A 40,596-nucleotide genomic window follows, 5' to 3' on the forward strand; every position below is an offset into this window, starting at 1 on the left:
GCCATGGTCAACGTGACCGATCGTGCCCACGTTCACGTGCGGCTTCGTGCGGGTGAATTTACCTTTTGCCATTTTTCGACTCCGAAAAAAAACGATATCAACGTACGCAGATAAGGTCGCAACGCTGCTCTTGCAACCCCTGGGAAAAACTGGTGCCCTTTGCGGGAATCGGACCCGCGACCTCTCCCTTACCAAGGGAGTGCTCTACCACTGAGCCAAAAGGGCTTTTGCCTAAACCTGCATCAAACTCGGTCTCTGGAGCGGGAGACGGGAATCGAACCCGCGTCATCAGCTTGGAAGGCTGGGGTTCTACCATTGAACTACTCCCGCATCGGGGGCACTTCAAGGCACCCAAAGCGCTAGATCCAATCGCTCTTAGAAACCAAATTCATCGCTGGTGGAGAGGGCTGGATTCGAACCAGCGTACTCGTTAGAGGGCAGATTTACAGTCTGCTGCCATTAACCACTCGGCCACCTCTCCGGCGAACCTCGAAATATAGCACGGTTTTGTGACCATGCAGAAACCCGAGCACCAAAAGGAGCGAGGGAAACCGTTCGAGGAATGAACTGCGGGCGATTATCCGCGAATTTTCAGGCCCCCTTCTGGTGCTCCTCACGCCAGGCACGTGCTTCGCCGAAATGTCCGCATCCGATGAACGGCACGGGCGGTCGCAACGCCGACAGCGGCGAGGGATGATTCGACATCAGCACCTTATGGCGGCCAACATCGATCAACGCACGCTTACTCTGGGCGTGCGAGCCCCATAGCATGAAAACAACAGGCTTCGCGCCATCGGAAACATGGCGGATCACGGCGTCCGTCAGCACCTCCCAGCCGCGCCCCGAATGGCTGGCCGGCTGGGCCTCCTCGACCGTGAGGCAGGTGTTGAGCAGCAGCACGCCATGCGTCGCCCACTTCACCAGGCTGCCGCCCGGGTTCGGGAACGGCGGCGGCGGCGTGCCGAGGTCGCGCTGCAGCTCCTTGAAGATGTTGCGCAGCGACGGCGGCAGCGCCACGCCGGGCGCCACGGAGAAGGCCAGCCCCTCGGCCTGGCCGCGCCCGTGGTACGGGTCCTGGCCCAGGATCACGACACGCACGTCCTCGGGCGGCGTGAGCTCCAGCGCGCGCAGCGGCTGCGGCGGAAAGATCACCGTGCCCGCGTCGAGCCGTTCGCGCAGGAAGGCCTGCAGCTTCTGCCCCACGGCACCGCCGAAGAAGCCATCGACCAGCGGCTGCCAGCCCGGCGCCACCGGCCAGTCGGCGGGATCGCTGCTCGACAGCTGATCCGCGCGGCTCATGAGAACACCTCCGTGCTGCGCACTGCGGTGCGAGCTTGCTTGGGGCGGCCCGGCGCGGCGCTCATTGGAACAACGCCGCGAGGGCTTCGCCAGGTTCCTCGGCGCGCATGAAGGCCTCGCCGACCAGGAAGGCATGCACGCCCGCGGCGCGCAGCGTGGCGACGTCCTCGCGCGTGGCGATGCCCGATTCGGTCACCGCGAGGCGCTCCTTCGGCAGGCTCGGCAGCAGGCCGATGGTGGCCTGGATCGAGACCTCGAAATTGCGCAGGTTGCGGTTGTTGACGCCCACCAGCGGGGTCTTGAGGCGCAGCGCGCGCTCGAGCTCGGCCGCGTCATGCACCTCGACCAGCACCGCCATGCCCAGCCCGTGCGCGATGGCTTCGAAATCCTTCATCTGCGCGTCGTCGAGGCAGGCGGCGATCAGCAGGATCGCGTCGGCGCCGATCGCGCGCGATTCGTACACCTGGTAGGCATCGACGATGAAGTCCTTGCGCAGCACCGGCAGCTCGCACGAGGCACGCGCCTGCTTCAGGTAGTCGATGCCGCCCTGGAAGAACTGCTTGTCGGTCAGCACCGAGAGGCAGGCCGCGCTGATCTTCCCGTCGCCTTCGGCATAGCTCTGCGCGATGTCGGCCGGAATGAAATCGGCGCGCAGCACGCCCTTGCTCGGGCTGGCCTTCTTGACTTCGGCGATCACGGCGGCGTGGCCGGCCGCGATCTTGGCGCGCAGCGCGCCTTCGAAATCGCGCGTCAGCACGCGGCTTTCGGCGTCGAAGCGAACCGCCTCCAGCGGGCTGCGCTGCTTCGCGGCGGCCACTTCCTGGTGCTTGACGGCAACGATCTTGTCGAGGATGTCGGACATGGCTTCTCTCTTGCTCCTGGATTCCTGGCTCAGACCGAGGTGGTGACCCGCACCAGCTCGGCGAGCTTGGCCTTGGCGGCGCCCGAGGCGATGGCCTCGCGCGAGCGTGTCACGCCCGCGGCCACCGAATCAACCACGTTGGCCGCGTACAGCGCCGCACCGGCGTTGAGCAGCACGATGTCGAGCGCCGGGCCGGCCTGATTGTCGAGCACGCCGAGCAGCATCGCCTTCGACTGCTCGGGCGTCTCCACGCGCAGCGCGCGGTTGCTCGACATCTGGAAGCCGAAGTCCTCGGGATGCAGCTCGTACTCGCTGATCTCGCCGTTCTTGAGCTCGCCCACCAGCGTGGCCGCGCCCAGCGAGATCTCGTCCATGCCGTCGCGGCCGTAGACCACCATCGCATGCTCGGTGCCCAGGCGCTGCAGCGCGCGCACCTGGATGCCCACCAGGTCGGGATGGAACACGCCCATCAGGATGTTGGGCGCACCGGCCGGGTTGGTCAGCGGGCCCAGGATGTTGAAGATGGTCTTGATGCCGAGTTCCTTGCGCACCGGCGCCACGTTCTTCATGGCCGGATGATGGTTCGGCGCGAACATGAAGCCGATGCCCGACTGCTCGATCGAGCGCGCGATCTGCTCGGGCTTGAGGTTGATGTTGACGCCCAGCGACTCCAGCACGTCGGCACTGCCCGACTTGCTCGACACGCTGCGCCCGCCGTGCTTGCTGACCTTGGCGCCGGCCGCGGCCGCGACGAACATCGAGCAGGTCGAGATGTTGAAGGTGTGCGAACCGTCGCCGCCGGTGCCGACGATGTCGACCAGGTTCGTGGTGTCGGCCACCGCCACCTTGGTCGACACCTCGCGCATCACCTGCGCGGCGGCGGTGATCTCGCCGATGGTTTCCTTCTTCACGCGCAGCCCGGTGATCAGCGCGGCCATCATCACGGGCGAGCACTCGCCGCTCATGATGAGCCGCACGATGTGCAGCATCTCGTCGTGGAAGACTTCGCGGTGCTCGATGGTGCGCTGCAGCGCTTCCTGGGGGGTGATCATGGAAAGTCTCCTCGGGATGAATCAGCGGCCGATGCGCGCCGCGGGGGCGTCGGTGAACGCGAGCTTGAGGCCGAAGCCGATGAAAAGAACGCCGGCGGCGCGGTCGAGCCAGTGCATGCCCTTCTGCACGGCGCCGCGGCGCGCCATCCAGCCCGCCGCCAGCGCCCAGCCCACGTTGACGGGGATCGCGTTGAGGTTGAACAGCACGCCGAGCAGCACGAAGTACAGCGCCTTGTGGTCGGCCCCGGGCGCGATGAACTGCGGCACGAAGGCCAGGAAGAACAGCGCCACCTTGGGGTTGAGCACGTTGGTCCAGAAGCCGCCGAGGAAGATCGCCTTGAGGCTGCGTTCCGCGCCGGCTGCCGCGGCCTTGCCGAGGTCGGTCGGTGCCGGTGCGCGCGACAGCACCATGCGCACGCCCAGGTACAGCAGGTAGGCCGCGCCGATGTACTTGAGCGCCGTGAAGGCCGCGGCCGAGGTCGCCATCAGCGTGCCGACGCCGATGGCCGCCGCGAAGATGTGGACGAAGCAGCCGGCAGTGATGCCGAGCCCGGCGACGATGCCGGCGCGCACACCCGAGCGCAGCGAGTTGGTGACCACGTAGAGCACGTCGGGCCCCGGCGTCAGGTTCAGCAGCCAGCCGGCCGCGATGAAGGCCAGCAGATGGGGAAGATCGGGCATGGCGTTCTCCTCTCCTCGAACGACGAATCAGGCGGCGAAGTAGGCCCGGATCGCGGCCACCGCGCGGTCGACGCCGGCGGCATCGACATCGAGGTGCGTCACGAAGCGCAAGCGGTACAGGCCCGTGGCCAGGATGCCCTGGCGCTCGAGGCTCTCGATCAGCCCCGCCGAGCGGGCCTTGGCCTCGCCCTCGAGGTCGACGAAGACGATGTTGGTGTGCGGCATCTCGAGCTTCAGCCCCTCGATGCCCGCGAGCCCCTGCGCGAGGCGCAGCGCCAGCGCATGGTCGTCGGCCAGCCGGTCGACGTGGTGCTCGAGCGCATGCGCGGCCGCGGCCGCCAGCAGCCCGGCCTGGCGCATGCCGCCGCCCGCCATCTTGCGGATGCGGTGGGCGCGCGCGATGAAGTCGCGCGAACCGACCAGCGCCGAGCCGATCGGCGCGCCCAGGCCCTTGCTGAAGCACACCGACACGCTGTCGAAGCACTGCGCGATGCGGCGCGCCTCGGCGCGCACGTCGGTGCTTCCGTTCTTCGCCGCCTGCGCGGTCGCCGCGTTGAAGAGCCGCGCGCCGTCCAGGTGCCGCTGCAGCCCGTGGCGCGCGGCCAGTTCGGTCGCCGCCTGCACGTAGTCGAAGGGCAGCAGCTTGCCGCCCAGCGTGTTCTCGAGCGCCAGCAGCCGGGTGCGCGCGAAGTGCGCGTCGTCGGGCTTGATCGCCGCCTCGATCTGCGCGAGCGGCAGCGTGCCGTCGGCCGCATGGTCCAGCGGCTGCGGCTGCACGCTGCCGAACACCGCCGCGCCGCCGCCTTCCCAGCGGTAGCAATGCGCCATCTGGCCGACGATGTACTCGTCGCCACGGCCGCAGTGCGCGAGGATCGCGCTCAGGTTGCTCTGCGTGCCGGTCGGCACGAACAGCGCCGCCTCGAAGCCCAGCAGCGCGGCGATCTTTTCCTGCAGCGCATTCACGCTCGGGTCGGTGCCGAAGACGTCGTCGCCCAGCGGCGCCGCCATCATGGCGTCGCGCATCGCCGGCGTGGGTTGCGTGACGGTGTCGCTGCGCAGGTCGACGATGGCGGTGCGGTCGGTCATGGCTTCAATCCAGGAAGTTCTTGAGCATGGCGTGGCCGTGCTCGGTGAGTATCGATTCGGGGTGGAACTGCACGCCTTCGATGCGCACGTCGTGCGCGTACCCGGTGTGCCGCACGCCCATGATCTCGCCGTCGTCGGTCCAGGCCGTGACGGCCAGCGCCTCGGGGCAGCTCGCGCGCTCGATCGACAGCGAGTGGTAGCGGTTGACGACGAAGGTCTTCGGCAGCCCCGCGAACACGCCCTCCTGCGTGGTCGTGATCTCGCTGGTCTTGCCATGCATGAGCTGCTGCGCGCGCACGATCCTGCCGCCGAAGGCCGCGCCGATGGCCTGGTGGCCGAGGCACACGCCGAGAATGGGCAGCTTGCCCGCGAAGGCCTCGATGGCCGCCACCGACACGCCCGCTTCCGCCGGCGAGCACGGCCCGGGCGACACCACCAGCCGCGTCACGCCCGAGGCGATCAGCTCGCCGATCTGCGCAACCGTGATCTCGTCGTTGCGATGCACCTGCACGTCGGCACCCAGCTCGCCGAAGTACTGGACGATGTTGTAGGTGAACGAATCGTAGTTGTCGATCATCAGCAGTTTCATGGCTTGCTCACAATCCGGTGCACGCCCTTGACGACGGGGAACACGTTGAAGTTGATCAGGAGGCCCAGCTTGAGGCCCGACAGGCGCAGCGCGGCCAGCACCTGCGCGCGATGCAGGTCGGTCAGCGCGTCGACCGCCTTGAGTTCGACGATGACCGACTGCTCGATCACGAAGCCCGCGCGGTAGACCTCGCCGAGCGAGCGGCCCTTGTAGCTGGCCGACAGCGGCACGTCGCGCGCGAAACCGATCTCGCGCTCGGCGAGCTCGATCGCCAGCGCCGCGGCATAGGCACGCTCGTCGAGCCCGGTGCCGAGCACGCGCTGCACCTCGACGGCGGCGCCGATGATCTCGTGCGAGAAATCGTTCTGGATATCGGGTGCGTTGCTCATTCCAGGCCTTCCTCGACCAGTTCGGCGGCACGCAGCAGCGCGCGCGCCTTGGCTTCGGTTTCCTTCCACTCGAGCTCGGGCACCGAATCGGCCACCACGCCGGCCGCGGCCTGCACGTGCAGCACCTGGTCCTTCACGATGCCGGTGCGGATCGCGATCGCGACGTCCATGTCGCCCGCGTAGCTGATGTAGCCGCAGGCGCCGCCGTACAGGCCGCGCTTGGTGGGCTCGAGCTGGTCGATCAGTTCCATCGCATGCACCTTGGGCGCGCCGGTCAGCGTGCCGGCCGGGAAGGTGGCCTTGAGCACGTCGATGGCGGTCATGCCGTCCTTCAGCGTGCCCTCGACGTTGCTCACGATGTGCATCACGTGGCTGTAGCGCTCCACCGCGAAGGCTTCCGTCACCTTCACCGTGCCGGTCTTGGCGATGCGGCCGATGTCGTTGCGCGCGAGGTCGATCAGCATCACGTGCTCGGCGCGTTCCTTCGGGTCGTTGATGAGTTCGACCTCGGCCGCCTTGTCGAGCTCGATCGAGGCGCCGCGCGGACGCGTGCCGGCCAGCGGGCGGATGGTGATCTTCTGCTCGCCCTCGCCCGTGTGCTCCTGGCGCACCAGGATCTCGGGCGAGGCGCCCACCACATGGAAGTCGCCCAGGTGGTAGTAGTACATGTAGGGCGAGGGATTGAGCGAGCGCAGCGCGCGGTACAGCGACAGCGGCGACTCGGTGTAGCGCTTGCTGATGCGCTGGCCCACCTGCACCTGCATGAAGTCGCCGGCGGCGATCATCTCCTTGGCGCGCTCCACCGCCGCGAGGTAGTCGGCCTTGGCGAAGCTGCGCTCGGCCGGATGCGGCTGCGTGGGCTTCACGATCGGCGCGCTCACCGAGTACTTGAGCTTTTCCTTGAGCTCGCGCAACCGGCGCTTGGCGTTGGCATAGGCCTCGGGCTGCTTGGGATCGGCATAGACGATCAGGTAGAGCTTGCCCGAGAGGTTGTCGATGACCGCCAGTTCCTCGCACTGCAGCAGCAGGATGTCGGGGCAGCCCAGCGTGTCGGGCGGGCAGCTCTTCTCGAGCTTGCGCTCGATGTGGCGCACCGTGTCGTAGCCGAAGTAGCCGGCCAGCCCGCCGCAGAAGCGCGGCAGCCCGGGCCGCAGCGCGACCTTGAAGCGCTTCTGGTACTGCGCCACGAAGTCGAGCGGATTGCCCGCGGCGGTCTCGACCACCTGGCCGTCGGTCACGACCTCGGTGACGGCTTCGGCGCCGAAGCCGCTGGCGCGCAGCAGGGTGCGCGCCGGCAGGCCGATGAAGCTGTAGCGGCCGAAGCGCTCGCCGCCCACGACCGATTCGAGCAGGAAGCTGTGCTTGCCGCCGCCCTGCGAATGGGCCAGCTTGAGGTAGAGGGACAGGGGGGTTTCGAGGTCGGCAAAGGCCTCGGCCATCAGCGGGATGCGGTTGTAGCCCTGGGCGCTGAGGCTCTTGAATTCGAGTTCGGTGATCACGTGTCGTTCTCCGGAAAGCCGGCCCGGCGCGCTTTCATCGGCCGGGAGCGGTCTCATTCACAAACAGAGGGGGTTGGTTCGGCGTCGGGGCGATCCGGAACCTCGGGCGCACGGCGTGCGCCGTGCAATCAAACAGGCAGCGTCGATGGCGTACGCCAGGGCCAGGCTCCCCGGCTGCCTTCACCTGTCTGATGGATGTGATGAACGAACATGAGGGCCGGAGTTTAGCCCACGAGAACGCTGCCGCGCGCAAACCTGCGCTTCAGGGTTCGTCCGGAGCCGGGGCGATAAAACGAAAAGATACATTCGCACGACCGTTCGCAAATTCCAGAGGAGGCCGCCTTGTCCGCACGCTCGACCGCACTTCCGCTCGTGTCACCGGCGCTCGCGCGCCTGTTCCTGCTGGCCGGTCTCGCGGCGGCGCTGGCCATCGCCGCGCCCGCGCGCGCCGCCCCGGTCGAGGTCGCGGGCGTCAAGCTCGAGGACAGCCTCGAGCTGCGCGGCACGCCGCTGCAACTCAATGGCGCCGGCGTGCGCTACAAGGCCATCCTCAAGGTCTACACGGCCGGCCTCTACATGGGCCGCAAGGCCTCGACCACCGAGGAGGCGCTGGCCGTGCCCGGCCCGAAGCGCGTGGCGATCACCATGCTGCGCGACATCGATGCCAACGAGCTCGGCAAGCTCTTCATCAAGGGCGTGGAGGACAATTCGCCCAAGAGCGAGATGGGCCAGTTGATCCCAGGCCTCTTGCGCATGGGCCAGATGTTCGCCGACCAGAAGCAGCTCAAGGCCGGCGACACCTTCACCATCGACTGGCTGCCCGGCACCGGCACGCTGATCACGGTGCGCGGCGTGCCGCAGCCCGATCCCGTGAAGGAGCCTGCCTTCTTCAACGCGCTGCTGCGCATCTGGCTCGGCCCGAGCCCGGCCGACTGGAAGCTCAAGGACGCGCTGCTCGGCAAGCCGGCCTGAACGGCGGCCAGCGCCTCAGGCGCGCGGCGCCGCCAGTTCGGCCAGCGAATCGACGAAGCCGTCGGCATCGACCGCGCGCACCGGCTCGCCGTGGTTGTAGCCGTAGCTGACCAGCACCACCGGGCAGCCGGCCGCACGCGCGGCACGCGCGTCGTTGCTCGAGTCGCCGATCATCAGCGTGCGCGCGGGCTGCGTGCCCAGCGCTTCGCAGGTCTTCAAGAGCGGCAGCGGATCGGGCTTCTTGCGCTCGAAGGCATCGCCGCCGAACACGCGCTCGAAAAAGCCGTCGAGCCCCTTCTGGGCCAGCAGCGGCTGCGCGAAGGCGGTCGGCTTGTTCGTGAGGCAGGCCAGCTTCAGCCCCCGGTCGCGCAGCGCCTGCAGCCCCTCGACCACGCCCGGATACACCGACGCATGCTGGCCGTTGATCGCGAGGTAGTGGTGCTGGTAGCGCTCCCAGCCGCGGTCGAACTGCGCCTGCGCGCGCGCCAGGGCGGCGGGTGCGTCGGCACCGCCCGCCGCGGCCACGTACTGCAGTGCCGACAGGATCAGGTGCTCCGAGCCCTTGCCGATCATCAGTTCGATGCGCTCGCGCGGCAGCGCGGCGAGGCCGAGGTCCTCGAGCATACGGTTCAGGGCCACGGCGAAATCGCCGAGCGTGTCGATGGTGGTGCCGTCGAGGTCGACGATGGCGGCGTCGAAGCGGGTGAGGTCGAAATCGATGGAGTTCAAGGAAGAAGGGCTCATGGCGTTGCGAAGACTGCCCGCGACTTTACAGAGCCCCGCGGTCGGACGACCTTCCTCACCACGCCATCGCCGCACCGCCGCCTTCGCGCAGCGCGGCCGCATGGGCCAGGTTGGCCGCCACCATGTCCTCCATCGCGATGCCCATGGCTTTGTAGACCGTGATCTCGCGCGCATCGCGCCGACCCGGTGCGCTGCCGAGCATGACCTCGCCGAGCGTGGTCGCGCGCCGGCGGTCGCAGCCCGCGAGCTCGGCGCAACCCACGGGCACGGGCTCGAAGGCATCGAGCGTCTCCACGAACAGGCGCGCCTCGCGCGCGAGCGCCACCGGCAGTTCGCCCGCCGGCGGGTGGTAGCCGACCGAGGACACGTGGGCGCCGGGCTTGAGCCACTCGGGGCGGATCACGGGCTGGGCGCTGTGGCTCGCGAGGCAGACGATGTCCGAGTCGCGCACGGCCGCCTCGATGTCCTCGCCGGCCCGCGCAAGCGGATGCCGCGCCGCGAGCCGCCGCGCCTCCTCGGGATGCAGCGCGCAGACATGGATGCGCTCGAGGTCGCGGACCAGCGGCAGCAGCCGCAGGTGCTCGCGCGCCTGCACGCCCGCGCCCACGATGGTCGCGACGCGCGCGTCCGGGCGCGCCAGCAGCCGCGCCGACAGCACCGCCGAAGCGGCCGTGCGGATGCCGGTGATGAAGGTGCCGTCCATCACGCACGAGGCCATGCCCGTCTCGGGCTCGAACAGCAGGATCATCGCGAGGTGGTTCGGCAGCCCGAGCGCGAGGTTGCCGTCGAAGACGTTGACCACCTTGATCGCCATCTGCATGCCCGGGCGCCATGCCGGCATCGCGAGCGAGAAGCCCTGGCCCGGCACCGTGAGCTCGGGCCGCGCCGGCGACTGCACCTCGCCGCGCGCGAGCGCGCGAAAGCCATCCTCCAGGCCGTCGAGCAGTGCGCGCGGATCGAGAAGGCGCGCCACCTCGGCTTCGCTCAGCGTCATGACGCGGCGCGGTCCCTTCGCGATCTCGAACGCGGCAGGCTGGTTGTTCATGTGAATCTCCTTCATTGATGTGAAGGGGAATTCTGCGAAGCCGCCTTGCTTCGTTCAATTGATTCGTTCTGCGTTGACGTGAAGCAAACTCACTCCTAGCATCGCCAACATGCCGCTGCCCCTGTTCCTGCTCACGAAGCTGCGCGCCTTCGAGTCGGTGGCCCGCCACGGCAGTTTCAAGCGCGCCGCCGAGGAACTGCACGTCACGCAATCGGCCCTGAGCCACCATGTGCGCCATCTCGAGGCCGAGCTCGGCATGCCGCTGGTGCTGCGCTCGCACCGCCGCATCGAGCTCACGGCCGAGGGACGCCAGCTCTGCGCCGATTGCGCCCAGGGCTTCCAGGGCCTCGAGGCCGCGATCGACCGGCTGCGCCGCGCCGCGCGGCCCGACACGCTGACCTTGAGCGTCGCCCCGTATTTCTCGGCGCGCTGGCTCACGCCGCGCCTCGGGCGGCTCTGGGCGCGGCATCCGAGGCTGCACCTGCAGCTGCACCACGCCTACCAGCCCGCCGATTTCCTGCGCGATCCGGTCGATGCCGGCATCGGCTGGGGCGACGGGCGCTGGCCCGGCGTCGAGGCCCGGCTGGTCGTGCCGGGCACGCTCACGCCCGTGTGCAGCCCGGCCTTCCTGGCCACGCTGCCGCGCAAGATCAAGCCGCGCGACCTGCGCGGCTGCCGCCTGTTCCACGAGTTCGATGCCGCGCACTGGAGTGCCTGGTTCGCGGCGGCGGGCGTGGACACGGGCGTGGACGCGGGCCCGCTCGACACCACCCGCATCGACGACTCCCACGCGCTGCGCCGCACCGCGCTCGACGGCCATGGCTTCGCGCTGTTCTTCACGGCGCTGGTGCGCGAGGACCTCGATGCCGGACTGCTGGTAGCGCCGTTCGCGCACACCGTCGATCCGGGGAGCGCCTACTACCTCGTGCGTCCCGCGGACCGCGCGCCGAGCGCGGCGCTGCAGTCGTTCACGCAGTGGCTCATGGACGAGGTGGCCAGCGCGCCCTTCGCCTGAGCACGGCGTGTCCCGCGGCGCGCGATGCGCCGCCGCTCAACTCAGCACCAGCACGCCCGCGGGAAAGGTCCGCGCGACCAGATCGAAGCTGTGCTGGATCTGCAGCAGCGCGGTCTCGATGTCCGCGACCTTGATGCGCGCGGTCACGGTCTTCGCGCGCAGGGTTTCGCCCACCAGCAGCACGCGCCCGGGGCGATAGCGGTTGATCTCGTCGAGCACCACGGGCAGCGGCGTCTGCCGGAACACCATCTCGCCGCGGCGCCAGGCCGAGACGCCCTCGGGATCGACGTTGGCGATCTCGCTGATCATGCGGCCGTCGTACAGCGCCAGCTGCCGCGCCTGCAGCAGACGCCGGCCCGCGGGATGCTCCACGCCGACCTGGCCGTGCAGGCAGGTGACGCAGGTGCGCCCGTCGAGGTACCGGACCTCGAAGCCCGCCGCGCCGGTGGCGACGGCGCGGCCCGCGCCGGCCTCCACGCGAAAGCGCCTGGCCGCGTCCGAGACCTCGATCGCCGCCTCGCCGTCGAGCAGCTCGAGGCCCACGCTCTCGCCCTGGTCGCTGACCCGGCGCAGGCTGGTGCGGGTGTTCATCGTCACCCTCACGCGCTCCTCGAGCGACAGCTCGCGCTGCTCGCCCACGGCCGTGTGGTAGTCGGCGCCCCACTGTTCGGCGGCCGGCCACATGCCCAGCGGCGAATAGGCGACGATGCCCGCAACCGCCGCTCCGCCGAGCGCCGTGCCCAGGAAGGCGCGCCGGCCGAGCGGCGTGCGGTTGAGCGTCCTGCGGTGATGGCGCGCGGCCTCCGCGTTGGTGCTCAGCACGCTGCTCGCGGCCCGCTCCAGCAGCTGCCACTGGCGCGCGGCCTGCTGGAAGGCCGCGAGGTGCGCGGGATCGGCATCGCGCCAGTGCCGGAACGCCTGCGCCTCCCATTCGCTGACGCGGCCCGAACCCAGCTTGCGCACCCAGGCCTGCGCATCCTTGAGCACATCAGGCAGCTTGCCGCGATCGTCGGGTGTGGTCATTGCATCGATTTTCAAGCGGCCACCTCGGGCCGGGCGAAGGGCCGCGCGCCATTGCCGCGGCCGTCCTTCAGTACCAGACGATTGGCGGACCGCAAAACCGCTGAAAAAAATCGCACGGCCGTCATGCCGGCCTGCTACGGCTGCCGCAGCAGCCGCGCCGCGCAGTACTCCTGGGCCGCCTTGAGCTCGCTTTCGACGGTGCGCAGCGAGATCCCGAGGCGCTTCGCCACGTCGCGCTGCGGCCAGTGCTCCCAGCGCACCAGCAGCAGGATCTCGCGCCGGCGCGCCGGCATCTCGTCGAGCGCGGCCTTCAGCGCCTCGAGTTCGGAGCGCGCCTCGGCCACCTGGGCCGGGCCCGGCGCGGGGTCGGGCATGACGGCCATCAGCTCCTGCACGTCCTCGGCCGACAGCATGCGGCTCTGGCTGCGCCGGATGTCGATGGCGAGGTTGACGCCCATGCGCACCAGGTAGGCCTGCGGATTGAGCACCGGGCCGGAGAGGTGGCTGTCGCGCTGCAGGCGCAGCCAGATCTCGTGCAGGGTGTCGCCCGCCAGGTCGGGGCTGCCGAGCTGGATCGAGAGGCTCTGCTTGATCTGCGTGTAGCGCTGCACCAGCACGCTGCGCAGGATCGGCAGCACGTTGCCGGTCATGACGCGGCTCCGGCTTCGCAGGCGCGCCCCGCCACGCGCTCGCGCGGCAGGATGACCAGCAGCAGCGGCTGGCGCAGCTCGGGCGGCGGCGGATGGTCCATGCGCAGGCCGCTCAGCGCGGCGACGATGGCCCGGTCGCGCGCGGCATTGCCGGTCGCGCCGATCAGGCGCGGCGCCTCGAGGCGGCCCTCGGCGTCGACGTTGAGGCGCAGCGAGGCCCGGTAGTTGCCGGGCGCGGTGCGCGCATCGGCGCACAGCGCTTCCCAGACCCGGGTCTGGACCAGGCCGTCGTAGCGCCGGTCCAGCCCCGGCACGATGGCCGGCACGGCGCCGATCTCCACCGGCACCGGCCGCAGCACGAAGGCGTCGCGGAGCTTGCCGCCGGGGTTCTCGGCCGTCAGGCCGGTGCCCTCGAGCAGCGCCGCCAGGGCCACGCGCGGCAGGTGCAGGCCCTGGACCGGGGCCGACACGCGGCCCGCGACCAGCGCATCGCTGAACAGCACGGTCTGGTCCGCGATCACCGCGTAGCGCTCCAGCGCGGAGGCCAGCGGCTGCGCGGGAATGTCGAATGCCAACGGCTGCGGTTGCACGGGTGCCGGCACGGCGGCGGCCACGGGATCAGCGGTCGTCGATGCCAGGGCGGGTGCCATCGCCATCCACAGTACGCAAGCGCAAGCCGCCAACCGGTCCGTCAGGTCGCACGCAACGGCGCGTCCCACGGTCCACCCTCCCGCCATGCCCGACCGCAGGCGCCCTGCGATCCGCGTTCTGCATGCCGGGCACCGGACAGGGAAACAGAGGTTGGCGTCAGCACGGCACGAGAACCCTATGCAAAACGCACAGCATCGGCGCGCGAGGTTGCACCGATGTGACAGCGGCGGCACGCGGTGGACGGTGGGACGCGCGGGCGCCCGCTACCCCGCCACCGCCTGGCCGCCGTGCTCGCGCCGGGTCCGCAGCACGGGATCAGGCACCTCCATGCGCCGCGCCTCGAGATGGTGGTGGGCGCGCAGCGTGTGCAGCAGCCCGTAGTTGATGCTGAACTCCTCGGTGTCCACGTCCGCCAGCGCGCCGTGCGTGAGGCAGCGGTGCACGATGTCGATCGCCTGCGGATGCGCGCTGACCATGCGGATGTCGTGGATGAAGGCCCGTGCCTCGGGCAGCGGCTCCGAGCGCAGCAGGAAGCCCACGAACCAGCGCCACAGCATGTTGTAGCCCAGGCCCTCGCGCACGCGCTTGGGGTCGGCCAGCGAATAGACGATCTGCAGCAGCCAGGCGCGCATGATCACGCGCGCGTCCACGCCGCTCGTGCATTCGCGCGTGAGTTCGTTCAGGACGGTGCCCTCGTAGGCCAGCGTGCTGTCGATGGCCTCGCGCAGCGCGACCAGCGCATGGTCGTCGGGCACGAAGGACTGCAGGCGGTCGACCTCCACCCACAACGGGTGCGACACGATCCACACCCAGGGGACGCCGTACCGCTCCACCGGCACCGGCTCGGTTCGAGCGACCTCCACGTGCCTGGACAGCTCCTTGTCCAGGGTCTGCATCGATACGCTCCTGGCAAGGCCAGAAGAGAACTTTTCCCTTGGGTTCTTTTTCTTCATCCAGACTCCTCGTCCACACCGCCACATCGCACGCGGACGATCCGCGCGCGGCGATCGGCGCCTCCCGGCCGGGAGACACCCACCGATTCCTCTAGACGAGCGCCGATCGGCAAACCCGCAGGAAAAAGGCACGGCCCCTCAGCGGACCCGGACGATCCCCGGCGGGCCGGGGTCGGGCAGCACGGGCGCCACGATGCGCGTGGTGGCGCCCGCGCGCTCGATGGTCACCGCGTCGGCGTCTATCGCCACCAGCCGCACGTCGGGCAGCAGCCGCTCGCCGGTCATGAAGGCCTTGGGCGGCGCGCCATTGACGGTCAGCACCGCCACCGCGCGATCGTGCCGGCGCATCAGTCCGACCACCGTGACGTTCAGGCGCAGCGGCCCCGGACGCAACCAGCCGGCCACCGCTTCGGCCGCGGGATCGCCCACCGCCGTCGCCGCGGCGACCGGGGCCTGCGGCGCCGGCGCGTCGGGTACATGCAGCGCATGGGCCCAGAGGCACACGCAGGCGATGAAGAGCGCCGCGCCCAGCGCATGCGCGGTGCGCGGCGACGCGGCCCAGGCCGGTCCATTCCACGTTGGCCATGTTCGGGTCATCGGTGCAATTCCTCCGTGTGCGGGCGCTGCGCGGTCGCAGCGGAACCACCGGTCTTAACAGATGCATGTTGGCAATTCATGTCAACGCCACATTCGATGCCTACCATCGCCGCGAACCGCGCGCTCCGCGCGTCCCTTCATGCCCCAAGCCATGGCGTTTTCGCCTCGTATGAAACCGCTTCGCCGCCAGTTGGGCTTCTCGCTGATCGAGGTGATGGTGGTGCTGGTCATCATCGGCATCGCGATGGCCGCGATCTCGCTGAGCGCCGCGCCCGATCCCGCCGAACCCCTGCGCCTCGATGCGCGCGAACTCGCGGTGCGGCTCGCGACCGCGCAGCACGAGGTGCACGTGGACGGCCGCGTGATCGCCTGGGAAGCGCGCGGCGACGGCTACCAGTTCGTGCGCGGCACCTGGGCCAGCGCGCCGGGCAGCGTGGTGCCCGGCGTCACGACCGGCGGCGAGCTCGACCGCTTCGTGCGCGACGACGCGCTGCGTCCGCGCCGGTGGCGCGCCGGCATCGTCGAGGTCTCGCCGGCGGCGCCGGTGCTGCTGACCTCCGAGTGGATCGGCACGCCCTGGTCGCTCGAGCTGCGCAGCGGCCGCTACCGCGTCGCCATCGTGCGCGACGCCACCGGCGGCTTCCGGGTGCAGTGAGGCATGGGCGCGCACCGAGCTTCGCACCGGCCTTCGCCTCGGCTTCGCGCAGGGCGGCCCGGCCGCGGCTTCACGCTAATCGAGGTGCTGGTCGCGCTGGCGATCATCAGCATCGCGCTCGCGGCCTTCGTGCGCATCACCAGCCAGACCGTCGGCAACCAGGGCCATCTCGAGCGGCAGTCGCTCGCGCTGCTGTCGGCGCAGAACAGCCTGGCCGAACTGCGCATCGGATCGCTGCCGCCGCCCGGCCTGCGCCAGGTCGATTGCCCGCAGGGCGAGCTGGCCTTCGTCTGCCGGGTGCAGATCGCGCCGTCGCGAGACGGCATGCGCGCCGTCGCGGTCGACGTCTACCTGGGCCGCGACAGCGACCGCAGCCTGGCCAGCCTGCAGTCGCGGCTGCCCGAGAGCCGCCGATGAGAGCCGCGCGCCGGTCCCGGGCGACGCCGCGTACCGCGGGCTTCACGCTGATCGAAGCGATGATCGCGATCGCGATCATGGCGGTGCTGAGCCTGATCGCATGGCGCGGCCTCGACAGCATGAGCCGCGCCGACACCCAGTTGCGCGAGCGCGCGGAAGATGCCGCGCGGCTCGCGCGCGCGCTGCAGCAGATCGAGCGCGACCTCACATGGCGCACCACCACCGAGCTGCCCTCGCCTGCCGACGCCGCGCCGCCTCCCGACGATGCGCCCGCGGCCGCCGGCGGCGCGCCGCCGCCCTTGCCGCTGCCGCTGTTGCCCCCGGGCATGGAGGCGCGGCGCTCGGGCCAGGGACCGTTCCTGCTCGAGCTGGTGCGCGCCGCGCCCGCCGCGCCGGGGCGCTGGCAGCGCGTGCAGTGGTGGCTGCAGGCGGGCACGCTCTACCGCGCGGCCGGCGTGGCGGCCGATGGTTATCCGCTGCCCGCGCCGCAGGCCGCCGACCGCGTCGCGGTGCTCGAGGGCATCGCCTTCTTCGAGATGCGCGCGTGGGAGCCCGAGCAGGGCTGGCGTCCGCTGCCGGCCAGCGGTGCGGCGCGCACGGCGGCGTCCGGGCTCGAGGTCACGCTGGGCGTCCGCGCCGACACGGGGCCGGCGCTGCGCTACCGCCGCGTCATCGCGCTGGACTGAGCGCCTGCCGCGCCCTACTTCACCATCTGGTTGATCTCCATGATCGGCAGCATCACCGCGAGCACGATCAGCATCACCACCGCGCCCATGCCGAGGATCATCAGCGGCTCGAGCAGCGCCGTCAGCCGCGTGGCGCGGCGCTCGAGGTCGCGCGAGAGATTGGCGGCCGCGCGCTCGAGCATGGGCGCGAGCGCGCCGGTCTTCTCGCCGCTCGCCACCAGGTGGATCAGGTTGGAGGGAAACACCTTCTGCACGCGCAGCGCCGAGGCCAGCGGCGCGCCCTCGCGCACGCGCGCGGCGGTGTCGGCCGCGCACTGCTTGAGCCGGTCGTTGCCCATGGTCTCGCGCGCGGCATCGAGCGAGCGCAGCAAGGGCACGCCCGCGTCCATCAGGATCGCCAGGGTCGAGGCGAAGCGCGCGGTATTCACGCCCAGCACGTACTTGCCCACCATCGGCACGCGCAGGAGGAAACCGTGCCAGCGAAGCCGCGCCGCATCGTCGCGCAGCGACCAGCGCCACAGCGCGAAGGCCGCGCCCAGCACCAGCGCCGTGAGCCATCCCCATTCGCGCACGTAGCCGCTCGCGCCCAGCATCACGCGCGTCAGCAGCGGCAGTTCCTGCCGCGCCTGCGAGAACGCGCTGACCACCTGCGGCACCACGTAGCCGAGCAGGAAGATCACGATGCACACCGAGACGAAGGCCACCACGCCGGGATAGATGAAGGCGGTGAGCATCTTGCTGCGCAGGTTGTCGCGGCCCTCGAGGTAGTCGGCCAGCCGCTCCATCACGCGCGCCAGCTCGCCCGAGTCCTCGCCGGCGCCGATCAGCGCGCGGTAGATCGCGGGAAAGTCGCGCGGCCGCTCGCCCAGCGCATCGGCCAGCCGCATGCCGCCGCGCACGTGGTTGCACACCGCGCTCAGCGCCTCGGCCACCACCTTCTGCTCGGCCTGCTCGATGGTGGCCATCAGGGCCGACTCCAGGGGCAGGCGCGCGCCCAGCAGGCTCGCGAGTTCGCGCGTGGCCCACAGCAGGTCGGTGGCGCTCAATCGCGGCCCGAACCACGAGCCGCCGCCGCCCGCCACCTCGTGCACGCCCAGCGCGGTCAGCCCGCGTTCGCGCAACTGCAGCCGCACGGCACGCTGCGACTCGGCCTCCATCGTGCCGGCCTGGATCTGTCCGCCCGCGTTGGCGGCCTCGAAATGAAAGCGTGGCATGGGGTGCGGCGCTAGCTGTCGTCGCGCGTCACGCGCAGGATCTCCTCCGGCGTGCTGATGCCCGCGGCGACCCAGCGCTGGCCGTCCTCGCGCATGGTGCGCATGCCGCGGCGGCGCGCCACCTCGCGCATGGCGTGCTCGTTGCCGCCGTCGTGGATGATGCGGCGGATCTCGTCGTCGATGACGAACAGCTCGTGGATGCCGGTGCGGCCCTTGAAGCCGGTGTGGTTGCAATGGCCGCAGCCCACCGGCACCCAGCGGGTGCTGCCGTCGGCCTGGGTCTCGGCGCGCTTGCAGCGCACGCACAGGCAGCGCACCAGCCGCTGCGCGAGCACGCCCAACAGCGACGAGGACAGCAGGAAGGGCTCGATGCCCATGTCGGTCAGCCGCGTGACCGCCGAGATCGAATCGTTGGTGTGCAGCGAGGCGAGCACGCCATGGCCCGTGAGCGAGGACTGCACCGCGATCTGCGCGGTCTCCAGGTCGCGGATCTCGCCGATCATGATGTTGTCGGGGTCCTGGCGCAGCGCGGCCCGCAGCGCGGCGCCGAAGCTCATGCCGATCTTGGCGTGCACCGGGATCTGGTTGACGCCCGGCAGGTCGTACTCGACCGGATCCTCCACCGAGAGGATGTTGCTCACGCTCTTGTCGAGCTGGCCCAGCGCGGCATAGAGCGTGGTGGTCTTGCCGCTGCCGGTCGGCCCGGTCACGAGCACGATGCCGTGCGGCTGGCGGATCAGCCGCGTCAGCGCTTCCAGCGTGTCGCCCGCCAGGCCCAGCCGCTCGAGCTGCAGCCGGCCCGCGTCCTTCTCGAGCAGGCGCAGCACGGCGCGTTCGCCATGCACGGTCGGCACGGTGGATACGCGCACGTCGATCGGCCGCCCGCCTACGCGCAGGGTGATGCGGCCGTCCTGCGGCACGCGCTTCTCGGCGATGTCGAGCTGCGACATGATCTTGATGCGCGAGATCAGCGCGGCATGCAGTTCCTTGCGCGGCGAGACCACGTCGCGCAACGCGCCGTCGACGCGGTAGCGCACCACCGAGTGGGTCTCGAAGGCCTCGAAGTGCACGTCGCTGGCGCCGTCGCGCGCGGCCTGCGCGAGCAGTGCGTTGATCATGCGGATGACGGGCGCGTCGTCCTGCGCATCGAGCAGGTCGGTCACGGCCGGGATGTCCTGCATCAGCCGCTCCAGGTCGACCTCGGACTCGGCCGCGCCGACCACGGCGGCGGCGCTGCCGGCCTCGGCATAGCGGGTCGACAGCAGCAGGTCCATCTCCGCCTCGGACACCTCGTGCCAGGCCTGCAGGCCGGTCTGGCGCTGCGCCTCGGCCAGCGCCCAGCCCGGCGTGCTTGGGCTCAGGACCAGCGCCATGGCCTCGCTGTCGCCCTGCACCACGAGGCGCTGCGCACGCGCCCAACCGTGCGGCAAGGTCGGCTGTGCCGCGGCATTCATGGCGCCACCACGATCTCGGGCCGGTAGCCCAGTTCGCGCAGCACGCCCGCCGCGGTGTCGACCGCGCGCGCATCGCGCGGCAGGTCCACGCGCACCGCATAGCCGATGCCGCCCGGGCCGGCCACGATGTACGCGGGCAGGCCGCTGATGCGCACGCGCTTGGCGATGCGCACCGCGTCGGGCTCCTGCGCGAGGTCCGCCACCTGCAGCACGCTGCGGTTGTTCTCTGGCGTGGCGTACAGCACGGCCGGATCGCCGGTCACGCCGACGTTGGCGGGCAGCTGCGAGCGCATCTCGGGCTCGCGCGGCGCGTTCGGCGCGAGCGGCTGGTGCACCTCGCGCTCGCTCCGGGTGGGCGGCGGACCCTGCTCGCGCGTGCTGCTCCACTGCTCGGGCCGCAGGTCCAGCCTGGGGGCCGCGCCGGCCACCGGCAGGTCGGGCGGCGGCAGGATCGGTGCCGGCATGTCGGGCAGCACGAGGTGCCGCCCAGGCTGCACGCGGCTTTGCTGCGTGCGCATGAAGTTGTAGCGGTCCTGGGTCAGGCCGCGGCCGGCATTGGCATCGCGGATCACGTAGGGCCGCAGGAAGATCATCAGGTTCGTCTTCGCGCGCTGCCGCTTGTCGTAGCGGAACAGGTTGCCGAGTACCGGGATCGTGCCCAGGCCCGGCACCGTCTCGGTGGTGCTGGTGACGCTGTCCTCGAGCAGGCCGCCCAGCACCATGATCTGGCCGTCGTCGAGCAGCACGCTGGTGTCGAGCGCGCGCTTGTTGGTCACGATGCCCGCGATGCCGGAGTTCTGGTCGTCGATGCTCGAGACCTCCTGGTAGATGTCGAGCTTGACCGTGCCGCCCTCGGAGATCTGCGGCCGGATCTTGAGCTGCAGCCCGATGTCCTCGCGCGTCACGGTCTGGAACGGGTTGTCCGAGCCACCGCCGCCGGGCGTGATGTACTGGCCGCTGACGAAGGGCACGGTCTTGCCCACGATGATCGAGGCCGCCTCGTTGTCGAGCGTCATGATGTTCGGCGTCGAGAGGATGTTGACGCCGCCCTTGGTCTGCAGCGCGCGCGCCAGCAGGTTGAGGTTGGCGATCTCGCCCACGCCGGGCAGCTTCACCGTGCCGTCGAGCACGCCGAGGTTCAGGCCCTTGGGCAGCAGGTCGATGGTGTTGGTGGCGCTGGTGTTCAGGCCCGTGCCGCCGCCGAGGTTGGTGCCGCCGATGAAGCGGCCGTTGTTGCGCATCCACTGGATGCCCAGCTGCGCCGCGTCCTGCTCGGTGACCTCCACGATCAGGCTCTCGACCAGCACCTGCGCGCGCCGCTGGTCGAGCAGGTCGATCACGCGCCGCACGCTGCGGTACATGGGCTCGGGCGCCGCGATGATCAGCGTGTTGGTGGTGGCATCGGCCTGCACCGTCACGCCGTTGGCCGAGAAGGCCGTGCCCGTGCTGCCGCTGCCCGAGCCGCCCTGCTGCGCGCCGCCGCCGCCGAAGCGGCTGCCGCCGGTGCTGCCGCGCGTGCCGCCGCCCTGCGCGGACGAGGAGGAGGAGGACGAAGACGAGGAGGTGGAAGAAGTGCCCGTCGTCGTGCGGCCCGCACCGCCCGGCGCCCCGGCGCCGCCCGACATGCCGCCGGCGCCGAGCGTGGCGCGCGCGGCATCGCCGCTGCCGAGCGCCGTGCTGCCCGAGTCGCCGGTCAGCAGCCCGCGCAGCACGCCCGACAGGTAGGTCGCCTGCGCATTGCGCAGGTACACCACGTGCAGGTTGCCGGGGTCGTCCTGCGAGTTGTCGAGCTTGACGATGAGGTCGCGCGCCAGCGCCGTGCGCGCCGGGCTGCTCGAACGCACGATCACGCTGTTGGAACGCGGATCGGCCAGCACCACGATGTCGCGCCGGGTCTCGTTGCCCGCGCCCTGCAGCAGCTCGTTGGCGAGCGCCGCGATGTCCACCGCCACGCCGTTGTGCACCTTGACCACGTCGGTGTCGAGCGAGGTCGGCGTGTCGATGCTCTCGACGATGCGCGCGATGCGCTCAAGGTTGTCGATGTAGTCGGTGATGACCAGCGTGTTGTTGGCCGCGTAGGCCGCGATGTTGCTCTCGGCCGCGATCATCGGCTTGAGCACCGGCACCAGCGCCTCGGCGTTCTCGTAGGCCAGCCTGAAGGTGCGCGTGGCGATGCCGCCGCCCGGCGTGCGCGCATTGACCGCGCCGCCCTGCAGCTTGGCGTCGGCCACCGGCACCACGCGGCTGACGTTGCCGACGTCGACGATCGTGAAGCCGCGCATGCGCAGGGCCGAGCCCAGCATGTCGTAGGCGGTCTTCGAGGGCACCTCGCCGTCGGAGACCAGCGTGATCTGGCCCTTGACGCGCGGGTCCATCACGAAGTTGCGTCCCAGGAAGCGCGACAGCGCGGAAACCACCGACTGGATGTCGGCATCGACGAAGTTCAGCACCGAGCGGTCGTCGCTGCCGGTGGCGCCCGCCACCGTCGTCGCGGTGGCAGCCGTGCGTGCCGGCGTGGCCGCGGCGGCACGCCGGTCCTGCCCGGTCGGGCGCACCACGCGCGCGGGCGGCGCGGCCGAAGTGGCCGGCGACGCCACGGGCTGCGCCTGCGCCGCGCCCTCGGCCCCGGCGCCCGAGCTCGGGACGTAGTTCCCCTCGCGGAACAGCGGCGCCTCGGTGGAGGCGGTCGAAGCGCACCCCGCCAGGGCCAGGCACGCCAGTGCCCAGCATCTTCCCGTTCTTCCCGCCACCGCTCGCATCATCATCGATTCCCTGATTGAGGCCGCGCCGTCAGCGCGACCGTGGCCCGGACGTCGTTCCGGCCATCGGGGCCGGCGTCCTCGGACCGTTGCAACATGGCCTTGTTCACCGTCATGCCCAGCGCGCCAGGCGCGGCGAGCAGCCAGGCCGCGACGCGCGACGCATCCGCGGCGCGTTCGATCTCGATCTGCAGCTCGGCGCCCGCCTCGCTCAAGCGGTAGGCGCCGGCCAGGCCCGCCGCATCGAGGCTGGCGCGCACGCGGCCGGCCGGGTCGCGCGCGGCATCGCCCGCCACCACGGCGGGGCCGCCCACGTCGGCCAGCACGTCCTTGAGCGCCGCGGCCTGCGAGCGCAGGCGCGGCAGCTCGCCGTCCCAGTAGCGCAGCGTGTCCAGCGCCGGCTTGATGCCCAGCAGCCAGACGGCCGCCACCGTCACCACGCAGAGCATCGCGAGGACCTGCCCGCGCTCGCGCCGCGACAGGGCCCGCCAGCGGCCCTGCAGCTGGGCACGCAGCGGCTGCAGGCGCGCGTGCAGCGGCGATGTCCAGCGCTGCCAGGATGCGGTGGCCCCGCGCTTCATGGTGCGGCTCCGTTCTGCGCGGCGGTCTTCGAAGCGGCGGCCGGCGCCACGCCGCCCTCGCCGCCCTGCTTGGTCTCGGCGAGCGCCACGCGCAGGCCGCCCTCCTCGGGCAGGAGCTGCAGGCCGCGCTGCTGCGCGCTCGCCTGCAACGCCTTCAGCTCGTCGGCACCGAGCACCACGCCCGCGCGCCAGCGCACGCGCAACTGGCCGTCGCGGAAGTCCAGGCCCTGCACCTGCCCCTCGGCCTGCGCAAGCACCGCCGTGGCGGCGCGCACGAGCGCGGCGAAATCCGCCGATTCGATGCCGCCCATGGCCGTGCCCGCGCGCCGCGCATCGCGCAACTGCCGCGCCTGCTGCAGCGGGTTGAGCACCACCGGCAGCTCGGGAAAGGCGGCCTTGACCTGCGCCGCCATCTGGCGCGTCAGGGCCTGGCCTTCGGCGGCGACGCGCGCGGCCTGGAGCTGCAGGCCGAGCAGGCACACGGCGGCGGTCGCCACGCTCCAGCCGATGGCCGGGCGCAGCCAGCGCCGGTCCGTGCCCTCGCCGCCGCTCGCGGCCATCGGCAGCGTCCACGCCCATCCGCTGCCGGCGAACGACGACGCCTCGGATTCGGCCAGCCAGTGCAGCGGCAGCGCGCCAGGCAGCAGCGGCCGCAGCCGGGCTTCGAGCTGCACCGGATCGGCCTGCGCCGCGGCCAGCGGATGCACGAGGCCGCTGCCGGCACCGGCGCGCACGATCGCCCAGCCGTCGACGCGCAGCGCGGCGAGCCCCTGGTCGGGTGCCGGCAGGAAGGCCGGCGGCGCCAGCACCGCCTGCACCGCGAGGCCGTGCTGGCGCAGCGCGCGCAGGCAGGCCGACAGCGCCTCGGCACTCATCCAGGCCACCGGGACGCGGCCCGTGCCATCGCGCGCACCGATGCCCACCGCCAGGTCGGCCGGCGCGGCCAGCGCCAGCAGCTCGATCGCGCCGAGCACCGCGACGCGCAGGCGCGCGGCGGGCAGCGGCGGCAACTCGAGCGTGGTCATCGACACGTCGCCCGGATGCGGACAGACCTCGACGCGCCGCGGCCGGGAAGGGGTGGACAGCGCGGCGAGCGCCGCCAGGTTCTCCAGCGTCGCGCCCTGCCAGCCCTGCGCCGTGCGCCATGCGCAGCGCACGGGCGCGGTATCGACGGCGCGCGCGGGCGGCAGCATCAGGCGCAGCAGGTCCACGCGTTCCATCAAGCCCCCTCCCGCAGCCACATCACCTGGGGCAGCACTTCCTTGTCGTCGTACAGCAGGGCCTGCATCAGCAGCGTGGTGCGCGAGGTCTGCAGCGCGCTCGAGAGGCGGAACCAGCGGCTGGTGATGCCGATGAGGACCGCGCTCTCGTCGAGCCCGGGCATCTGCAGCCGGTTCACGAAATCGCCGCGGTTGATGAACCACTGGCCGTTGTCGCGCGCCTGCAGCACGGCGCGCGCGCGGTCGAGCGACAGGCCCGGCACCCACGCGGCCAGCACCTCGGCGCGCGCCGTGTTGGCATTGATCCAGGTGCGCTGCGGCAGCACCGTGAGATAGGGCCGCAGACGCGCCACGCTGCCGGCATCGACGCCGGGCACCGCGAGCAGGTCGTCGACCGTGCGCAACCGCGGTGCCTGTTCGCGCGCGGGCAGGCTCTCGAGGTCGAGCTGCCGGGCGGTCTCCTCCGCGGCTTCGCCCTCCGCCACCGGCGTGGCGCCGGCCGGCCGCCGCTCCGCCTCCACCAGGCTCACGGCCACGCGGCGCGCGATGCGGCCGGCCTGGTCCGGCGGCACGCCGACCATCGCGCACAGCCGCAGGAAGACGCCGCCCTCCACCGGATCGAACTGCCCGGCGTTCACGAGGTTGCGCAGGTTGAACTTGGACTGCTCGTCGACGATCTCGGTGAACGCCAGCGCCGGCTCGCCCTCGATCCGGCCGAGGACCTGGCCGTCGACCGGCTGGCTCCAGGTGCCGTCGAGGCGGGTGTAGGGCGCGCGCTGCGCCGCAGCGCGCAGCACGGTCTGCGCGCGGCCGACCTCGCCGCGCAGCAGCCACTGCGCCTGTGCCCGCGTCTGCGCCGACTGGGCTGCGCGAATGGCCGCGGTCTGCCGCTCGAGCAGCGCGCCCGCCAGCACCGCGATCACCGCGACGACGAGCAGCGCGGCAACGACGGCCATGCCGCGCTGCCCATGCGCCGGCCGGGCGCACGCTTGTCTTTCGCGAGCCTGCCTTTGCAGGCCCGCGGGCCGCTCCCGGACGCCATCCATGTCCGGGCCCTAGAGTTGCCAGGAACCGATGTCGGCGTTGGCTTTCTCTCCACCCGGCTCGCCATCGGCACCGAGCGAGAACACGTCGATCTCGCCGTTGGTGCCGGGGTTCAGGTACTGGTAGGGCTTGCCCCAGGGATCGCTGGGAAGGCGCTCCAGGTAGTTGCGCCAGTTGGCCGGGATCTTGCCCGAGCTCGGCTTCTCCACCAGCGCGCGGATGCCCTGGGAGGCACTGGGGTACTCGCCGTTGTCGAGCCGGTACAGCTTGAGCGCCTGCATGATCGCGCCCACGTCCTGGCGTGCCGCGATGGCGCGCGCCTGGTCCGGTCGGTTCATGAGGTTCGGCACGATCAGCGCCGCGAGCACGCCCATGATCACCAGCACCACCATCAGCTCGATGAGCGTGAATCCCTGCTGCGGCGCCTGGCGCAGATGCTTCCGTCCGAGAATCCCTGCGGCCATGTCGTTCGCTCCAGTCGCTACCGTTTGCAGCAGGAAATCATGGCGGGGCCGCGTGTCAGGCTGATGGAAAGAACTCGGGAGGATTCGCGCGCCCTGGCGCACCGCATGAGTCGTTTTGCTCTACCCCGGTGCCCTTTCATCTCGAACATGTCGAGCGAAGACGTCACATTCGCCGCTCAGGCGCGGCAGTGCCGCGCGGCCGGCTGCGCCGCGGCGGAATTCGGGCCGGCCTGCCGGCGTGTTTTTCGCGGCGCCGGCGCGGTGGTCGCGCGCAGTTCGATCCCCGCATGCACCGTCTGGCCCGTGGCCTGCGCGCAGTGCGCGAGCGCCTGGCGCAGTGCCGTGTCGACGCTGCGCAGCGAGATCTGGTGCCGGTCCGCGACTTCCTGGCGCGTCTTCTCCTCGAGCCGCAGCGCGACCAGCACGGCGCGATGGCGGCGCGGCAGGTGCTGCATGGCGCGATCGACCGCGTGCACGTCCGAGCGCGCCTCGGCGATCGACTCCGGGCCCGGCGCGCGGTCGACCAGGAACTCGAACAGCGCCTCGCCATCCTCCACATGCGGCTGCGGACGGTTGCGGCGCAGGCAGTCCACCGCCACGTTGCAGGCCGTGCGGTAGACGTAGGCCTCGGGGTTCTGCACCGCCGGCGCGGCCATGTCGCCGAGCCGCAGCCAGGCGTCGTGCAGGCTGTCGCTGGCCAGGTCGGCATCGCCGAGATGGCGCAGCAGGCGCCGGTGCAGCCGGCCGTAGTTCGCGACCAGGAACTCGCGCAGCGCGCTGCCCGCGTCCTCGTGCGCCTCGCGGTCCGTATGGCCGCCGGCCTCCGGCGACTCCAGGCACAGCCAGGGACTCATGTCCAACATGGGAACCTCCGCATCCAGGGTCTCGTGGGATCGCTCGCGCCGTGCCGCGCACGGGGCGCGCGGCACGGCATGGGCGACCGACTGCTACTTGCCTCGGCGCAACTCGCGCTGCTCGGCCTCGGTCAGCTTCGACATCACGGCCGGGTCGAAGGCATCGCCGTGCGCCGCGATCTGCACGAAGCTGCGCGGGTCGTAAGGGATCGGTGCCTTGCCCTGCAGGCCGGCGCGCGGTGGCGGCGGTGCCTGCTTGCCCTCTTCGGCCGGCTCGTTGCCGAAGCCCAGCACGCGCACCGTGAACACCGATGGCAGGTTCTGCCGCGCCACGGCGCGCTCGCGCTGCATCGCGTCCTGCGCGGCCGCGACCGCGGTGGAGGCCGCAGCGCTGGCATTGGTCAGCGCGGCGACGTTGACCGCCGCGACCACCGGGATGCCGGTCGACTTGCCCTGGCTCACGATGTTGTCGGCGTTCACCACGTGCAGCGCCGCGATGTTGACGTCGCCCGAGACCCGGATGCCGGCTTCGCCTGCGTCGATGGTGCCCAGCGGCGCGATCAGGTCGATGTCGCCGGCCGGCACTTCCGCGATCGGCGCCAGCGTCGCGATGCCCGCGCCCGTGCTCGGCACGTCCGAGGACAGCGTCGCGTTGCCCCACGTGTCGTACTCGCGCTTGGGCGGCGTGTAGACCACCGTGGTCTTCGAGCCGCGGCCCGCGTTGATGTCGCCCTCGGCCGACCAGGCGAGGATGCTGCCGCCGAAGGTGGTCATGATCCGGCTCTGGCCGAGCAGGATGTCGTCGAGCGCGTAGAGATGGATGTTGCCCGCGCCCTGCGTCACGAGCCCCGGCACGACGCCCGGCAGTGCCACCGGCGCCTGGCCCTCGACACCGAAGATCTGGCTGCCGCCCGGCGTCAGCGTCTCGATGTCGCCGCCGAACAGGGTGTTGACCCCGGCCGCGCCGTACATCGTGATGCCGCCCTGGTAGACGATGGGCCGCGCCTGCGCATCGGCCGTGGGGAACAGTGCGGCGATCGCGTTGCGCCCGCGCAGGTAGCTGCCCTCGCGGGCGTTGCCGGCCTCGTTGTATTCGCGGCCACCGGCCTTGAGCTCGGCGAAGTACACGCCGCGCGCATAGACGCGCTGCTGCTCGGGCGAGAGGCGGTTGAAGACCGTCAGCGCGTCTTCCGAGCCGTCGTAGCCGTAGCGGTCTTCCAGCCAGTTCACCAGGTGCAGTTGGCTCGCCGCGCGGTAGTCGTTGCGCAGGATGCGCTTGGGCAGGCTGCTGTCGGCGTCGCGGCGGGCCTGCAGCTGGTCGAGGAAGGCCGGCGCGTCCTTGTCCTCGCCCGTGAAGCCATGCACCTCGCGCAGCCAGTCGGCCAGGGTCAGCCTGCCGCTGTAGACGTAGGGCACCTTGCCCGGCTGGCTGGCCAGCGAGGCGCCGCTGTCCGCGAGGTTCGCGGGGTCGAGGTAGCGCCGCAGGAAGCCGGCGTAGTCGGCGCCCTGGCTGCCCAGGCCGGCCTGCATCACGATGCCCGCGCCGGGCCGCGCGTCGCCGGGCACCACCGGGCCGATGCTGCGCACGGCGGTCTCGCCGTACACGGGCACCCCTTGCAGGGTCTGTCCGACCTGCCCCGCCATCAGGATGTTGCGGCCCGCGCTGATCTCGAGCGTGCCGGGGCCGGCGACGTCGAAGCTGCTGTAGAGGATGTCGCGGCCGGCCTGGACGATGGAGACGTCGGTGGGGTCGTTGTGGACGAAGAGGTTGCCGGTTCGGGTGCCACCGGTGCCGGGGCCCGAGGCGGTCTCCAGCAATTCGCGCGGAAGGTTAGCGGGTGTCTGGCCCAGCACGGACCCGGAGCGGACGATGTCCCGCCCGGCCCGCATCCAGACCGGCCCCGATCCCTCATACCACGTCTGCCCGATGCGTCCGCCGCTGGTGAACGCCAGGATTCCGCCACTCTCGAGGCCGAGGATGTCGCCGTCCCTCGCGTACAGCCGCGCTGGCGCCACGGTCTGGCGGATGGCGGCTGCTGCCGTATCCGGACCGAAGACGAACAGCGGGTACCTGCCACCCGACGAAAAATCCGGATAGACGGCATCGTCCGCCAAGTTGTGCGGTGCCATGGTCGGGGCGTTGTCCTTCAACTGGAAGGCCGCGAAGGCGGGCTTCGAAGGCGTAGGCAAAGCGTCGGTGCCGGCCCCGGACAGACTCACCACATAACCCCCGGCATAGATGGAGTCTCCCGCCAGAAGACTCAGTCCGGCATTGGCGGACGGCGCGAGCAAGAGCGATTGACCCTGCGACGAATCTCCCCGCAGGAACAAGCTGCCCGAGGCAGCCACTGCATTGAGCTGCGATGGGTAGACCAGCCGGCCGTCCGTCGCGTCGAAGTCGCGCCGTGGCGTGCCTTCGGCAGCCTTCACCACTGGCGTCACGGGCGTGAGATCCCCGCCGCCAGACATCAGGTTGATGGCGGTGTTGTTGGTCCACAGCGAGAACCAGCCTTGGCCGCCCGATTCGTAGCGCGTGCCATCGAAGGTGTAGGGCAGCAGGTACGGCAGCGGCGCGCGTCCCGGATCACCACTGCCCGCCACGACCAGGTCCCCTCGGGTGTCCAGCGTCGCGGTCGCATCGCCCAGCTTCAACACCAGACCGCCTGTTGCGGTACCGAGCGTGGCCGTGTAGGGATCGTAGGCGCGAACCTCGCGGGCATCGGCGTCGGGAGGACCGTTGCGGTAGTACGTCAGCGCGATGCCTCCCAACTCGCCGGCCTGCATCTGCACGGCGCCGCGCAGATTGGCCAGCACGCCATTGAGATTCAAGTCCTGCGTGCGGTAAAGGTCGACAGCCGCATTGGGGTTGCCATCGGAGGTCGCGGCACGTGCCTGCAATCCGGCATTCAGGTTGCCGCCGATGCGCAGTTGCAGATCGCCCCCTCCCGTGAGCATCAGGCGACCATCGGCGGTCACCCGCCCGGTGCTCCCCACGGCCAGCGCCAGGCCTTCGCTGCGCGGCCTCGCACCGGCATCGCCGCCGCGACGCGAGGTCAGGCCGGCATTGCCACCCACCTCGATGTTCAGGTTGCCTCCCCCCAAGGTACCAATGCCGGTAAAACCGACCAGTTCCGGGATCGCGGCCACCTCCGGAAGATCCGTGGGGTCCAGGATGTAGCTGGTGTTCTTTACGGCCGTTCCAGGCACATAGGTCCCGAAGTTGATCCACCAGGCGGTGGGGATCGGGTCCACGCCGGCCGTACCGCCGCTGGCCTGGCGCCACAGCCAGTTGCCGATGTCGGCGCTGCTGCGCTGGGACCGCAACTCCTGACCCGGAAAGCCCGGCTCGTAGCTTGCCAGCAGGTCTCCCTTCAGATCGCCACCCGCGCGCAACAGCAGGTTGCCGCCACCATCGGGATACCAGGCGGCATAAGTGCTGCTCGCACTGCCGTTGACCAGCGATTCGTAGATCGAACCCGCCGACGGCAGGCCCTCGGGCGGCACGGCCGAGTTCTTGGTGCCGAGGTAGGTGCCGTCGGCCGCCTTGCCACGCGCCCGGTCGAAGGCGCCGGCCTCTGCGCCGGCACGCGAAGCGGTGGACGTGCCCGCCGTATAGATGCCGTAGAGAGAATGCGTGGCGACATCGCCACCGGCGATCAGATCCAGATCGCCCGTCCCGGTACGAAGCACGCTGAAGTTCTGAGCCAGCGGATGGACCTTGATCACTTCGCCGACGATGATCTGCTCCGGAATGGGCTCGCCCAGCGAGATGCAAGCCCCGACATCGGCGCACGCCCACACGTAGTCTGCCGGCACCGGTGTATTGGGCGTGAACCCCCACAGTTCCGCGCCGGCAACATCCCACAGGTAGCTGACACGAGCACACGAGATTGCGTCGTCGCAAGCCCACTCGTAGTCGACCGGAACTGGCGTATTGGGTTCGAACCCCCACAGAATCGCGCCCGCCTCGTTCCAGTACCACGCACCACCCGGGCGCCCGGGAATGACCGTTTTCTTGTGCTGCTCATACAGACTGTAGTGCGTATCGGCCAGCACCAGGCTGGCTTCGGTCCACGGCTGCACGGTCCGGGTATCGGCCGCGGCGGTGTCGGCACCAGCCACGAGGCGCAGCGACCACGACAGCGAGCCTTCGGGCAGCATGGCCCCCACCGCCCAGTTGCGTCCCATGCGGCCATCGGTCACCGTACGCAACGGCACCGACAGTGCATCGCCCGGCAGCTTCACGTCGGTCATCGACGGAATCAGCGCCCCCGTCGGCAAGGCCAGGTTGCCGGCCAGCAGCACCGACAGGCCCGGCAGCGGCACGCCGCGCGGCCAGGTCAGCGCCTTCAGCGCGGCCTGCGCCGGCAGCACGCTGCCGGCATCCAGGCGCGCGCCGGCGGGCAGGGTCACGCCCTGCCGCAACACCGTGCCGGCGGGGTACAGCACATTGCCCGCGGCGTCGCGCACCGTGGCGCGCAGCACGGTGCCGGCCGGCAATGCCAGGGCCTCGTTGAGCGTCGCCGACACCGGCACGACGGTGCCGGCCGGCAGCATCAGGTCCTGGATCGGCAGGTCGTAATTGAGCACCTTGCCGCCCACGAAGCGCGTGCCTTCCGCGAGCGTGACGCCCGGCCCCGGCACCACCACGTCGCCGCCGAAGGCCTGCACGCCCGGGGTCAGCACCCAGCCCTTGTCGTCGGGCGTATCGGGCGGCGGCGCGAAGCCGTCGTTGATGCTGCCGTAGATGGAGAGATTGCCGCCCGCGCGGATCGCGAGTGCGCCCGGCTCGCCCGAGCCATAGATGCCGGTCTTCTGCACATGTGGGTTGAGGCTGGCATAGCGGTAGCCCGACAGGTCGATATCGCCGCTGACGACCATCGCGCCATCGGGCGTGGCACTCACGATCTCCACGGCCGGCCGCAGATGGAAGGCGTCGCGATAGCTCGCGTTGTTCAATCCCGCGAGCTTGCGGTTCAGGAGGTCGGCATTGGCCAGGGCCTTGCCGATGAATGCCGTGCTGTCGCCGTGCTTTTCGTCGAGGTATTTCTGGTCGATCACCTGGTAGGGCCGGCCATCGGCGGACAGGTCCAGCACCGGCCTGCCGTTGGCATCGAGCACGGGCTGGCCGTTCGGGCCCTTGACTTGGCCGTACTCGGCGTCGGCATAGCGCTGCACCGCATTGACCGCGATCGACCGCGCGCCCCGGATGTCGAGCCGGCCGCTCGCGTCGATCGCGATATCGCCATAGGTGGCAGCTGCGCTCGTGCCCGCGCCGCCCGCGCCATCGATGCGCGGCGCATACAGGTCCAGCGTGCCGCGCTCGCGGCCGTCGTACAGCGCGGGACGCGCCTTCACCCGCGCATCGTCGGTGCCGTGGCGCAGGTCGATGCGCGCGCCTTCGGCCAAGGTCAGCAAACCCTCGCCCGAATTGAGCTCGACCATGGCCCGGTTCGGGCTGTCGATGATCTGGCCGTAGCTGTCCAGCCGCAGCTGCGTGCCGTGCGCGTCGAGCACGGCGCTGCCCGCCAATGTCAGGCCCTGCTTCGCGGCCAGGCGGATGCTGCCGACGCGCTCGCCGCTGGCATCGACGGTGCCCGCCACCGTGAGATGGCCGTTGTCCACCGAGACCTCGACCTGGCTGGCCTTGAGCTCGTTGCCGATGGTCAGGCTGCCCTGCTTCAACTGAAAGCTGCGCAGTCCGAACACCTCGCCGAGGTTCAGCCGCTGGTTCAGCGCCGCGAACTGCTGGTCCAGGCTGCCGGCGCCGCCCAGGCGCTGGGCCCGCAGTTCGATGCCGCCGGCCAGGTAGGGCACCAGGGTGCCGCCCGCGTTGTAGCGGCCGCTGGCGCCGCCGAGGATGCTTCCCTGCAGGTCAACCAGGCCCGCGGCCTCGTCCAGCGCGATGGCGGTCAGGCGGCCTGCCTGGTTGTTGCGGGCCGAGAGATCGATGACCGACTCCGCGGCCTGGCGGATATTGCCGCGGCGGCTTTCCAGCGTGGCGTCGCCGCCCCAGCTGTACTGGGTGGCGCCCGGGTCGTCGAAGAAGGTGATGCTGCGTCCCGCCAGGTCGAGGCGCGCCCGCGGGCCCAGCACGAGGTCGGTCTCGGCGGTGAGCGTGAGCTTGCCGCTGGGCAGCGCCACGGTGGTGTCGAGGTTCAACGCGCCGCCGGCTATCAGCGACAGCTCGGCGCCCAGCGCCTGGATCGGTGCCGCGTCGGCGGCGCCCGAGGCCGGCGCGGTGACGGAGATCGCTCCGCCCGCGTTGATGCGGTTGACCGAGCCCGCTTCGCCGGTGAACAGCGGCGTGACGATGTTCAGGTTGCCGCCGCTGTACTGGTAGCCCTTACCGGCCACGTACTCGCCCTGCCGCTGGTAGACCGCCAGCGTGCCCTTGTTGTTGGCTGTGATGCGCTCGCTGGCTGCGAGGTTGACGTTGGCGAAGCCCAGCACCTGGCGGTCGAGCGCGCTGATGCCATCGGGCTGGCCATAGGGGCCGTAGCCGAAGCTGATGCGCTCGGCCTGCAGGTCCAGGCTGCCGCTTCCCGTGCCGGCGCCATCGGCCACCACCGCGCCGGGCTGTCCGGCCGCGCCGTTCCAGATCAGGTGGCCGGTCTGGACCCGGGCCGTGTCGCCGGCGCCGCCGTAGCCATAGATGGCCGGCGTGGTCAGCATCAGGTTGTCCAGCCGCGACTTGCCGTTCGCGTCCAGCGTGGACAGGCTCACGGAGCCGAGGAAGTTCAGCGAACCGCCCGCGATCAGTTCCAGCGTCTCCAGCGCCGGCGCGCCGGCCTCGGTGTCGCCCTGCAGCAGGCGGTCCATCACCTGCTGATTGAGTGCGAGACCCGGGGCCAGCGCACCGCGGGCGCTCGCTGCGGCCAGCGATTCGGGACTGCCGACATTGAAGGCACCGACCGCGAGGCTCAGGTGGCGCGTGCCGTAGCGTACCGCGCTGTCGAGTTCGAATTCGTTGTCGGTGGCGAAGGCGATGCTGCCTTCCGAATACAGGCGGGTCGTTCCCGTGCAGTCGCCGACGGTGCAGGTGCCGATGCGGATGGGACCAGGCGATCCGGTATCGGTTTTTCCCGGTGCCAGCCACTGCAGGCGACCGTTGGAGACCGTCACCACGCTGGCCGTGCCCGGCTGGTAGACGAAGCCGTTGCCCGAGTCATAGGCTGCCGCACCCTGGCCCAGCGTGCTGATGATCGCGCCGCGCTCGATCTCGATCGGCGCGCTCACTTCCGCATTGCCCTGGGTGATCAGCATCACTTCGGGCGCGGCGAGTACAGCGCCGCTGCGCACGACGATGCCGCGGGAGGGCGCAGCACCGACGTTGAAGCGCACGAAGTTGCCGCCCTGGCCATACACCGCCAGCGGCATGCCGCCGATGGCGATCCGGTTCACGTCGATCTTGCCGAGGTCCGCGGCTCGCAGCGCGGCGCCGTGCGTCATGTCCGGGGCACCATCACCCAGGATCTCGATCGTGTTGCCGAGCACGGCCAGCGTGCTGCCGTACCCGTCCTTCGCCGGGTTGCCGAGCACCGTGCCGTCGAACCGGAAGCTGAGCTCCTGCCGGTTCGCCGTGCGGTCGGCGAGTTCGAGCAGCAGCGTTTTGGCATCCGCCTCGAACTGCGCGCGCGGCACGCCGAGCCGCGCGGCATCGGCGCGCACGAAATCGGCGTAGGAGGTTTCGTTGTACTGCGAGTAGGTGCGCAGCACGTCGGCCGGTGTCAGGATCACCTGGCTGGCCAGGCTGTCGCCGATGGAAGTACCCGCCACCGACAGGCGACCCGCGGTGGACCACGAGCGATTGCGCATCGCGATCGTCGCGGCCGGCACGCCCTGTTCGCGCAACCCGCCCGCGCCATTGATCTCCACGCGGAAAGCGCCCGGCAGCAGCGCATAGGTCGAGGGCATCAGCGTGTAGGTGCCCGCGGGCAGGCCGGGCACGCCCGCGCCGATGGTGATCTGCTGGCCCACGAGCGGGTCTACCGCGCCGGCCTCACCACCGATCGGGGCCTGGCCGGCCGGCTTGCCCGGCACGATCGCGTAGACCGGATTGCTGCCGAGTCCCGGCAGCGTGAAGCCACCCTTCGCGTTGATCTGCACCAGCGGATTGAAACGCGCATCGGTGGAACCGCCGCGTCCCGACACGAAGCCCGCGCCCGCGAGCGTGCCGCCGCCCGACAGATCGATCGTGGCGCCTTCGCGCACGTCCACGTGCTCGCCCAGCAGGCGCACGCTGCCCACGGCGGCCGTCCCCACGCCCTGCAGCTTGACCTGCTCGCCGGCGTACTGCCAGGCCACGCCGTCGTTCGTACCGCCATAGGGCATGACCAGGCCCGCCGCGCTGGCGGAGGTCTCGCTGCCCGCGAGCAGGTTCACGGCGCGCGTGATGCTGCCCGCGTCGCCGCCCTTGTTCACGCCGAGATTCAGCGCGCCCAGCGGCGCGCGCAGCACACCGCCCTGATCGATCACGGCCGCGCCCAGCGTGAGGCTGCCGAACACCGAATACGGCAGCTCGGGCAGTTCGTCGGTGGTGCGCGCCAGCGTCAGGATGCGCTCGGAATCGAAGCCGGCGGTCTTGCCGCGCCAACCGGCATAGACCGCCGCCTCGACGCCGGTGACCGGATAGATCTGCGCCGCGGCCAGGGTCAGATCCCCCGGCGCGTAGAGCGTGCCCGAATCGAAGCGCAGATCCCCGCCGCTGCGCAGTGCGATCTGCGCGATGCCGCGCCGGTCGACCGTCTGGTCCTCCGCGCTCGTGGCGCCGGGGATCGTCAGCTGGCCGCCGCTGCCGAGGCCCTTGCCGCCGCGAACCTCGAGCAAGCGGCCGGCTTCCAGGCTCAGGCTGCCCATCAGGGGCTGACCGGAAACGTTCAGCCGCGAATCACCGTAATGCATGCCCAGCCAATCGATACGGCTGCCCGAAGGATTGTCGGCCAGGGCCGAGGCTGCCAAACGGATGGAGGGAGCGGCCAGTTTCACCCGGCTGTCCGCAACCGCGGCATCCGTCCATCCCAGCGAGCCCGCATAGAGATTCAACGCCTGCCCCAGCGACAGGGACACGCCGCCATCGAAGGCGATCATGCCGCCGCTGTGCAGTGTCAAGGTATCGAAGCCCCCGGTGCTGACCTGGTCGGCCCCCAGACGCGCATGGCCGTACTGCAGCCGATCGGCGGCCTCTTCGGCACCGATGCCTGCGGCCAACGCGCTCGGCGCCTTTCCCTGACCCAACACCAGTTCGCGGATCTGACGCAGCGGCACCGGCGTTTCGGGAATGACGCCGGAGTTGGCGATGCTCACCGACAGCTGCCCGCCCGCCGCTCCCGCACCGCCTGCCAGCGCGCGCATCTCGCCGTCGAGGTAGAGCCCCCGGGTGGAACCGAGCGAGATCGAGCCACCATGGCTTGCAACTGCCGTGCGGCCCTGCCCCGGCACGTCGAGCACCGCCTGGGCGCCCGAGGCATCGAGCAGTGCGCCTTCGCGCAGCACCACGAACCGATCCACGGCCGTGCTGCTGCCATCGCGCGGATCGACTTCGCCACCGATCACGATCTGCCCGCCATCGCCCACCAGGCCATAGCGGCGCCCCTGCACGTCCACCGCGGTGGCGGCGCGCGCGGCCACGTCGAGCACGGCATGCTCGCCGATCCAGGCCGACAGCCCCTTGGCCTCGTCGGCGTTCAATTTCGCGGAGATGCTGCCCAGCTCGATGCGACCGCCCCAGGCATCGAGCCGGCCGTCCACGGTCAGTTGTCCAGCGCTGCGCAGCACGATGGACTGCCCGGGGTCGACGGCCACGCGCGCATCGCGGCCGATTAGCAGCGTGGTCGAACTCGCGGTCGTATCGGCATCTCCAGCCTGCAAGGTCAGGCTGGCGCCGGCACGCCGGGTCAGCACGCCCGCCGCGGGATCCTCCTGGTACAACGGCGGTGTCCAGACCTCGAGCGCTGCGGAAGACGGGCTGCCGGTCGGCAGATCCTTGGCGCCCGCCACGAGGCGAAACACCGGCATCCTCGCCTCGACCTGTGCACCGTCGGCCACTGTCGTCCCGTGCTCGCCCACGACCTTGTAGGCCGAGAAGCCCTGGGTGAAGAAGTCGCCGTCCAGGCGCAGTGTCCCGGGTTCCGCGGGCGCATCGGGCGCGCCGCCGATCAGCACCCGCGCCGTCTGCAGATCCAGCGTGCCGCCGCCTGCAACCCCATGGGCGCGCAATTGCCCTTGCAGGGACAGGACCCCGTCGACGGGCTCGGTGCCCGCGCTGGCGCTGGCGACACCACGGCCAGCCTGCAGCGTGATGTCACCGCCCTTGCCGCCCTTGACACTGGCATCGCTCATGATCGCCGCGCCCGAGGACACGTCGATCAGCGAGCCCTGCGCCAGCGTGACGTCGCCCGTGCTGCGCAGCGAGACGCGCCCACCGTTCCGGTACGGCAGCGCGGCGATGTCCGCGGGGTCCTTCAGCAGGTTGCTCCACAGGCCCTGCGTGTCGATCCTGACGCCATCCGCGACGGTGACACCGGCCGTCACGCCGTTCGGTGCCGCCAGGATGGTGTCCTCGACGCGGAGGTTGCCGCTGACCTGCTCGAGCACATTGCCCAGGCGGATCGTTCCGCCCGCGCTGCGGAGATCGGCCTTCACCTCGACCTGCGGCCCGTACAGCGTGATCTCGCCGGCCGGGGCCGCCTGCAGCGCGCCCTCGACCGCGATGCGCCGGCCCGCGGCGATCCTGATGCCGCCGAGCTCGAAGCCGCTGAGTTGCGCGCTGTCCAGGTACAAGGTCGTGCCGCGGTCGTCGGGCAGCACGCCGTCCAGGCCCAGGCCGGCGGCGATCTTGCGTGCCTCTTCGGCGATGACCACGTTCTGCGGCGTGTCGGCATTGGCGCTCAGGCCATACACCCAGCTGCCGCTGCTCTTGACGTAATAGGGCACATAGCTGCCCACCACCAGCTGGCCGCGGCGCGCCACCGCCTGCTGCGACTGGTTGTAGCCGTCGAGCGCGGCCTGCGCCGCCTGCGTCTGGCGGCTGCCCTGGAAGGTGTCGCCCGCGATCTCGCCCTCGAGCACCGCGCTCTTCGTGCCGATCACCAGCACGCCGGCATCCCGGCCCGCTGTGTAGCCGCTCTCCAATCGCCGCTGCGGGCCGATCAGCGGGTTGTAGAAGTAGTCGGTGGTGTTCTTGCCCCAGCGCGCGTGCTCGTCCTCGAAGCCCTTGTACAGGCCCTTGTAGAGCAGGTCGCCCGGCGCCCTCGACACTTCGTAGAGCCGGCCGTCCGAACCCTTGAGCCAGCTCTGCTTGAGAAAGCCGGTCTGCACATCGAGCGTGCCGCCCGACAGGTTGACCAGCGAGCCGCTCTGGGTGACGACGTCGTTGCCCGAGAACTGCACGATGCCGCCCTGCGCCATCCATTCGCCCACCGTGTGGCCCTGGGTGCCCAGATAGCCCGACACCTCGAGCAGCCCGCCGGCCGTGTACCAGCGGTCGCTGGCATAGCCGTTGGTGCCCTTGGGCACGAAGACCAGGCTGCGGCGGTCGATCCAGACGTCGTTGTTGTTGAGGCTCTTGCCGTCGCGGTTGATCGGGGCATCGCGCTGTTCGTTGCCCTGGATGTTGACCTTGACGTTGTTGGACTCCATCGAGACCTTGACGCCGATGGCGCCCGAGACGTCGATCAGCGCGCCATCGCGCACCAGGCTGCGCCGCTTCGCATCGACCATCACCTGGCCGCCGGTGGCCAGCGTCAGCGAGCCACCCTCGAAGTCGGCCGTGCCGCCGCTGCCGATCTCGATGCGCGAGAGATCCCTGCGATCGTTGCCGGCCGCGACGATGTCGCCCGTGCCGTCGATGACCGGCGCCATCAGGCCCGCGCGCTGGCTGTCGAGCGCGGTGGCGTTGCCGATGTCCAGCACGATGGCCGTGGTGCTGCCCGCGCCCAAGGTCACCGTGCCGGCATCGCCGATCGCCTTCAGGTGGACCGTGCCGCGGGTGTTGACCGAGGTGCTGCTCAGGACCACGCCGTCCTGGCGCACCTCGCGTCCCGTCAGCGTGACATCGCCCAGCGGCGCCTGGATCAGCCCGCTGTTGACGACCTTGCCCGCCAGGCTGTCGGGGCCGAACGCGGGCGTCACCTCGTTGCCGCGCGTGGTGGAGAGCTGGTTGCCGGTCGAGCCCACGCCCTTGCGGATGAAAAAGCTGTCGCCGGCGGCGAGCACCGTCTGGCCCGACGGCGTGCTGATCTGCCCGGCGTTGTGCACCTCGCTGCCCAGCAGCATCACGTAGCCGCCGCCCTGCGTGGCCGACTGGGGCGTGCGTGTGCTGATCTGCGCGCCGGCCTGCACCTCGACCTTGCCCAGGGCATCGGTGAAGCTCGCGGTGGTATCGCTGCCGTACACACCGCCGCCGCGGAACTGCTCGTCGGTGATCCTGGCCGCGGCGGCCACGAGGTTGCGCGTGTCGACCTGGCTGGTGCCCGAGAACACCACGCCGTTGCGGTTGGCGATCAGCACCGTGCCGTCGGCCTTGATCTGGCCCTGGATCTGCGAAGGGCGCGCCTGCGGATCGTTGACCTTGTTGAGCACGGCCCAGCTCGGGTCCTGCCTGAAATCGACCGTGGTGTTGCGCCCGACGTTGAAGGTCTCCCAATTGAGGATCGCCTTGTCGCCGGTCTGCTGGATCGCGACGTTGGTGCGGCCGTCGACCTGCGTCTGCACCGGTGCATTGGCGTTGTGCCAACCGGCGGTGAGGCTGTTGGTGTCGATCTCGAGGCCGCCCTCGGCCAGGCCGTCGGGCACCGAGGGATCGTTGCCCGCGGCACGGCGCGCGGCCGCCTGCGCGGCCTGCTGCGCCGCGATGCCGCGTGCCGCCAGGTTCAGGTTGTTGATCGAGCGGCCAAGCTGCTCGTTGGCACGCTGCTGCTGCGCCTGCGGGCTGGTCAGAGCCGATGCCGCCATGCCGTTGGCCAGCCGGCCCGTCTGCACCGCGGTGCTCTGGTTCAGGTTCTTCTGCGCCATCCAGCCCGCGCTGAAGGCGCGCTGCGCGTGCGCGCCGCCGATCATGCCGCCCGCCGCCACCAGCACCGCGATGGCCCGCGCCATCGGGGCCAGGCGCCATGACGACGTGCCCCCCGCCTGCCCTGCCCGTTCCCTGCCGCTGCCCCCGCGTGTGCTCATGAGTATTCCTGCCGAAGTGGATGTCGAAACCAGGCCGGCTCCACGCACCATGGCGTGGGCGACCGTTTTCTAGACGAGTACCAACTGGCAAACCCGCAGACCGATCTTCGAAATTCTTGGCGGCCGAGTGTTTTCTTTCGTCTGACGGCCGACGGCGCAGGAACGATGGGCGGCAGCCGCCGCCACCGACGGATTGCGGGAATGGGTCCGCGCATCCGTCTATAGGAGAGCAGCTCGCCGAAGCTCCCTCCACATCCTCGAAAACACTATCAGATGACGATGAAAGCGGCTTTACGCCGTTGGCTGTCCCCGGGCGATGCGGCATCGGCGGTGCCCGCCTGGGCGCCTTCGGCCGCCCCGCACGCCTGGACCGACGCCCCCGACGCGCCCAGCGCCCTGCACTGGCGCGCGCCCTGGCAGGCGTGCCTGCTGGCCTCGTGGCTGCTGGCCACAGCGATGGCACCAAGCTTCTGGCTCGTGGGCACGCTGCTGGCGATCGATGCGCGCAGCGACCATCCCGCCTTCTGGTTCTCGCTGCTGGGTATCGTCGCGCTCGTCAATGCGGCGAGCATCGCGCGCATCAACCAGCGCCAGCACCGGCAGCCCTATGCCTGCCGCGAGACGCTCGCGCTGCACTACCGCAGCATGAGCCGGCGCATGGGCTCAGCCCTGTTCCTTGCGGTTGGCTGGGGCAGCGGGTTCCTGCCCGACATCACCTGGCCGGCCGCGCACGGCGCCGCCACGCTCGCCGCGATTGCCAACGCGCTGCTGTGGAACCTGCTGCTGGCCTGGCTTTTCGGCTGGCTCTCGTTCGCGCACTCGGGCGGGGTGCATGCGCGGATCGGTTTCGTCTATCCGGAGCGAGGCCCGCGGGCCTAGGGCCTGTTAACACTATGCAAGGGGTCGCGTTGCCCCGCAAAGGGGCTGGATGCAAGGCGCCCGTGCGCAGCAAGGCTGATGCCTTGCAA

Annotated in this window: 30 protein-coding genes, 3 tRNA genes and 1 pseudogene; 6 read left to right on the plus strand and 28 right to left on the minus strand. The window is 70.7% G+C overall.

The genetic code is table 11. The features are described 5' to 3' along the window. From AC07RV_RS44480 to trpE, 12 genes and pseudogenes are all read right to left on the minus strand, one after another. Positions 1-72 (minus strand): annotated as a pseudogene (locus AC07RV_RS44480) (GTP-binding protein); the annotation flags it as partial. A 78-nt stretch (positions 73-150) separates the two neighbouring features. After that, positions 151-225 (minus strand) — tRNA-Thr (locus tag AC07RV_RS44485). A gap of 31 nt (positions 226-256) precedes the next feature. Then, positions 257-330 (minus strand) — tRNA-Gly (locus tag AC07RV_RS44490). A gap of 65 nt (positions 331-395) precedes the next feature. Beyond that, positions 396-481, minus strand: a tRNA-Tyr gene (locus AC07RV_RS44495). A gap of 110 nt (positions 482-591) precedes the next feature. Further along, entirely contained in the window at positions 592-1,299 is a 708-nt protein-coding gene (locus tag AC07RV_RS44500; protein WP_296787410.1) for a uracil-DNA glycosylase, read from the minus strand. A gap of 61 nt (positions 1,300-1,360) precedes the next feature. Next, on the minus strand, positions 1,361-2,161 hold the full coding sequence (trpC, locus tag AC07RV_RS44505; RefSeq protein WP_296787412.1) for an indole-3-glycerol phosphate synthase TrpC: 801 nt from the start codon (positions 2,159-2,161) through the stop codon (positions 1,361-1,363). Between the two features lie 29 nt (positions 2,162-2,190). After that, positions 2,191-3,213 carry an anthranilate phosphoribosyltransferase gene (gene trpD, locus AC07RV_RS44510; protein ID WP_203204166.1) on the minus strand — a complete coding sequence of 341 codons (1,023 nt, stop codon included), beginning with the start codon at positions 3,211-3,213 and terminating at the stop codon, positions 2,191-2,193. Between the two features lie 21 nt (positions 3,214-3,234). Then, a complete protein-coding gene (locus tag AC07RV_RS44515; RefSeq protein ID WP_296787416.1) occupies positions 3,235-3,894 on the minus strand; it encodes a LysE family translocator in 660 nt (219 codons plus the stop codon). A gap of 27 nt (positions 3,895-3,921) precedes the next feature. Next, a complete protein-coding gene (ltaE, locus tag AC07RV_RS44520; protein ID WP_296787417.1) occupies positions 3,922-4,980 on the minus strand; it encodes a low-specificity L-threonine aldolase in 1,059 nt (352 codons plus the stop codon). A 4-nt stretch (positions 4,981-4,984) separates the two neighbouring features. Then, the gene (locus tag AC07RV_RS44525; protein ID WP_057597579.1) at positions 4,985-5,569 is read right to left on the minus strand and encodes an anthranilate synthase component II; all 585 of its coding nucleotides are present in this window, start codon (positions 5,567-5,569) and stop codon (positions 4,985-4,987) included. Beyond that, positions 5,566-5,958, minus strand: coding sequence for a GxxExxY protein (locus AC07RV_RS44530; protein ID WP_209542402.1), 393 nt, complete (start codon positions 5,956-5,958; stop codon positions 5,566-5,568). Before AC07RV_RS44530 ends, AC07RV_RS44525 begins: the two co-directional genes overlap by 4 nt. Beyond that, positions 5,955-7,457, minus strand: coding sequence for an anthranilate synthase component I (trpE, locus tag AC07RV_RS44535; protein WP_208513368.1), 1,503 nt, complete (start codon positions 7,455-7,457; stop codon positions 5,955-5,957). The genes AC07RV_RS44530 and trpE overlap by 4 nt, the downstream gene beginning before the upstream one ends. Positions 7,458-7,850: 393 nt before the next feature. Here trpE and AC07RV_RS44540 point away from each other — a divergent pair, with 393 nt between their 5' ends. Beyond that, positions 7,851-8,429, plus strand: coding sequence for a chalcone isomerase family protein (locus AC07RV_RS44540; RefSeq protein WP_296787451.1), 579 nt, complete (start codon positions 7,851-7,853; stop codon positions 8,427-8,429). A gap of 15 nt (positions 8,430-8,444) precedes the next feature. Here AC07RV_RS44540 and gph read toward each other — a convergent pair whose 3' ends face one another. Together gph and AC07RV_RS44550 are read right to left on the minus strand one after the other, a co-directional pair. Next, positions 8,445-9,173 (minus strand): phosphoglycolate phosphatase, encoded by a 729-nt coding sequence (gph, locus tag AC07RV_RS44545; RefSeq protein WP_296787420.1) that lies wholly within the window; start codon positions 9,171-9,173, stop codon positions 8,445-8,447. A gap of 55 nt (positions 9,174-9,228) precedes the next feature. Beyond that, entirely contained in the window at positions 9,229-10,218 is a 990-nt protein-coding gene (locus AC07RV_RS44550; protein WP_296787422.1) for an ornithine cyclodeaminase family protein, read from the minus strand. A 109-nt stretch (positions 10,219-10,327) separates the two neighbouring features. Here AC07RV_RS44550 and AC07RV_RS44555 point away from each other — a divergent pair, with 109 nt between their 5' ends. Then, positions 10,328-11,233 carry a LysR substrate-binding domain-containing protein gene (locus AC07RV_RS44555; protein WP_296787424.1) on the plus strand — a complete coding sequence of 302 codons (906 nt, stop codon included), beginning with the start codon at positions 10,328-10,330 and terminating at the stop codon, positions 11,231-11,233. A gap of 36 nt (positions 11,234-11,269) precedes the next feature. On the opposite strand, the gene AC07RV_RS44560 is transcribed toward AC07RV_RS44555, so the two are convergent. The 5 genes from AC07RV_RS44560 to AC07RV_RS44580 all read right to left on the minus strand — a co-directional run bounded on the left by AC07RV_RS44560 (position 11,270) and on the right by AC07RV_RS44580 (position 15,107). Continuing rightward, the gene (locus AC07RV_RS44560; RefSeq protein WP_296787426.1) at positions 11,270-12,256 is read right to left on the minus strand and encodes a FecR family protein; all 987 of its coding nucleotides are present in this window, start codon (positions 12,254-12,256) and stop codon (positions 11,270-11,272) included. A gap of 134 nt (positions 12,257-12,390) precedes the next feature. Next, entirely contained in the window at positions 12,391-12,906 is a 516-nt protein-coding gene (locus AC07RV_RS44565) for an RNA polymerase sigma factor (protein ID WP_296787427.1), read from the minus strand. Then, complete coding sequence (locus AC07RV_RS44570) at positions 12,903-13,556, minus strand: TonB C-terminal domain-containing protein (protein ID WP_208513374.1); 654 nt, start codon at positions 13,554-13,556, stop codon at positions 12,903-12,905. The genes AC07RV_RS44565 and AC07RV_RS44570 overlap by 4 nt, the downstream gene beginning before the upstream one ends. A 264-nt stretch (positions 13,557-13,820) precedes the next feature. Continuing rightward, entirely contained in the window at positions 13,821-14,453 is a 633-nt protein-coding gene (locus AC07RV_RS44575; protein WP_208513375.1) for a transposase, read from the minus strand. A gap of 195 nt (positions 14,454-14,648) precedes the next feature. Beyond that, on the minus strand, positions 14,649-15,107 hold the full coding sequence (locus AC07RV_RS44580) for a hypothetical protein (RefSeq protein WP_296787430.1): 459 nt from the start codon (positions 15,105-15,107) through the stop codon (positions 14,649-14,651). A 169-nt stretch (positions 15,108-15,276) separates the two neighbouring features. Here AC07RV_RS44580 and AC07RV_RS44585 point away from each other — a divergent pair, with 169 nt between their 5' ends. From AC07RV_RS44585 to AC07RV_RS44595, 3 genes are read left to right on the plus strand one after another with little or no spacing between them, the layout of a single operon-like run. Then, positions 15,277-15,762 (plus strand): prepilin-type N-terminal cleavage/methylation domain-containing protein, encoded by a 486-nt coding sequence (locus AC07RV_RS44585; protein ID WP_296787432.1) that lies wholly within the window; start codon positions 15,277-15,279, stop codon positions 15,760-15,762. A 3-nt stretch (positions 15,763-15,765) separates the two neighbouring features. Further along, positions 15,766-16,179, plus strand: a complete 414-nt coding sequence (gene gspI / locus AC07RV_RS44590; protein WP_208512695.1) for a type II secretion system minor pseudopilin GspI — start codon at positions 15,766-15,768, stop codon at positions 16,177-16,179. Further along, a complete protein-coding gene (locus AC07RV_RS44595; RefSeq protein WP_296787434.1) occupies positions 16,176-16,865 on the plus strand; it encodes a type II secretion system protein GspJ in 690 nt (229 codons plus the stop codon). The genes gspI and AC07RV_RS44595 overlap by 4 nt, the downstream gene beginning before the upstream one ends. A gap of 14 nt (positions 16,866-16,879) precedes the next feature. Here the strand turns inward: AC07RV_RS44595 and gspF are convergent, their stop codons facing one another. From gspF to AC07RV_RS44640, 9 genes are all read right to left on the minus strand, one after another. Next, positions 16,880-18,079 carry a type II secretion system inner membrane protein GspF gene (gene gspF, locus AC07RV_RS44600; protein ID WP_208508309.1) on the minus strand — a complete coding sequence of 400 codons (1,200 nt, stop codon included), beginning with the start codon at positions 18,077-18,079 and terminating at the stop codon, positions 16,880-16,882. 11 nt (positions 18,080-18,090) lie between these two features. Next, positions 18,091-19,533, minus strand: coding sequence for a type II secretion system ATPase GspE (gene gspE / locus AC07RV_RS44605; protein WP_296787437.1), 1,443 nt, complete (start codon positions 19,531-19,533; stop codon positions 18,091-18,093). Continuing rightward, positions 19,530-22,295, minus strand: a complete 2,766-nt coding sequence (gene gspD, locus AC07RV_RS44610) for a type II secretion system secretin GspD (protein ID WP_296787439.1) — start codon at positions 22,293-22,295, stop codon at positions 19,530-19,532. Before gspD ends, gspE begins: the two co-directional genes overlap by 4 nt. Beyond that, positions 22,295-22,873 carry a type II secretion system protein M gene (locus AC07RV_RS44615; RefSeq protein ID WP_296787441.1) on the minus strand — a complete coding sequence of 193 codons (579 nt, stop codon included), beginning with the start codon at positions 22,871-22,873 and terminating at the stop codon, positions 22,295-22,297. Before AC07RV_RS44615 ends, gspD begins: the two co-directional genes overlap by 1 nt. Beyond that, positions 22,870-24,093, minus strand: coding sequence for a type II secretion system protein GspL (gspL, locus tag AC07RV_RS44620; protein ID WP_296787443.1), 1,224 nt, complete (start codon positions 24,091-24,093; stop codon positions 22,870-22,872). The genes AC07RV_RS44615 and gspL overlap by 4 nt, the downstream gene beginning before the upstream one ends. Then, complete coding sequence (gene gspK, locus AC07RV_RS44625; RefSeq protein ID WP_296787445.1) at positions 24,093-25,049, minus strand: type II secretion system minor pseudopilin GspK; 957 nt, start codon at positions 25,047-25,049, stop codon at positions 24,093-24,095. The genes gspL and gspK overlap by 1 nt, the downstream gene beginning before the upstream one ends. A 99-nt stretch (positions 25,050-25,148) precedes the next feature. Next, on the minus strand, positions 25,149-25,601 hold the full coding sequence (gspG, locus tag AC07RV_RS44630; RefSeq protein ID WP_296732536.1) for a type II secretion system major pseudopilin GspG: 453 nt from the start codon (positions 25,599-25,601) through the stop codon (positions 25,149-25,151). 176 nt (positions 25,602-25,777) lie between these two features. Further along, positions 25,778-26,464 (minus strand): RNA polymerase sigma factor, encoded by a 687-nt coding sequence (locus AC07RV_RS44635; protein WP_296787446.1) that lies wholly within the window; start codon positions 26,462-26,464, stop codon positions 25,778-25,780. 84 nt (positions 26,465-26,548) lie between these two features. Further along, positions 26,549-39,628, minus strand: coding sequence for a filamentous hemagglutinin family protein (locus AC07RV_RS44640; RefSeq protein ID WP_444814390.1), 13,080 nt, complete (start codon positions 39,626-39,628; stop codon positions 26,549-26,551). 279 nt (positions 39,629-39,907) lie between these two features. On the opposite strand from AC07RV_RS44640, the gene AC07RV_RS44645 reads away from it, so the two are divergent. Next, positions 39,908-40,507: a hypothetical protein gene (locus tag AC07RV_RS44645; protein ID WP_296787449.1), complete on the plus strand. Its 600-nt coding sequence runs from the start codon at positions 39,908-39,910 to the stop codon at positions 40,505-40,507. Positions 40,508-40,596 lie beyond the last annotated feature (89 nt).

This window comes from Variovorax sp. GW821-FHT09B01 (genome assembly GCF_059418345.1).

What these genes read in the sequence shown, in the direction of transcription:
- AC07RV_RS44500 (WP_296787410.1), bottom strand. Translation starts at nt 1,299, where the DNA reads ATGAGCCGCGCGGATCAGCTGTCGAGCAGCGATCCCGCCGACTGGCCG.
- trpC (WP_296787412.1), bottom strand. Translation starts at nt 2,161, where the DNA reads ATGTCCGACATCCTCGACAAGATCGTTGCCGTCAAGCACCAGGAAGTG.
- trpD (WP_203204166.1), bottom strand. Translation starts at nt 3,213, where the DNA reads ATGATCACCCCCCAGGAAGCGCTGCAGCGCACCATCGAGCACCGCGAA.
- AC07RV_RS44515 (WP_296787416.1), bottom strand. Translation starts at nt 3,894, where the DNA reads ATGCCCGATCTTCCCCATCTGCTGGCCTTCATCGCGGCCGGCTGGCTG.
- ltaE (WP_296787417.1), bottom strand. Translation starts at nt 4,980, where the DNA reads ATGACCGACCGCACCGCCATCGTCGACCTGCGCAGCGACACCGTCACG.
- AC07RV_RS44525 (WP_057597579.1), bottom strand. Translation starts at nt 5,569, where the DNA reads ATGAAACTGCTGATGATCGACAACTACGATTCGTTCACCTACAACATC.
- AC07RV_RS44530 (WP_209542402.1), bottom strand. Translation starts at nt 5,958, where the DNA reads ATGAGCAACGCACCCGATATCCAGAACGATTTCTCGCACGAGATCATC.
- gph (WP_296787420.1), bottom strand. Translation starts at nt 9,173, where the DNA reads ATGAGCCCTTCTTCCTTGAACTCCATCGATTTCGACCTCACCCGCTTC.
- AC07RV_RS44550 (WP_296787422.1), bottom strand. Translation starts at nt 10,218, where the DNA reads ATGAACAACCAGCCTGCCGCGTTCGAGATCGCGAAGGGACCGCGCCGC.
- AC07RV_RS44555 (WP_296787424.1), top strand. Translation starts at nt 10,328, where the DNA reads ATGCCGCTGCCCCTGTTCCTGCTCACGAAGCTGCGCGCCTTCGAGTCG.
- AC07RV_RS44560 (WP_296787426.1), bottom strand. Translation starts at nt 12,256, where the DNA reads ATGACCACACCCGACGATCGCGGCAAGCTGCCTGATGTGCTCAAGGAT.
- AC07RV_RS44565 (WP_296787427.1), bottom strand. Translation starts at nt 12,906, where the DNA reads ATGACCGGCAACGTGCTGCCGATCCTGCGCAGCGTGCTGGTGCAGCGC.
- AC07RV_RS44570 (WP_208513374.1), bottom strand. Translation starts at nt 13,556, where the DNA reads ATGGCACCCGCCCTGGCATCGACGACCGCTGATCCCGTGGCCGCCGCC.
- AC07RV_RS44575 (WP_208513375.1), bottom strand. Translation starts at nt 14,453, where the DNA reads ATGCAGACCCTGGACAAGGAGCTGTCCAGGCACGTGGAGGTCGCTCGA.
- AC07RV_RS44580 (WP_296787430.1), bottom strand. Translation starts at nt 15,107, where the DNA reads ATGACCCGAACATGGCCAACGTGGAATGGACCGGCCTGGGCCGCGTCG.
- AC07RV_RS44585 (WP_296787432.1), top strand. Translation starts at nt 15,277, where the DNA reads ATGAAACCGCTTCGCCGCCAGTTGGGCTTCTCGCTGATCGAGGTGATG.
- gspI (WP_208512695.1), top strand. Translation starts at nt 15,766, where the DNA reads ATGGGCGCGCACCGAGCTTCGCACCGGCCTTCGCCTCGGCTTCGCGCA.
- AC07RV_RS44595 (WP_296787434.1), top strand. Translation starts at nt 16,176, where the DNA reads ATGAGAGCCGCGCGCCGGTCCCGGGCGACGCCGCGTACCGCGGGCTTC.
- gspF (WP_208508309.1), bottom strand. Translation starts at nt 18,079, where the DNA reads ATGCCACGCTTTCATTTCGAGGCCGCCAACGCGGGCGGACAGATCCAG.
- gspE (WP_296787437.1), bottom strand. Translation starts at nt 19,533, where the DNA reads ATGAATGCCGCGGCACAGCCGACCTTGCCGCACGGTTGGGCGCGTGCG.
- gspD (WP_296787439.1), bottom strand. Translation starts at nt 22,295, where the DNA reads ATGATGCGAGCGGTGGCGGGAAGAACGGGAAGATGCTGGGCACTGGCG.
- AC07RV_RS44615 (WP_296787441.1), bottom strand. Translation starts at nt 22,873, where the DNA reads ATGAAGCGCGGGGCCACCGCATCCTGGCAGCGCTGGACATCGCCGCTG.
- gspL (WP_296787443.1), bottom strand. Translation starts at nt 24,093, where the DNA reads ATGGAACGCGTGGACCTGCTGCGCCTGATGCTGCCGCCCGCGCGCGCC.
- gspK (WP_296787445.1), bottom strand. Translation starts at nt 25,049, where the DNA reads ATGGCCGTCGTTGCCGCGCTGCTCGTCGTCGCGGTGATCGCGGTGCTG.
- gspG (WP_296732536.1), bottom strand. Translation starts at nt 25,601, where the DNA reads ATGGCCGCAGGGATTCTCGGACGGAAGCATCTGCGCCAGGCGCCGCAG.
- AC07RV_RS44635 (WP_296787446.1), bottom strand. Translation starts at nt 26,464, where the DNA reads ATGTTGGACATGAGTCCCTGGCTGTGCCTGGAGTCGCCGGAGGCCGGC.
- AC07RV_RS44640 (WP_444814390.1), bottom strand. Translation starts at nt 39,628, where the DNA reads ATGAGCACACGCGGGGGCAGCGGCAGGGAACGGGCAGGGCAGGCGGGG.
- AC07RV_RS44645 (WP_296787449.1), top strand. Translation starts at nt 39,908, where the DNA reads ATGAAAGCGGCTTTACGCCGTTGGCTGTCCCCGGGCGATGCGGCATCG.